This window comes from Bacillus sp. JJ1773 (assembly GCF_036962035.1).
Lineage (GTDB): Bacteria > Bacillota > Bacilli > Bacillales > Cytobacillaceae > Cytobacillus.
In genome coordinates this window covers 1-56,031 of the sequence record NZ_JBALNX010000051.1, presented here as the reverse complement: position 1 = coordinate 56,031, position 56,031 = coordinate 1, and the positions used below count along the sequence as shown (strand labels likewise).

Below are 56,031 nucleotides of genomic sequence, written 5' to 3'. Positions count from 1 at the left end.
AATCATTGGGGTATTCTTAGGCTATGTTATTTCACAATTTATTTCACAAAAAGAAACTGGACTAGTATCTTTTTGTATATTGTTCAGCATCGGATTATTCACCATTTATAATGATTGGTTTGTTTATAGAAAAAAAAGTGAGATAAAGATACAAAAGCCTAATATTCGACAGGGTGTTTTCCTAGGTTTTACACTTTCAATCACAAACATTGCTAGCGGACTTGGGGCAACGGTTGCCTATAATTCCGTTATTTGGTCCGTGATATTTAGTATTACTGTTTGGGGTTATATTGCCATTTGGTTTGGAAATTCTGTTGGAAATAAAGTTTTCTCAAAAATCTTAGGTAATTACTCTCCACTTATTGCTGGGTTTATTTTCATGATTATCGGATTTAAGCAATTATTTTAAGCTTTAGTTGAAACTTCCCCTTTAGATCACTCTCAAGCTAATTTAGAACATAACACCTTATTTTTACCAACTTCTAGTTAGTGCCTTTTCTTTGATTAGAGGAAGTAAAGGCTTGCAGTTCATTTTTAAGCATTTAATAATTAAACGACAATTACTGAAAGGATAAAGTTGTAGAGTATGTTAACTCTTATTTTTTCAACTATCGTTTTTTTTGTAGCAACAAACATTGATGACATTTTCCTTTTGATGACTTGGTTCTCACAAGCAAAGACAACAGAACAGAAACGATTTATTGTGGCGGGACAATACTTGGGCTATATTCTGCTTCTTACCATAAGTTTAATTGGAGCATTTGGAGCTTTACTCATTCCTAAAGCATGGATAGGTATACTTGGATTAATTCCTATCTATATTGGAATACAATCATTGGTATCTTTGTACCAAATGAGGAAAGATAATTCTAGTCAATTTGTTTGGTTATTAAAGATTACCACAGTCACATTTGCTAATGGTGTTGATAATATAGGTCTTTATATTCCGTTCTTCTCAACCAATAGTTTATGGAATATTATTCTTATTATAGTTATCTTTTTAGCACTTGTAGCAGTATTGTGTTATTTAGGTAATGTCCTCGTACACCAACCGTTAATAGCTCAGACTTTAGAACGTAATGGGCACATTATTGTTCCCTTCGTTTTAATAGGATTAGGTACTTTTATTTTGATTAAACACGATACCTTCCATTACCTTTTTAGTAATTTCTAATTATCAATTAATTACCAGTCGAAAAAATGACTGGTTTTTTATTTCTAAAACATTGTAACAAGTAAATCTTGTTCAGACACCAAAAACAAAGGATTCTAAGCGTTTAATTAGTTTGGATAATAAAACCCTAGCTTTGCTTAAAAAGTGGCGTATAAGTCAAATTGAAGAGGTTTTTGCTAATGGAATAATAAATGGTGGAAATAATCTTGTTTTACAAAGGGCGATAGAACACCATTACGCTTAGCCTATCTTAATGAAGGCAAAATATTCTAATTACGAAACACAGTCTCCATCCCATAACTATACATCGTTTACGCCATACTCATGCTCCTTATTATTTGAAGCTGTGCGAGTATTAAAGAAGTACAAGAGCGGCTAGGACACGCCGATCTTCAATTGACAATGAATATATATAACCCATGTAACTAACACTCTTAAAAAGCAAACCGCATCAAAATTCCAGCAGTTTATTGAGCTGTAATTGGTGATCAAAAGCGGCCAAAAAATATTTTCGTGGTCAAAAGCACTTTTAGGCATAAAAAAGACCCTCAAGCAATAAGCTTGAGAGCCTTGGAAACGTAAGATTAACGTTTTGAGAACTGAGGTGCACGACGTGCGCCTTTAAGACCGTATTTTTTACGTTCTTTCATACGAGCGTCACGAGTTAATAGTCCAGCAGCTTTTAGTGTTGGACGGTATTCTGGATCAGCTTGAAGTAACGCACGAGCGATACCGTGGCGGATTGCGCCAGCTTGACCAGTGTAACCTCCACCATTTACATTTACATGAACGTCATAGCTGCCTTGAGTTTCAGTAGCTGCTAGCGGTTGGTTTACAACTGCGCGTAATGCTGCAAATGGGATATAATCTGTAATTTCACGACCGTTGATAATAATTTTACCGTCGCCTGGAACTAAACGAACTCGTGCAACGGAGCTCTTACGACGACCAGTACCAATATATTGAACCTGTGCCAAGTTAATAACCTCCCCTATAAATTATCCACGAAGTTCGTAAACTTCAGGTTGTTGTGCTTGGTGCTTATGTTCAGCGCCAGCATATACGTGTAATTTCTTGAACATTTGACGGCCAAGAGTGTTCTTTGGAAGCATGCCTTTAATAGCAAGCTCTAACATTCTCTCAGGAAAGTTCGTACGCATTTCGTTAGCAGTTCTTTGTTTTAAACCACCTGGGTGATTTGTGTGACGGTAGTAAATTTTGTCATTTAATTTATTACCAGTTAATTCAATCTTAGCTGCATTTAGAATAATTACATGATCACCAGTATCAACATGTGGTGTAAAAGTTGGTTTATGTTTACCACGTAGGATTGACGCAACTTCACTAGCAAGACGACCTAGAGTTTTGCCTTCTGCATCAATCACGTACCATTTACGTTCGATATTGTTTGCATTCGCCATAAACGTTGTACGCATCATTTTCCCTCCTAAAAATTCCATCTTCATAATTTCATTGGTTTCATTTATCTTAGACACAATAAGTTCCGGGGCTTATCGTGGTTTTAATAACAATACCTTTGCTATGATACACTTTTATACAGCTATTGTCAATAAAATGTTACACCAGGTTTAGTTGTTTTGAAATATTTTTATCATAAAATCTGCTTCACAACGCGACCGAGTGGATCATACTGGTTTTTGGAAAAATATTTGTCTTTAATAAAATACCTTCCACAAATAAAGCCCTTGAGCAGGAGCTGTTCTTCCCGCGAAGGATCGATCCCTCTTTTCCAAAATGTCTGCCATGGAATTCGGGCTTCTTTCTCCAGCTCCGACCTCTAAAAGAGTGCCAACTAATATCCTGACCATATTATACAAAAAACCGTTGCCAACAAATCGAAACTCAAGAGAGCCTTGGCCCTCAATCAGAACAATTTCCTTTAATTCCCTGACTTTATCCTCTACCTCCGTCTTGGCAGAGCAGAAGCTCGTAAAATCATGAGTCCCCATTAAATAAGCTGCCGCTTCCTTCATTGCTGAAATATTCAATGGATAAGGATACTGAAAGGCATAATTTCGGCTAAAAGGATCTCTCTTTGTGGAAAGGCTCATAACATACCGATATTCCTTCCCCTTTGCATCAAATCGGGCATGGAATCCGCCTTCAGCTTCTTCCGTGCTCAAAACGACAACATCATCAGGTAAAAGAGAATTAAGCGCAATATCCCACTTTGGCAGCGGAATATTTAACTCAGAGTCAAAATGAATAACCTGTCCCTTTGCATGGACGCCTGCATCCGTTCTCCCAGAGGCACTAACCTTTATGTCTGCCCCTTTATGAATTTTTTTCAAGGCATTTTCCAGTTCTCTTTGTACAGTCCGCTTATTCGGCTGGACCTGATAGCCAGAGAATAAAGTTCCATCATAGGCTACTAGACATTTAAATCTTTTCATCATAAAGCCCCATTATGTTCTTAATAAGAATAAAACAATGGTCAAAATTCCAAGCAGAATAATCATTGCTGAATCTGTCAAGCTCCAGCTGAGCTGCCTGTATTTTGTTCTTCCCTCACCGCCGCGGTATCCCCTTGCTTCCATGGCTGTGGCAAGCTCCTCAGCCCGTTTAAAGGAACTGACAAATAGCGGAATGAGAAGAGGAATAATCGACTTTACCCTGTCTTTAATCGGTCCGCTTGTAAAATCTACCCCTCTTGCTGTCTGCGCCTTCATAATTTTATCTGTCTCCTGCATCAAGGTTGGAATAAATCTTAAAGAGATGGACATCATGAGAGCAAGCTCATGAACTGGAAACTTAATTTTATTTAAAGGGTGCAGCAGACTTTCAAGACCATCTGTAATTTCAATCGGTGTCGTTGTTAACGTCAGGATGGACGTCATTAAGATCAGCAGGAAGAAACGCATGGAAATAAAGAGTCCCATCCTTAATCCCTCTTCATAAATGGTAAACCAGCCTGCTTGAAATAGAATTTTCCCGTCCTTTGTCAAAAACAAATGCAAGAGCAATGTAAAAAGCACGAGCCAAAGAACAGGCTTCAGACCTGAAAGAATGAATCGCAAAGGAACTTTAGACATTGACACCATTAAAAAAGTATAAATTAATAATGCCCCATAAGTTAAACTGTTGTTTGCAATAAAAACGATACATACAAATAGAAAAATCACTATAAGCTTGGATCGTGGATCCATTCGATGAATAACAGACTGAGCTGGTACGTAGCGGCCAAAAATCATTTTCTCCATCATTTTTGGTCACCCCTCTTTATGACAGCAGCTATTTCCTCTGTTAGCTTCTCAACCGATAAGCAAGTTTTTGGAAATTTTATTTGGAATGCCTTTTCAATTTTTTGCTGGAAACGGACAACCTCTGGCACATCTAATCCAAGCTCAATTAAACCTTCAGGCATTGAAAAAATCTCTTCAGGAGTTCCTTTTTTGTACACTTCTCCCTTATGCATAATCACAATTTGATCTGCATATCTGGAAGCATCCTCCATACTATGAGTGACTAAAATGGTTGATAGGTTTCTTTCCTGATGAAGCGCGTGGAACATATCCATTATTTCCTTCCGCCCTCTTGGATCAAGGCCTGCAGTAGGCTCGTCCAGGACGATCACATCCGGCTCCATCGCCAGTACTCCAGCAATCGCAACCCTGCGCATTTGCCCGCCAGATAAGTCAAACGGGGACTTTTCGAGAATTTCGTCTGCAAGCCCTACTTGCTTGATGGCAATTCTAGCCCTTTTCTTCGCTTCCTCCTCGGAAACGCCGAAATTCATTGGCCCAAAGCAAATATCCTTCTCAACCGTTTCTTCAAACAATTGATGCTCCGGAAACTGAAAGACAATGCCAACCTTTTGCCGAACTTCTCTTAGATTTTTTTGCTTTTTTTCTGAAGTAATTTCTTTCTCGCCAATCAAGACTTTTCCTGCGGTTGGTCTTAGCAGTGCATTTAAGTGCTGAAGGACAGTAGATTTACCGGAGCCTGTATGCCCAATTATCGCCAGAAACGTTCCAGACGGAATATCAATGGAGACATCCTTTATGGCTAAATGTTCAAAAGGGGTATTTACCTGATAGCGATATTCTACTTTTTGCAGTGAGATGTCCATAGCTCAGTCACCAACTCTTCTTCAGATAAAAAATGCCTTGATAAGGAGATTCCTTGTTCCTTTAATAGCTTACTCATTTTGACTGGAAAAGGAATATCTAAACCAAGTTTCACCAGCTCTTCATCCATTTGGAAAATTTCCCCTGGTGTTCCCTCTTTGTACAGCTTGCCTTTGTTCATCACAATAATTCGATCAGCTTTTGCTGCCTCTTCTAAGTCATGGGTAATGGAAATGACGGTCATATTATGAGTTTCTTTTAACTCCCTAACCGTTTCTAGAACCTCTTCCCTGCCCCTTGGATCCAGCATGGATGTTGCTTCATCTAAAATAATAATGGAAGGCCTAAGAGCAATGACACCTGCAATAGCCACCCTTTGTTTCTGACCACCTGATAGATGGTGCGGCTCTTGATCAAGAAATTGCGCCATTTTCACTTTTTCCAATGAGCTATGAACTCTTTCTATCATTTCATCTCTAGCAATTCCGTTATTTTCTAAACCAAAAGCCACATCATCCTGAACAGTCGTCCCAACAAACTGATTATCTGGGTTTTGAAAGACCATTCCAATAATTTTTCGAGTATCCCAAACCGTCTCTTCAGTTAATGGGATCCCATTCACAGTAATGGAACCTTCCTGTGAGTACTGCAAGCCATTTAATAGCTTCGCTAACGTGGATTTACCAGAACCATTATGGCCTACAATTGCAAGCCATTCCCCTTCATAGATCTCAAAAGATACATCATGAAGAGCATACGGAGCCTGAATATCATATTGAAATGAGACATTTTCAAGCTGGACTAACGGTTTCTTGCTCATAGTTGTTCCTCCCCTCATCTCACTCTTCTCTCTCTATTCTAAACTGTACTGCCAGACAATCAACACCGAAATAGACTTTTAACTATTAAAAAACCCGCCACAATTGGCGAGCCTCAATAGTATGACAGTGGATATATAATGCTGATAACAATATTTCAGAATTTACACTTCCCTCACAAAGGAAACAATAATTTCTAAACTTATATCTGTTATCTGAGCTGTATAAAATGCCAAAGCTGTCTCCCTATTAAAAGCCCATACAACAGTTGTCATTTTACTTTATTTAAAAAGTCTGCACCTTTCCGAAAAAAACAGGCCCCACCTGTTATACGCAAACTAAAAAACTCGGAAAGGTGCAAGAGCTAGACGAGTCATACAAGTGATATATGAAAAATAGATCACTTAGCCAACGCATATAAGTACGCTCATCGTAACACTCACTTTTTACTTAAATTCCTCGGATGCCACAATTAGGCAGAAGGTCATTTTACAAAAAAGGGGCAATGAACAAGTTTCTGAACAAACTGTCTCTCGCCCCTTTTTGTTAAAAAATTATACTAACTCGATGATGACCATTGGTGCTCCGTCTCCACGACGAGGTCCAAGCTTCATAATACGAGTATATCCACCTTGGCGCTCTTCAAAGCGAGAAGCGATATCGCTGAATAATTTTTGTACAGCATCTTGATTCGTTTCAGCGTTAGCTACCTCGTTGCGCACATATGCAGCTGCTTGACGACGAGCATGTAAATCGCCACGTTTTCCAAGAGTGATCAATTTCTCAACAACTGAACGAAGTTCTTTCGCACGAGCTTCAGTTGTTTCAATACGCTCGTTGATGATTAAGTCTGTTGCTAAGTCACGTAACATAGCTTTACGTTGAGAGCTAGTACGTCCTAACTTTCTGTATCCCATGAAAGTTTCCCTCCTTTGTTGAAGTGATTCTTTAAGCTATTGTAGCTACTTGAAAATGCTTCAAAGCGTCTAGCTTATCAATCATCTTTTCGTAGGCCTAATCCAAGCTCTTCTAGTTTGTGTTTAACTTCCTCAAGAGACTTTCTGCCTAAGTTACGAACCTTCATCATATCTTCTTCCGTTTTATTAGCTAACTCTTGAACGGTATTGATACCAGCACGTTTTAAACAGTTATATGAACGAACAGATAAATCTAGTTCTTCGATTGTCATCTCAAGTACTTTTTCTTTTTGATCTTCTTCTTTTTCAACCATAATTTCAGCATTTTGAGCTTCATCAGTTAAACCAACGAAGATATTTAAATGCTCGGTTAAAACCTTAGCACCAAGTGCAACCGCATCTTGAGGACCAGTACTTCCGTCAGTCCAAACGTCAAATGTTAACTTATCGTAGTTAGTCATTTGGCCTACGCGTGTATTTTCTACTTGGAAAGAAACACGCGAAACTGGTGTATAGATTGAATCAATTGGTATGACGCCAATCGGCTGATCTTCTCTTTTATTTTGGACAGCCGGCGTATATCCACGTCCGCGCTTAGCAGTTAAACGCATACGCAAATGACCATTTGTTCCTAAAGTCGCGATGTGAAGATCTGGATTTAGAATTTCAACATCACTGTCATGAGTAATATCAGCGGCCTTAACAGCACCTTCACCCTGTACATCAAGCTCAAGCGTCTTCTCTTCATCAGAGTAGATCTTAAGTGCAAGCTTTTTGATGTTCAAAATAATAGATGTTACATCTTCTACGACGCCTTCAATTGTTGAGAACTCATGAAGTACCCCATCAATTTGAATTGATGTAACTGCGGCACCAGGAAGTGAGGATAAAAGGATACGACGTAAGGAGTTACCCAAAGTTGTACCATATCCACGCTCAAGTGGCTCTACAACGAACTTCCCGTACTTGGCATCATCGCTGATCTCAACCGTTTCGATTTTTGGTTTTTCTATTTCGATCATGAAAATACACCCTCCTTCAAAACGTCGAAACCCCGGCTATATTCATAACCGAAATTCCCCATGTATACGTTCCCGTTTTGCGCACAACAACTTGAATAATAGTCTGTATAAAAGCAAGAAAATTTTCCATCATATCCCATTATAGACAAGGATACAAAATTTATACAGAAAAATTAAACGCGGCGACGTTTTGGTGGACGGCATCCATTATGAGGAACTGGAGTTACGTCTCTAATTGCAGTAACTTCTAAACCAGCAGCTTGAAGTGCACGAATTGCAGCTTCACGGCCTGCACCAGGTCCTTTAACAGTTACTTCTAGAGTTTTCATTCCATGCTCCATAGAAGACTTCGCTGCAGTTTCTGCTGCCATTTGAGCTGCGAAAGGAGTAGATTTACGAGAACCTTTAAACCCTAATGCGCCAGCGCTTGACCATGAAAGTGCATTCCCATGAGCGTCTGTAATAGTTACAATTGTGTTATTGAAAGTAGAACGAATGTGAGCAACACCTTGTTCAATATTCTTTTTCACACGGCGTTTGCGTGTATTAGTTTTACGTGCCATTTAAAGTACCTCCTTTACTGATTATTTCTTCTTGTTCGCTACAGTCTTACGAGGACCTTTGCGTGTACGAGCATTGTTCTTAGTATTTTGTCCACGAACAGGTAAACCACGACGGTGACGAAGACCGCGGTAGCAGCCGATTTCCATTAAACGCTTGATGTTAAGTGATACTTCACGACGAAGGTCACCTTCAACTTTTAATTTATCGATGACTTCACGGATTTTATTTAATTCGTCTTCTGTTAAATCACGAACACGAGTATCTTCAGAAACACCAGCCTCTGATAAAACTTTCTTAGCTGTTTCTTTACCAATCCCATAGATGTAAGTTAATGAGATTACTACACGTTTTTCACGTGGAATATCTACACCAGCAATACGTGCCATTCTTTGCGCACCTCCTTGTTTTTAGCCTTGTTTTTGTTTATGTTTAGGGTTTTCACAGATAACCATAACTTTGCCACGTCTGCGGATAACTTTACACTTTTCGCAGATTGGCTTAACTGATGGTCTTACTTTCATTATCCTAACCTCCTTAGTAGTACGGAGTGCAGTGGTTATTTAAAACGATAAGTGATTCTTCCGCGTGTTAAGTCATATGGAGAAAGCTCAACTGTTACCTTATCTCCTGGCAGAATTCGAATGAAGTGCATACGAATTTTTCCAGAAACATGAGCTAGTACAGTATGACCATTCTCTAATTCTACTTTAAACATGGCATTTGGCAAAGTGTCAACAACAGTACCTTCTATTTCAATTACATCGTCTTTCGCCATCGAACAAGTCCCCCTTTTTCAAATATATACGAATTCATTTCTTCACTTTAACATAATAGTCAAAGTGTATTGCATCCATTACACAACCGGATTCTTGTAATCTTCCTGAACTTCTGGAGATGCATGATCAATGAAATTACAGATGCAGTCTGGTTTATTCTTAAGATGAAGATTAAAAAATCATCATCAGTCTTAAAAAATTATCGGCCATACAACAACCTTAATATTATATCACATCGATAGCATCAAGTCCGCAAAGAACCAATACGGTTTGACTAAAAGTAGAACAAATTGCATGGACTGCGAGATTACAACCTGGCTTAAACTTTGGTAAGAATCTCATAGCCTGTGTCGGTGATCGCAATTGTATGCTCAAAATGGGCACACATTTTTCCGTCAACCGTTACAACTGTCCAATTGTCTTCTAACGTTTTCACATATCGGCTTCCTGCATTCACCATGGGTTCAATACAAAGAACCATTCCTGGTTTTAAACGCGGGCCCTTATCTGGGGGACCATAATGAGGAATTTGCGGATCCTCATGTAAGTCTTGCCCGATTCCATGACCCACATACTCACGTACAATGGAAAAACCAAATGATTCCGCATACGTTTGAATCGCATGTGAGATGTTCGACAGACGTACACCTGGTTTTGCTTCCATAAGGCCCTTATATAAAGATTCCTCGGTCACATCAAGAAGTGTCTGAGTCTCCTTATCAATTGAACCTACCGGATACGTCCAAGCTGAATCACCATGATAACCGTTATATTTGGCACCGATATCAACGCTAATAATATCGCCATTCTTTAATACCCGATTACTAGGAATGCCATGGACAAGCTCATTGTTAACTGAAGCACAAACGCTGCCGCGAAAGCCATTATAACCTTTAAAGGATGGTATTGCATCATGTTTTCGAATAAACTTTTCTGCAATTGCATCTAGCTCTAAAGTTGTAATGCCGGGTGCAATATGTTTTTTCAGTTCTTCATGAGTAAGTGCTACAATTTTTCCAGCCTCGCGCATGATTTCAATTTCACGCGGTGTTTTGCAAATGATCATTATTGCAAGCCCTCGAGTAATTGATCTACATCAGAAAATACTTTATCTATTTCCTGCTGCCCATCAATATTGCGCAAATAGCCTTTTGTTTCATAAAAATCGAGCAGTGGTTTTGTTTGCTTAATATTAACATCTAAGCGATTCTTCACAGTATCCTCATTATCATCAGCACGCTGATACAGCTCTCCGTCGCAGCGATCGCATACTCCCTCTTTTGCAGGAGGATTGAAAACAAGATGATAAGTAGCACCGCAATCTTTACAGATGCGACGGCCAGTTAGGCGATCCATAAGAATACTATTATCAACATCAATATTAATCACGTAGTTAATCTGTTTATTTAATCCCACAAGGATGTTTTCTAATGCTTCTGCTTGAGCAACAGTTCTAGGAAAGCCATCGAGCAGGAAGCCATTCTGGCAGTCATCCTTGGATAATCTTTCGCGGACAATACCAATAGTAACCTCATCAGGAACAAGTTCGCCTTTGTCCATGAATGATTTCGCCTGAAGGCCAAGTTCCGTTTCATCCTTAATGGCTGCACGGAACATATCTCCAGTAGAGATATGAGGGATGCCGTATTTAGCGACAATCTTTTCTGCTTGTGTACCTTTTCCGGCACCAGGGAGCCCCATTAATACTAGGTTCATGTGAAATCCCCCTAAATCTGATTGGCTTTTAGGGACCTCCATGGTTCCCTAAAAACCAAATTATTTAATAAAGCCTTTATAGTGACGTTTAACAAGCTGAGCCTCTAGCTGCTTCATCGTTTCTAGTGCAACACCGACAACAATGAGTAAGCTAGTTCCACCGATTTGAGCTGATTCCGGCAATCCAGCAATATTAATGAATAGAACTGGTAAGATCGCAATAGCTGTTAGGAAGATGGCACCTACAAATGTTAAACGGTATAGAACGCGTGTTAAATACTCTTGCGTATTCTTTCCTGGACGAATACCAGGAATATATCCACCTTGCTTCTTCAAGTTATCAGAAACCTGTTCCGGATTCACTTGAATGAAAGCGTAGAAATAAGTAAAGGCAATGATAAGAGCACTGTACACTACCATACCAATTGGATGTGAGTAATCAAATACTCGTTGAATCCAGAGTGTTACATCATTTTGCTCGAAGAACGAGGCAATTGTTCTAGGAGTAACGATAAAAGAAACAGCGAAGATAACCGGAATAACACCAGCAGCGTTTACTTTTAAAGGTAAGTGTGAGGATTGACCTCCAACAGGGCTTTTGCCTGCTACCATTCTTTTTGCATACTGAATAGGAATTTTCCTTAAAGCCTGCTGAATAAAAATGGTACCTACAATGATAGCAACAACAGCAACAACAATTAATACGACTGTAACGATGCGAAGGAATAGCTGCTCTCCAGCATTTTCAAATTGCTGAGCGTAGATTTGGTTAATCGTTGATGGAATACCAGCTACGATCCCAGCAAAGATGATAATAGAGATTCCATTCCCTACACCTTTAGAAGTAATTTGTTCACCTAACCACATTAAGAATGCAGTTCCAGCCGTTAATACAGTTGTAATTAGAAGATAACTTCCAATACCTGGATTTTCAATTAACTGCCCACCTGCTAGGTTATTAAACCCATAGGACATACCAAAGCCTTGGATGAAACCAAGCACAATTGTAAAATAGCGGGTAAACTGAGCTAACTTTCGGCGTCCCACTTCTCCTTGCTTTGACCATTCAGTAAACTTAGGAACAACGTCCATTTGTAATAACTGAATGATAATGGATGCCGTGATATACGGCATGATTCCCATTGCCAGTATGGAGAAATTCATTAGTGCTCCGCCGCCAAATGTATTTAGAAGTCCAAATACATTAAATTGGTCCTGTGACTTCAAAAACTCCGCATTCACGCCTGGTACCGGTATAAATGTACCGATGCGGAATACAACCAGCATTAAAAGGGTGAATATGATCTTTCTTCTTATATCACCCACGCGCATAAAATTGGAGATTGTCTGAAACATTAAATCACCTCAGTTTGACCGCCGGCAGCTTCAATCGCTTCCTTTGCAGCAGAGGAGAATTTATGAGCTTTAACAGTAAGCTTTTTCTCAACTTTGCCTTTTGCAAGAATCTTGATTCCTGCTTTTTCGTTGCTTACTACACCTGTTTCGATAAGAAGTTCAGGAGTTACTTCCGTTCCTTCTTCAAAACGATTTAGAGCATCAAGGTTCACTACCGCATATTCCTTACGGTTAATGTTTGTAAAACCACGTTTTGGTAAACGTTGGAATAAAGGTGTTTGACCACCCTCGAATCCAGGGCGTACACCGCCGCCAGAACGAGCATTTTGACCTTTATGACCTTTACCAGCAGTTTTACCATTACCAGAACCGATTCCACGGCCTTTGCGTTTACGCTCCCCGCGTGAACCTTCTGCAGGCTTTAATTCATGAAGTTTCATGTTGGCACCTCCTTATTTTGTAGAAGAGTGAATATTATATTTCTTTTACCGTAACAAGGTGAGCAACTTTATTGATCATTCCGCGAATAGCCGGATTGTCTTGATGCTCAACTGTTTGGTGCATTTTACGTAAGCCAAGAGCTTTAACTGTTTCGCGTTGGTCCCCTGGGCGGCCAATCACGCTGCGAGTGAGGGTAATTTCTAGTTTATTCGCCATTTGATTTCCCTCCTTATCCTAACAGTTCTTCTACTGATTTACCACGTAATTTAGCTACGTCCTCAGCACGTTTTAATTGTGTTAAACCGTTCAAAGTAGCTCGAACCATGTTGATTGGTGTGTTTGTTCCTAAAGATTTAGAAAGAATATCACCAACACCAGCTAATTCAAGTACCGCACGAACTGGTCCACCAGCGATAACTCCAGTACCTTCATATGCAGGCTTTAGAAGTACTTCCCCTGCACCGAAGTTACCAATAACTTGGTGAGGAATCGTTGTTCCAACCATTGGTACTTCGATTAAGTTTTTCTTAGCATCTTCAATCGCTTTACGGATTGCTTCTGGTACTTCTTGTGCTTTACCAGTACCAAAGCCGACATGACCGTTTTTGTCACCTACTACTACAAGAGCAGAGAAACGAAAACGACGTCCACCTTTAACAACCTTCGCTACACGATTAACCGTAACTACGCGTTCTTCAAGTTCAAGTTTGTTTGGATCAATACGACGCATCTTTTTGTGTCCCTCCTTTGTCTATTAAAATTCTAAACCGTTTTCGCGAGCAGCATCAGCTAATGCTTTTACGCGGCCATGATAGAGGTAACCTCCACGGTCAAATACGACAGCTTTGATTCCTTTTTCAACTGCACGCTTTGCAACTAATTCTCCGACCTTAACTGCTGCATCAACGTTGCCTGCAGATTCTAGACTTACTTCTTTATCTAAAGTAGAAGCACTTGCTAAAGTAACTCCCTTTACATCGTCAACTAATTGAGCATAAATATGCTTATTAGAGCGGAACACGTTTAAACGAGGACGAGCTTCAGTTCCAGAAAGTTTAGCGCGTACACGGCCATGTCTTTTCTTACGAACTGCATTTTTGTCAGCCTTCGTAATCATTTAAGTCACTCCTTTCGTTTACCTATGCGGCATTACTTACCAGTTTTACCTTCTTTACGACGCACATATTCGCCTTCATAGCGGATACCTTTTCCTTTGTAAGGCTCTGGAGGACGAACATCACGAATGTTAGCCGCTAAAGCACCAACACGTTCTTTGTTGATTCCTTTAACGATAACCTTTGTGTTAGATGGAACTTCTACTTCCACGCCAGCTTCAGGTTCAATTTCAACAGGATGAGAGTATCCTACGTTTAGTACAAGTTTAGTACCTTGCTTTTGAGCACGGTATCCGACCCCGATTAGCTCAAGACCTTTTTCAAAACCTTTGGATACACCTTCAACCATGTTAGAAAGTAATGCACGAGTTGTACCGTGTAAAGTACGGTGTTCTTTCGATTCAGATGGACGAGAAACAGTTAGTACATTCTCTTCCAGTTGGATCGTCATGTCCGGGCTGAATGAACGAGTAAGTTCACCTTTAGGACCCTTTACTGTAACTGTGTTTTTACTATCGATGTTAATTGTAACACCAGTTGGAACTTCAATTGGTTTTTTACCTATACGAGACATTTATTGCACCTCCATTCATTAAGAAAGTCTATTACCAAACGTATGCTAAAACTTCTCCGCCAACTTGTTTTGCACGAGCTTCTTTATCAGAAAGAACTCCTTGAGAAGTAGAAACTAGAGCAATTCCAAGGCCGTTAAGTACACGTGGAACTTCATCAGCTTTTGCATATACACGAAGTCCAGGTTTGCTAATACGCTTTAGACCAGTGATTACACGTTCGTTATTAGAACCGTATTTTAAGAAAATGCGGATGATCCCTTGTTTGTTGTCTTCAATAAACTCAACATCGCGTACGAAACCTTCACGCTTAAGGATATCAGCGATTTCTTTTTTGATATTAGAAGCAGGAACTTCTAATTTTTCGTGACGTACCATATTCGCATTACGGATGCGAGTTAGCAAATCTGCAATTGGATCTGTCATGACCATTGTTTTTACCTCCTTCCTAAACCTATAGGTTTACCAGCTAGCTTTTTTCACGCCAGGAATTTGACCTTTATATGCTAATTCACGGAAACAGATACGGCAAAGCTTAAATTTACGGTAAACAGAATGTGGACGTCCGCAACGTTCGCAGCGTGTGTATTCTTGTACCTTATATTTAGGCGTGCGTTTTTGTTTCGCAATCATTGACTTTTTAGCCACGTTTTCGCCTCCCTCTATTTAGCGATTACTTTTGGAACGGCATTCCAAATTGAGTTAAAAGTTCACGAGCTTCTTCATCAGTATTAGCTGTAGTTACGATAACAATATCCATACCACGAACTTTGTTTACTTTATCGTAATCAATCTCAGGGAAGATTAACTGCTCTTTTACACCTAAAGTATAGTTTCCACGTCCGTCAAAAGACTTCTTGGAAATACCGCGGAAGTCACGTACACGTGGAAGTGATACAGAGACTAACTTATCAAAGAACTCATACATACGCTTTCCACGAAGAGTAACTTTCGCACCGATCGGCATACCTTCACGAAGACGGAATCCAGCGATAGAGTTTTTTGCACGAGTAACAACTGGTTTTTGACCAGCAATTAGCGCTAATTCCTCAACCGCATTGTCTAGTGCTTTAGCGTTTTGAACAGCATCACCAACACCCATGTTGATAACGATTTTATCAATCGCAGGTACTTGCATAATTGATTTATAGTTGAACTTGCTCATAAGAGCAGGAGTAATTTCTTTTGTATACTTTTCTTTTAGGCGGCTCATTCATTGTACCTCCCTTCTTCTATAAACTATTTATCTAGAACTTCACCGGATTTTGTTGCTACACGTACTTTTTTGCCATCAACCGTTTTATAGCCTACCCGTGTTGGGTTGCCAGACTTAGGGTCGATAGGCATAACGTTTGACACATGAATCGGAGCCTCTTGGCTAATGATTCCGCCTTGCGGATTCACTTGGGATGGCTTGGAATGTTTTTTCACAATGTTTACTCCTTCAACAAGTACTCGGTCTTGTTTAGGGAACGCTGCAAGAATGACACCCGTTTTGCCTTTATCCTTACCAGAGATGACCATAACTTTGTCACCTTTTTTCACATGCATCAGTAAGCACCTCCTTAAAGGCAATTTAGTTTTAATTATAGAACTTCTGGAGCTAAAGAAATAATTTTCATGAAGTTGCTGTCGCGTAGTTCACGAGCAACAGGTCCGAAGATACGAGTACCACGAGGACCCTTATCGTCACGAATAATTACACATGCGTTTTCATCAAAACGAATGTAAGTACCGTCATTACGGCGTACACCGCTCTTTGTCCGAACAACTACTGCTTTAACAACATCACCTTTTTTAACAACGCCACCTGGTGTTGCTTGTTTCACTGTACAAACGATAATATCACCGATGTTAGCGTATTTGCGGCCAGTGCCACCAAGAACTTTAATTGTAAGTACTTCACGAGCACCAGAGTTGTCTGCAACTTTCAAACGTGATTCCTGTTGAATCATGTGTGTAACCTCCCTTCGGAATTAACTCTTTTCCGAACAATTAGATAATAACTGCTTTTTCTACTACTTCTACAAGACGGAAGCGTTTTGTAGCTGAAAGCGGACGAGTTTCCATAATACGGACAATATCGCCAGTTTTCGCTGTATTTTGCTCATCATGAGCTTTGAATTTTTTAGAGTACTTAACGCGTTTACCGTATAAAGGGTGCTTTTTGTAAGTTTCAACAAGGACAGTAACGGTCTTATCCATTTTGTCTGAAACAACACGCCCAGTGTAAACTTTGCGTTGGTTGCGTTCACTCATTGTGCGAACCTCCTCTCAATTTCACTTTGAAAAACCAATTTCTCTTTCACGAATCACTGTTTTCATACGAGCGATTGATTTGCGCACTTCACGAATACGAGCTGTATTCTCAAGCTGGCCAGTCGCTAACTGAAAGCGAAGATTGAATAATTCTTCTTTTAATGATTTGACTTTTTGTTCAATTTCGGCAGTGGTAAGGTCACGAATATCATTAGCTTTCATTTGATTCACCACCAATTTCTTCTCGTTTTACAAACTTACACTTAAGCGGAAGCTTGTGTGCAGCAAGTCGAAGAGCTTCACGAGCGATTTCTTCAGAAACACCTGCAATTTCGAACATTACTTTCCCAGGCTTAACAACTGCTACCCATCCTTCAGGAGCACCCTTACCGGAACCCATTCGGACTTCTAGAGGCTTGGCAGTGTATGGCTTATGAGGGAATATTTGAATCCAAACTTTACCGCCACGTTTCATGTAACGAGTCATAGCGATACGAGCTGATTCAATTTGACGGTTCGTGATCCATGAAGCTTCAGTAGCCTGTAGACCGAATTCACCGAAATTCACTTCTGTGCCGCCTTTTGATTGACCGCGCATATTTCCACGGTGCACACGACGATATTTTACGCGTTTAGGCAGTAACATATTATTTGCCTCCTTCCTCAGATTTCTTCTTCGTAGGAAGGACCTCTCCACGATAAATCCATACTTTCACACCAAGCTTACCGTAAGTTGTATCAGCTTCAGCTGTCGCATAATCGATATCAGCACGAAGAGTATGAAGTGGAACTGTTCCTTCGCTGTAAGATTCAGAACGAGCGATATCAGCACCGCCTAAGCGTCCAGATACCATTGTTTTGATACCTTTCGCACCAGCGCGCATTGCACGTTGAATAGTTTGTTTTTGAGCACGACGGAAAGAAACGCGGTTTTCTAATTGACGAGCAATGTTTTCCGCAACTAATTTCGCATCGATATCAGCTTTTTTGATTTCAAGAATATTGATGTGTACACGTTTGCCAGTAAGTGAGTTAAGAGCTTTACGAAGTGCTTCAACTTCAGTACCACCTTTACCAATAACCATTCCTGGCTTGGCAGTGTGAATAGTGATGTTTAGACGATTAGCTGCACGTTCGATTTCTACTTTTGATACAGAAGCATCCTTCAGACGCTTTGTGATGTACTCACGAACTTTAAGGTCTTCGTGTAAAAGATCAGCATAGTCTTTGCCTGCGTACCATTTTGATTCCCAATCACGGATAACACCGATACGCAAACCGACTGGATTTACTTTTTGACCCACTGATTATCCCTCCTTCTTTTCTGATAAAACGATAGTAATATGACTAGTACGTTTGTTAATTTGGCTTGCACGGCCCATTGCACGAGGACGGAAACGTTTAAGTGTTGGTCCTTCGTCAACGAAAGCTTGAGCAACCACTAAATTGTTAACGTCCATTTCGTAGTTGTGCTCAGCGTTTGCTAATGCAGATTTCAAAACCTTCTCTACGATTGGAGAAGCAGCTTTTGGAGTTAAGTTCAAAATTGCTACTGCTTCACCTACTTGCTTTCCTCGAATTAAATCTACGACTAAACGAGCTTTACGAGGAGCAATACGAACTGTTCTTGCAACAGCTTTAGCTTGCATAAGAATGCCCTCCTCTCATTAACGTCTTGTTTTCTTATCATCATTGCCATGCCCTTTGTAAGCGCGTGTTGGAGCAAATTCTCCAAGCTTGTGGCCTACCATGTCTTCAGTGACATATACAGGAACGTGTTTACGACCATCGTAAACTGCAATTGTGTGTCCGATGAATTGCGGGAAGATCGTAGAACGGCGAGACCAAGTTTTGATAACTTGTTTGCCATCAGTTTCATTTAGCTTTTCGATCTTTGTCATTAAATGATCATCAACAAAAGGTCCTTTTTTTAAGCTGCGACCCATGAGTGAACCTCCCTTCGCGATTGTTCTACGGTTCCATACGTGAACCGTAGGGCAATCCCGTTATTTTTTACGGCGACGAACAATAAACTTATCCGACTTGTTTGATTTTTTACGTGTTTTGAAACCAAGTGTTGGTTTGCCCCAAGGAGTCATTGGAGACTTACGTCCGATTGGTGAACGTCCTTCACCACCACCGTGTGGGTGATCGTTAGGGTTCATTACGGATCCACGAACTGCTGGGCGCTTACCTAACCAGCGGGAACGTCCAGCTTTACCGATGTTAATAAGCTCATGTTGCTCGTTACCTACTTGACCGATAGTTGCACGGCAAGTAGCGAGGATCATACGTACTTCGCCAGAGTTTAGGCGTACAAGAACATATTTACCTTCTTTACCAAGAACTTGAGCAGAAGTTCCTGCAGAACGGACTAATTGTCCACCTTTACCAGGTTTTAACTCGATGTTATGGATTACAGTACCCATTGGAATGTTTATTAATGGCAGAGCGTTACCCACTTTAATGTCAGCCTCTGGACCAGACATTACTTCCATACCTACTTCTAGGTTTTTAGGAGCTAGGATGTAGCGCTTTTCACCATCTACATAGTTAATTAGAGCAATTCTTGATGAACGGTTTGGATCGTACTCGATCGTAGCAACGCGTCCTGGAATGCCATCTTTGTTACGTTTAAAGTCGATAATACGATACTGGCGTTTATGACCGCCGGCTTGATGACGAACAGTTATCTTACCTTGGTTGTTGCGGCCTGCTTTTTTATTCAATGGAGCTAACAGGGATTTTTCGGGTTTATCAGTAGTGATTTCTTCGAAAGTGAAACCTGTCATGCCGCGACGACCGTTAGAGGTAGGTTTATACTTTTTAATCGCCATTTTATTCCCTCCTCTTCAATTAATATTAAACTTCAAAGAATTCGATTTCTTTGCTGTCAGCTGTTAATTTAACAATTGCTTTACGACGTTTGTTTGTGTATCCGCCAAAACGTCCCATACGCTTGAATTTACCTTTGTAGTTCATAACGTTTACTTTCTCAACTTTAACACCGAAGATAGTTTCTACAGCATCTTTAACTTGAGTTTTATTAGCTCTAACGTCAACTTCAAACGTATATTTTTTATCGGCCATTAAATCAGAAGAAGCTTCAGTAATTACGGGGCGCTTAATGATATCGCGTGCATCCATTATGCAAGCACCTCCTCTACTTTTTCAACTGCTGCTTTCGTCATGATTAATTTATCATGATTTAAAACGTCCAGAACGTTGATTCCTGTAGCAGTTACAACAGTTACACCAGGAATGTTACGAGCAGATAATGCTACGTTTTCATCAAGGTCAGCTGTTACAATAAGTGCTTTGGATTCAATAGAAAGACCTTTTAAAACACCTTTAAAGTCTTTTGTTTTTGGAGTTTCGAAAGCAAGGCTTTCTAATACTAAAATGTTTTCTGCTAACACTTTAGAAGATAATGCTGATTTGATCGCTAAGCGACGAACCTTCTTAGGAAGCTTGTAGCTGTAGCTACGTGGAACAGGACCAAACACAGTACCACCGCCACGCCATTGTGGTGAGCGGATAGAACCTTGACGAGCACGGCCAGTGCCTTTTTGGCGCCATGGCTTGCGACCGCCGCCTGCTACTTCAGATCTGATTTTAGTTTTGTGAGTTCCTTGACGTAAAGAAGCTCTTTGCATAACAACCGCTTCAAATAGAACGTGGTTATTAGGCTCGATACCAAAGATCGTATCATTAAGCTCAATTTCACCAACTTGAGAACCGCTTTGGTTAAATAATGCTACTTTCGGCATTCTTATTTCCTCCTTTCCGACTTATTACTATGCTTTTACCGCACTTTTGATTTTTAATAAAGATTTTTTAGCTCCAGGTACATTACCTTTAATTAATAATAGGTTACGTTCAACGTCAACTTTTACAATTTCAAGGTTTTGTACTGTAACTTGCTCTCCGCCCATACGTCCTGGTAATAATTTACCTTTGAATACACGGTTTGGAGCAACAGGTCCCATTGAACCAACACGACGGTGGTAACGTGAACCGTGAGACATTGGTCCGCGGGATTGTCCGTGGCGTTTAATTGCACCTTGGAAACCTTTACCTTTTGAGATTCCTGTTACATCAACAGTTTCACCTGCTGCGAAAATATCAACTTTGACTTCTTGACCAACTTCATATTCTCCTAAATTCACTCCGCGTAGTTCGCGAACGAAGCGCTTAGGAGCAGTGTTAGCTTTAGCAACATGGCCCTTTTCAGGTTTGTTAGATAGCTTCTCACGTTTGTCGTCAAATCCGATTTGGATTGCTTCGTAGCCGTCAGTTTCAACTGATTTCTTTTGAAGAACAACGTTAGCAGCTGCCTCAACTACTGTTACCGGGATAAGATCACCGTTTTCAGCGAACACTTGAGTCATACCAATCTTTCTTCCTAAGATTCCTTTGGTCATTTCAGTCACACCTCCTAGATAGTTAAGTTAAATTTATTTCATTAAAGTTTGATTTCGATATCTACACCTGATGGTAAATCTAAACGCATTAGTGAATCTACCGTTTGTGGTGTTGGGTTAACGATGTCGATTAGACGTTTGTGCGTACGCATTTCGAACTGCTCACGAGAATCTTTGTACTTATGAACCGCACGAAGGATTGTGTAGATAGACTTTTCAGTCGGTAATGGAATCGGACCAGATACAGCCGCACCAGAACGTTTTGCAGTCTCAACAATCTTTTCAGCAGATTGATCAAGGATTCTGTGATCATACGCTTTTAAACGAATACGAATTTTTTGTTTTGCCATTATTTTCCCTCCTTTTCGCCTATTTTAAAATAGACATTCTCCGTGAAAATTTCCCACACACTCGCCATGGCAAAGCGGCCGGGTGTGTCAGCAACCTTTCACTTCATCGCAGTCAAAGACCAACATTGTCTATTATACAGAAAACACAAGTCAATTGCAACACTAAATACTGCAATTTCTAGATGTCTTTCACACTCGTATTATTATAGCGGCATTCATTCACTTTTTCAAGCGTGACTAGAAGAATCCAATAATTTCATAAATCTATTCTCAATTCATTTTTGATATCAACATTAATTAAATTCACCAAACATATATAGAAGAAACAGAGTTATTTCCTTAGCCTCTATAAAAATAATGCAAAATAAAAAACCAGATGGATCGTCACCCACCTGGTTTTATTATAAATTAATTATTCAACGATTGTAGCAACAACGCCAGCGCCTACTGTACGTCCACCTTCACGAATTGAGAACTTAGTTCCTTCTTCGATAGCGATTGGAGCGATAAGCTCAACGTGCATTTCAATGTTATCTCCAGGCATAACCATTTCTACGCCTTCAGGAAGATTACAAATACCAGTTACGTCAGTTGTACGGAAGTAGAACTGAGGACGGTAGTTAGTGAAGAATGGAGTATGACGTCCACCCTCTTCTTTAGATAATACGTAAACTTCAGCTTTGAAAACAGTGTGTGGCTTGATTGTACCTGGCTTAGCAAGTACTTGTCCACGTTGGATATCTTCACGAGCTACACCACGAAGAAGAGCACCGATGTTATCTCCAGCTTCAGCGTAGTCTAGTAATTTACGGAACATTTCAACTCCAGTAACTGTAGTTGATTTTGGCTCTTCTGTGAAACCAGTGATTTCAATAACGTCTCCAACTTTAACTACTCCACGCTCAACACGTCCAGTAGCAACAGTTCCACGACCAGTAATTGAGAATACATCCTCAACTGGCATCATGAATGGCTTGTCAGTGTCACGAGTTGGGTTTGGAACATACTCATCAACAGCAGCCATAAGCTCAATGATTTTTTCTTCCCATTCTGCTTCACCTTCAAGAGCTTTAAGAGCAGAACCTTTAACTACAGGAATGTCATCTCCTGGGAAGTCGTATTCAGAAAGAAGGTCACGAACTTCCATTTCTACTAATTCAAGAAGCTCTTCATCGTCAACCATGTCACACTTGTTCATGAACACAACAAGGAAAGGTACACCTACTTGACGAGAAAGAAGGATGTGCTCACGAGTTTGTGGCATTGGGCCGTCAGCAGCAGATACTACTAGGATACCACCGTCCATTTGAGCAGCACCAGTGATCATGTTTTTAACGTAGTCAGCGTGTCCTGGGCAGTCAACGTGTGCATAGTGACGGTTTTCAGTTTCGTACTCAACGTGAGAAGTTGAGATAGTGATTCCACGCTCTTTTTCTTCTGGAGCGTTATCGATTTGGTCGTAACCTTTTGCTTCTCCACCCATTTTCTTTGCAAGTACAGTAGTGATAGCAGCAGTTAAAGTAGTTTTACCATGGTCAACGTGTCCGATTGTACCAATGTTAACATGGGGTTTTGAACGGTCAAATTTAGCTTTAGCCATTAGGAAAATCCTCCTTTAATATATAAAAAATAAGTATTATTTGAGCCGCGAAGAGAAATCCCCTCGCAGCTATGATGCTTACAATAGTAGTTATACTTGATTAAAAAGGTAAAATCAATTACTTTTATTCACCTTTATGTTTTTTGATGATTTCTTCAGAAATTGATTTTGGTACTTCTTCGTAATGATCAAATGTCATAGAGAAAACACCACGACCTTGTGTGCTTGAACGTAATGAAGTAGCGTAACCAAACATTTCTGATAGCGGAACCATTGCACGTACAACTTGAGCGTTGCCGCGAGCTTCCATACCTTCAACGCGACCACGGCGTGAAGTAACGTTACCCATAATATCTCCCATGTATTCTTCAGGGATAATAACTTCAACCTTCATTACCGGCTCAAGAATTACAGGGCTACATTTAGATGCTGCATTTTTCAATGCCATTGATGCAGCAATCTTAAACGCCATTTCAGATGAGTCAACATCATGGTAAGATCCATCAAACAATCTAGCCTTAATATCAACTAATGGGAAGCCAGCAAGGACTCCTCTTTCAAGCGCATCTTCAAGACCAGCTTGTACAGGAGCGATATATTCACGAGGAACAACCCCACCAACAATACCATTTTCGAATTCAAAGCCTTTACCTTCTTCGTTTGGAGAGAATTCAATCCAAACATGACCATACTGTCCGCGTCCACCTGATTGGCGAGCAAATTTACCTTCAACTGACGCTGAAGCACGGAAAGTTTCACGGTAGGCAACCTGTGGTGCACCAACGTTAGCTTCTACTTTAAATTCACGACGCATACGGTCAACAAGGATATCAAGGTGAAGTTCACCCATACCAGCAATGATAACTTCTCCAGTTTCCTGGTCAGTATGTGCACGGAATGTCGGATCTTCTTCTTGAAGCTTTTGAAGAGCTGTTGTCATCTTATCTTGGTCAGCCTTTGTTTTTGGCTCGATAGATAATTGAATAACTGGCTCTGGGAATTCCATAGATTCTAAGATAACAGGAGCTTTTTCATCACAAAGTGTATCCCCTGTAGTCGTGTCTTTTAAACCTACAGCTGCTGCGATATCTCCAGCATGTACAATCGAAATCTCTTCACGAGAGTTAGCATGCATTTGCAGAATACGTCCTACACGCTCACGCTTACCTTTCGTTGAGTTTTTTACATAAGAACCTGAGTTCAATGTACCAGAGTAAACACGGAAGAATGTAAGTTTACCAACATAAGGGTCAGTCATAACTTTGAAAGCAAGAGCTGAGAACGGCTCGCTGTCATCTGCGTGACGCTCTGTTTCTTCCTCTGTATCTGGATTAACACCATTAATAGCTGGAATATCCAGTGGAGACGGAAGATAGTCGATTGCTGCATCAAGCATTTTTTGAACACCTTTGTTTTTGAAAGCAGTTCCGCACATTACTGGATAGAATTCAACGCTTAGAGTTGCTTTACGGATAGCCGCTTTTAGCTCTACCTTAGTGATTTCTTCTCCACCAAGGTATTTCTCCATTAGCTCTTCATCAAGTTCAGCTACTGCTTCAATTAACTTTTCACGATATTCTTCAGCTTGAGCTTGATATTCTTCTGGGATTTCTCCAACTTGAATATCAGTTCCAAGATCGTTGTTGTAGAATGTAGCATCCATTTCAACTAAGTCAATGATACCTTTGAATGAGTCTTCAGCACCGATTGGTAATTGAATTGGAGCAGCATTCGCTTGTAGACGATCATGTAGAGTTTTTACAGAATATAAGAAATCTGCACCAAGTTTATCCATTTTGTTAACGAAAACAATACGTGGTACGCCGTAAGTTGTAGCTTGGCGCCATACTGTTTCGGTTTGTGGTTCTACCCCAGATTGAGCATCAAGGACAGTAACTGCACCATCAAGTACACGAAGTGAACGTTCAACTTCAACTGTGAAGTCTACGTGTCCTGGTGTATCGATGATGTTAACGCGGTGACCTTTCCATTGTGCAGTTGTTGCTGCAGATGTAATCGTGATTCCGCGCTCCTGCTCTTGCTCCATCCAGTCCATCTGAGCTCCACCTTCGTGTGTTTCACCGATTTTGTGGATTTTTCCTGTGTAGTAAAGAATACGCTCAGTTGTTGTTGTTTTACCGGCATCGATGTGAGCCATGATCCCGATATTACGAGTATTTTCTAAGGAGAACTCTCTTGCCATTGGGTCTTTCTCCTTCCTAGTATGAGTAATATTTTGTATTGGGTATAAATCCTACCAACGATAGTGGGCAAATGCTTTGTTAGCTTCTGCCATTTTGTGAGTGTCTTCACGTTTCTTAACAGATGCACCAGTATTGTTAGCAGCATCTAGAATTTCGTTAGCTAAACGCTCTTCCATCGTCTTTTCTCCACGTAGACGAGAGTAGTTTACTAACCAGCGAAGACCAAGAGTTGTACGACGATCTGGACGCACCTCTACTGGTACTTGGTAGTTAGATCCGCCGACACGGCGTGCTTTTACTTCAAGTACAGGCATGATGTTTTTAAGCGCTTGATCGAAAACTTCCATTGGCTCTTTTCCAGCGCGCTCGCTAATAATATTAAATGCTGAGTAAAGAATTGCTTGAGATTTACCTCTCTTACCGTCAACCATCATTTTGTTGATAAGTTTGCTAACAAGCTTTGAGTTGTAAATCGGATCCGGTAATACGTCTCTTTTTGCTATAGGACCTTTACGTGGCATATTAGTTCCTCCTTTCAAAAATTCTTTTCTTTATTTTATTGAAATTATTTTTTCGGTGCTTTTGGTCTCTTTTGACCGTATTTAGAACGACTTTGCATACGGTTAGCAACACCAGCTGTGTCTAATGCTCCACGAACGATATGGTAACGTACCCCCGGTAAGTCCTTTACACGTCCGCCACGGATTAGAACAACGCTGTGTTCTTGCAGGTTATGACCGATACCAGGAATATAAGCATTAACCTCGATCCCGTTAGATAAACGTACACGAGCATATTTACGTAATGCTGAGTTTGGTTTTTTCGGAGTCATTGTACCAACACGAGTACATACACCGCGTTTTTGTGGTGAAGAAACATTTGTTTGTGCTTTTTTGAAGCTGTTATAGCCTTTGTTTAGCGCAGGTGATTTTGACTTATCCTCTTTCGTTTGACGAGGCTTGCGCACTAATTGGTTAATTGTAGGCATTGAATTGTCCTCCCTTCACTATTTTGTTTAAGCCCACACATCCAGGTGGTTCATTTTGTTGCAAAAAACAAAGTCTTTGTAGATTCGTTCTACAAAAACAGTTTTTAATTGATAATCGCAACAGTTGCTGCACCAACATCAATTCCACATGCTTTTCCAAGCTTTTTCATGGAGTCTACATAGAGAACCGGAACATTTACTTCAGATGCTTTACTTGCCACATTTGCAATTACTTTCGGGTCTGCATCTTTGGCAATAATAACCTCTTTAGTTGTTCCTGTCTGCAGTGCTTTCACAGTTTGCCTAGTTCCTATTATTACTTCTTTTGCCTGCAATACTTTTTCATAAGACATATGTGACATCCTCCAAAGTATCCAGTTAATAGGAGCACCTTTGCTATATTACCATCTTCATTTTTGGATGTCAACAAACAATCTTATATTTTTTTAAAAAATATGGTGGTAATCCATTTAAAAAACGGTACTGGCCAAGCGAATTAGCCAGCACCGATCATCTGAATTTATTCTACAGGAACTGCATCCTCAGCCGCCTCTTCCTTCGTGTAAGGCTCAGCTCTGCGATAACGCTGCATTCCAGTTCCAGCTGGGACTAACTTACCAATGATAACATTTTCCTTTAATCCCAGTAGTTCATCACGTTTTCCTTTAATTGCTGCATCTGTAAGAACTCTAGTTGTTTCCTGGAATGATGCAGCAGATAGGAACGAATCTGTTTCAAGTGATGCTTTCGTGATACCTAGTAACACTGGACGTCCTGTTGCAGGAAGCTTACCAGCAAGAAGGGCTTTCTCATTAGCATCTGTAAACTGATGTATGTCAAGAAGTGTCCCTGGCAATACATCTGTTTCAGCTGCATCAATGACACGTACCTTACGAAGCATCTGGCGAACCATTACTTCGATGTGCTTGTCACCAATTTCAACCCCTTGCATACGATAAACCTTCTGTACTTCGCGTAATAAGTATTCTTGAACAGCTGTTACGTCCTTCACTCTGATTAATTCCTTCGGATCAATCGAACCTTCCGTTAATTCCTGTCCGCGTTCTACCTGGTCATTCACCGCTACTTTAAGTCGTGCTGTGTATGGCGCTGAGTATGTGCGGGATTCTACTTCACCTTGGACAACAATCTCATGCTGACGGTCTCTGCCTTCATTAATCCCTACTACAATTCCTTCAATTTCGGAAATAACAGCTACCCCTTTAGGATTACGTGCTTCAAACAATTCTTGGATACGCGGCAAACCTTGTGTAATATCGTCTCCCGCAACTCCACCTGTATGGAATGTACGCATCGTTAACTGTGTTCCAGGCTCACCGATAGATTGAGCAGCGATAATACCTACTGCCTCACCAACTTCAACCTCTTGACCAGTTGCTAGATTGCGGCCATAGCATTTCTTACATACGCCGTGGCGCGTGTTACAAGTAAATGCTGAACGGATCCAAACTTGTTCTATGTTCGCTTCTGTAACCTCTTGAGCAAGATCTTCCGTAATTAGACCATTTTCAGGTACGATTACTTCTTTAGTTTCCGGATGTTTAATAGCCTTTCTCGCATGTCGGCCAATTAGACGTTCTTCCAAAGTTTCAATCACTTCAGTGCCATCTTTCAACGCACTAATTAGTAAGCCTCTATCCGTACCACAATCATCTTCACGAACAATGACATCTTGAGCAACGTCTACTAGACGACGTGTTAAATAACCTGAGTCCGCTGTTTTTAACGCTGTGTCGGCTAGACCTTTACGAGCACCGTGAGTAGAAATAAAGTATTCCAATACTGTTAAGCCTTCACGGAAACTTGATCTAATTGGTAACTCGATAATTCTACCGGCCGGGTTCGCCATCAGTCCGCGCATACCTGCTAACTGAGTAAAGTTAGATGCGTTACCACGGGCGCCGGAATCACTCATCATAAAGATAGGGTTTGATTTATCAAGTGACTTCATCAATTTCTCTTGAATGGTGTCTTTTGCAGCACTCCAAATGGAGATAACACGATCATAACGCTCATCTTCTGTTATGAGACCGCGTCTAAACTGCTTCATAACATTATCAACTTTTGTTTGTGCCTCTTGGATAATCAGTTCCTTCTCGCCAAGTACCACGATGTCAGAAACACCAACTGTAATACCTGCTTTTGTAGAGTGCTTAAATCCAAGATCCTTCATGCGGTCAAGCATTTTTGATGTTTCAGTAATTTTATAGCGTTTGAAAACTTCAGCAATAATATTACCAAGAATCTTCTTCTTAAACGGATCTACTAGCGGCATTTCACGAATAACCGAAAGTACTTCCTGACCTCTTTCTACAAAATATTTAGCTGGAGTTTCCTCCTCTAAATTTTGTCTAGTAGGCTCGTTTATATAAGGGAAGGATGCCGGCAAAATTTCATTGAAGATTAGCTTTCCTACTGTTGTAACAAGGAGCTTCTGATTTTGCTCCGGTGTAAATGTTGGATTTTTCAAGGATCCAGCATGAACTGCCACACGTGTATGCAGGTGGACATATCCATTCTGATACGCGAGCAACGCTTCATTTACATCCTTAAAAATCATCCCTTCTCCAACTGCGCCATCTCTTTCAAGAGTCAAGTAGTAGTTTCCTAATACCATGTCCTGAGAAGGAGTTACAACTGGTTTTCCATCTTTCGGATTCAAAATGTTTTGAGCTGCAAGCATTAACAGACGTGCTTCAGCTTGTGCTTCTGATGAAAGTGGAACGTGAACCGCCATTTGGTCACCATCGAAGTCAGCGTTATAGGCTGTACAAACGAGCGGATGAAGACGAATAGCACGGCCTTCAACTAATGTTGGTTCAAACGCTTGAATTCCTAATCTATGAAGAGTAGGGGCACGGTTCAGAAGAACTGGATGTTCTTTAATAACACTTTCTAAAACATCCCAAACCTCTGGCTGAACACGTTCAATTTTGCGTTTGGCCGATTTAATATTATGAGATAAGCCCTTTTCGACTAACTCTTTCATAACGAATGGCTTAAATAACTCTAATGCCATTTCTTTCGGAAGTCCGCACTGATACATCTTTAAGTTAGGTCCTACAACGATAACCGAACGGCCAGAGTAGTCAACACGTTTTCCTAATAGGTTTTGACGGAAGCGTCCCTGCTTACCTTTTAACATGTGAGATAGTGATTTTAATGGACGGTTACCAGGTCCTGTAACAGGTCTGCCACGGCGGCCATTATCAATTAAAGCATCTACGGCTTCTTGGAGCATACGCTTTTCGTTTTGAACAATGATACTAGGCGCACCAAGATCCAATAAACGTTTTAGACGATTATTTCTATTAATCACACGACGGTATAAATCATTTAGGTCAGATGTAGCGAAACGGCCGCCATCAAGCTGAACCATCGGACGAAGCTCCGGCGGGATAACAGGGAGTACATCAAGGATCATCCAAGATGGCTCATTGCCTGAACCACGGAAAGCTTCCAATACTTCTAAACGCTTAATAGCACGTGTTCTTCGCTGTCCTTGTGCGGTTCTTAGCTCATCTTTTAAAATGTCAACTTCTTTATTTAAATCAATATCTGAAAGAAGTTTTTTAATGGATTCAGCACCCATAGAAGCTTGAAACTTATTTCCGTATTTTTCACGATATGCCCGGTATTCCTTTTCCGAAAGCAATTGCTTTCTCTCGAGGGCCGTGTCACCTGCATCAGTCACTACGTAAGACGCAAAGTAAATGACTTCTTCCAAAGCACGCGGAGACATATCAAGAACAAGTCCCATTCTGCTTGGGATTCCTTTGAAATACCAGATGTGGGAAACAGGAGCAGCAAGCTCAATATGACCCATTCTTTCACGACGCACCTTTGCACGCGTAACCTCAACGCCGCATCGGTCACAAACTACACCTTTATAGCGTACACGTTTGTATTTTCCGCAATGACATTCCCAGTCCTTTGTTGGTCCGAAAATTCGTTCACAGAATAAACCGTCTTTTTCAGGTTTTAACGTACGATAGTTAATCGTTTCAGGCTTTTTTACCTCACCATGTGACCACGAACGGATCTTATCTGGTGAAGCAAGGCCGATTTTCATATACTCAAAATTGTTTACATCTATCAAGGGGCCTACCTCCCTTTTTATCTCCGGGCTATGCCCATTTTGCCCATAAAAAGCAATTGGGGTGCAATGATAATGTTCATCAGCCCCGCTTAAATATGCGAAGGCTGTGAACTAATATTAAATTTTATCCGTAACCTACTCTTTAGTAACAACTTCTTCAGCTTCTGAGTTTTGCGGTTCAGGAGCAATTGTGAAGGATTCAGCTTGCTGCATATCCTCTTCATCCTCCGTATCACGCATTTCAATTTCTTTCTCATCACCTGAAAGAATCTTAACATCCATACCTAGACTTTGAAGTTCTTTTATTAATACTTTAAATGACTCAGGTACTCCAGGCTCTGGAACGTTTTCGCCTTTGACGATGGCTTCATACGTTTTCACACGTCCTACAACATCATCCGATTTAACCGTTAAGATTTCCTGCAATGTATAAGCAGCGCCATACGCTTCAAGCGCCCATACTTCCATCTCTCCGAAACGCTGTCCGCCAAATTGAGCTTTACCGCCCAACGGCTGCTGTGTAACAAGAGAGTATGGACCTGTCGAACGAGCATGAAGTTTATCATCAACCATGTGAGCAAGTTTAATCATATACATGACACCAACAGATACCCGGTTGTCAAAAGGCTCTCCTGAACGTCCATCATATAGGACTGTTTTCGCATCACGCGCCATTCCAGCCTCTTCAATAGTTGCCCAAACATCTTCTTCAGTTGCACCATCAAATACAGGAGAAGCAACGTGGATGCCCAAAGATCTGGCAGCCATACCAAGATGCAGCTCAAGCACCTGTCCAATGTTCATACGTGATGGTACCCCTAATGGGTTTAACATAATATCAACAGGTGTTCCGTCCGGCATATAAGGCATATCTTCTTCTGGTAAAATTCTAGAGATAACCCCTTTGTTACCATGTCGTCCGGCCATCTTATCCCCTTCGGAGATTTTACGCTTTTGAACAATGTAAACACGCACGAGTTGATTTACGCCTGGAGGCAACTCATCTCCATCTTCTCGATTAAAGACTTTAACATCCAGAACGATTCCGCCGCCGCCGTGTGGAACACGAAGGGAAGTATCACGGACTTCTCGAGCCTTTTCACCAAAGATAGCATGTAATAATCTTTCTTCCGCAGTAAGTTCTGTTACACCCTTAGGGGTTACCTTACCTACTAGCAAATCGCCATCCTTAACCTCAGCACCTGTACGAATAATTCCTCTTTCATCCAGATTGCGAAGAGCATCCTCCCCAACGTTTGGAATATCACGAGTAATTTCTTCAGGTCCGAGCTTCGTATCACGAGATTCTGATTCATACTCCTCAATATGGATAGAGGTGTAAACATCATCTTTCACGAGACGCTCACTCATAATGATTGCATCCTCATAGTTATATCCATCCCATGTCATGAAGGCAACTAGGACATTACGCCCAAGTGCTAATTCCCCAAGCTCCATGGAAGGACCGTCGGCTAAGATTTCACCCTTCGTAACACGGTTGCCAACAGCAACGATTGGACGCTGGTTGTAGCAAGTTCCCTGGTTGGAACGGATGAATTTCAGCATTCTATATTTATCAAGATCGCCTTTTACTTCTTGGCCATCTACATTAACAATTCTGCGAACCCATACTTCGCGGGCTTCAACATGTTCAACGATTCCTTCGTGCTTACAAATGACCGCAGCACCGGAGTCTTTTCCAGATACATATTCCATACCTGTTCCAACTCTTGGAGCCTCTGGCTGCATCAATGGTACAGCTTGACGCTGCATGTTTGCACCCATTAGTGCACGGTTGGAGTCATCATTTTCTAAGAACGGAATACACGCTGTAGCAGCAGATACAACCTGCTTCGGTGATACATCCATGTAGTCGGCACGATCACGAGGGACAACTGTGTTTTCACCTTTGAAACGTGCTACAACTTCCTCTTCAAGGAAGGAGCCGTCATCAGCAAGAAGCACATTGGCCTGGGCTACTACATAGTTATCTTCTTCATCAGCCGTTAAATAATCAATACGGTCTGTTACTTTGCCTGTTTCAGGGTCAACACGACGATAAGGCGTTTCAATAAAGCCGAATCTGTTCACCTTTGCAAATGATGATAATGAGTTAATCAATCCAATATTCGGTCCCTCAGGAGTCTCAATCGGACACATACGGCCATAGTGGGAATAGTGAACGTCACGCACTTCAAAGCCGGCGCGTTCACGAGTTAATCCACCTGGTCCAAGCGCAGATAAACGGCGTTTATGCGTTAATTCTGCAAGCGGATTTGTCTGATCCATGAATTGAGATAACTGTGAGCTTCCGAAGAACTCTTTAATAGATGCAATGACAGGGCGAATATTAATTAATTGCTGCGGAGTGATCGTGTTTGTATCTTGAATGGACATTCTTTCACGAACCACACGTTCCATTCTGGAAAGACCAATACGGAACTGGTTTTGTAAAAGCTCACCAACAGAACGCAAACGTCGATTTCCAAGATGATCAATGTCATCTGTATCCCCTACAGAATGCAATAGGTTAAAGAAGTAGCTGATAGAAGCAATGATATCTGAAGGTGATATATTCTTTACTGCCTCTTCAACATACGCGTTCCCAATTACATTAATAACCTTTTCGCCATCTTCGTTAGGTGCATAAATTTTAATAGACTGAAGCGTGATATCCTCATCAAGTACACCACCAACAAGGCTAACTGTCTTGAAACCAATATCTTTTTCAAGGTTTGGCAGAATGCGGTCAAGTGTACGCCTATCAAGAGTTACACCTTTTTCAGCAATAATTTCGCCTGTTTCCGGATCAACTAGCGTTTCAGCTAATTTTTGCCCGAACAATCTATTTTTTATATGAAGCTTTTTATTAATCTTGTATCTTCCTACGTTTGCTAAATCATAACGCTTAGGGTCGAAAAACCTTGAAACTAATAAACTTTTCGCATTATCTACAGTTGGAGGTTCACCAGGACGAAGGCGTTCGTATATTTCTAATAACGCCTTATCTGTACCTTCTGTATTGTCTTTCTCTAGCGTGTTGCGAATGTATTCATTGTCTCCAATCAAATCGATGATTTCTTGATCAGAACCGAACCCAAGGGCACGCAAAAGAACCGTAACGGGCAGTTTCCGAGTACGATCTATTCTAACGTACACGACATCCTTGGCATCTGTTTCATACTCAAGCCAAGCGCCGCGGTTCGGGATGACAGTTGCCGTAAAGCCTTTCTTCCCGTTTTTATCTAATTTTCCACTATAATATACACTCGGTGAACGAACAAGCTGAGATACGATTACACGTTCAGCTCCATTGATCACAAATGTACCTGTTTCCGTCATAAGCGGGAAGTCACCCATAAAAACATCCTGGTCTTTAACTTCGCCTGTTTCTTTGTTTACAAGACGTACCTTTACACGTAACGGTGCAGAGTATGTAACATCTCGTTCTTTCGATTCCTCAACGGAATACTTTGGATCGCCAAGGCTGTAATCAATAAATTCAAGCGATAAATTACCAGTAAAGTCTTCAATCGGCGAAATGTCCTGGAACATTTCACGTAAACCCTCATCAAGAAACCATTGATAAGAAGAGGTTTGGATTTCGATTAGATTTGGTAATTCTAAAACTTCACTGATTCGCGCGTAACTCCTACGTTGGCGGTGTCGTCCATACTGAACAAGTTGACCTATCAACTGATTCACCCCTCAAATCAAGCTTAATGGCAATAATATTCTCAAATAGAACAACTGTCCTATCTTAAGACAAAGGATATGTTAAATAATATCGTTGACCTGTAAAAAGCCATTTCCAACATGTTCTCGAATGTTTTCGTCTCGAATAAAACTCGTTAACATGCACACAAATAACCAAATCAACAACCATCATTAATTCATCCATGACAAAAAGAAAAAAGGGTTTTTAGTTCAAAAAACCACATTTTCACATAACGACAATATTTTATTATCTTTCCCATTAAAAACCAAAATTATACAACTTTTGTGTATTTTAGTAAATAATCGGAACATATTATGTTGGCATTATATAATGCTAACATACGCAAAAAGTCAAGTCAATCTTTTTTTGCCCGCAAAATATAATAGCCTTTTTTCTTTTCTACCGTTTCTACTTCACTAAAATACTCTGATAGCTTTTCAATAGCTGACGGGGCTCCCTGCTTTTTTTGTATCACTACCCAGAGATCTCCGCCCGTCTGTAATTTATGATAGCTTTGCTCAAAAATATCATGGACAACCTTTTTGCCTGCCCGAATTGGAGGATTCGTTAATACCGCCGCAAACTTGTCATCTTTCACATTTTCAAGTCGATCACTTTCATAAATACATACATTATTAATTTGATTTAACTCCGCATTTTCACGCGCGAGTGCTAACGCCCTTGAATTAACATCCACCATATGGACAAGGCGGTCCTCCATAAGCTTCGCTGCCGAAAGTCCAATCGGTCCATATCCACAGCCAACATCAAGGATGTTTCCTTCAACACCTGGCTGTTCAAACATTTCGATTAGCAATCTGGATCCAAAATCAACTTCGCTTTTTGAGAAAACCCCATTATCTGTTTTAAAACGAAATGGATGACCCTTTAACGTAAAGCTCCAATAATTAGGATTACTTTCTGTACTTTGTGTTTTGGAATAGTAATGTTCTGACACGATATCGTCACCTCCAACGGGGATTTGGCTGCAGAAATAATGAGAGGTTAAAAAAAGCCCGCTATACAGCGGGCTTTTCTTTTTCTATATTACTTAACTTCAACGCCAGCTCCAACTTCTTCAAGTTTAGCTTTGATTTCTTCAGCTTCTTCTTTAGAAGCGCCTTCTTTGATTGCTTTTGGAGTGTTGTCAACAAGTTCTTTTGCTTCTTTAAGTCCAAGACCTGTGATTTCACGAACAACTTTGATAACTTTGATTTTTTGATCGCCTGCAGAAGCAAGGATTACATCAAAATCAGTTTTTTCTTCCTCAGCAGCACCAGCAGCACCACCCATAACAGCTACAGGAGCTGCAGCAGTTACACCAAATTCTTCTTCAATAGCTTTTACTAAGTCGTTTAATTCTAAAACAGTCATAGATTTTACTGCTTCAATGATTTGTTCTTTAGTCATGATAATGTTTCCTCCTTATATTTGGTTTAAACCGATGTGTTTATCGTTAAAAAATTCAACTTACGCGCCTTGTTCTTCTTTTTGGTCTGCAACAGCTTTTGCAGCAAGAGCAAGATTGCGGATAGGTGCTTGAAGCACGCTGAGTAGCATAGATAGTAAGCCTTCGCGAGATGGTAGTTCTGCAAGAGCCTTAATTTCTTCTGCTGATGCAACGTTTCCTTCAATTACACCTGCTTTAATTTCAAGTGCTTCATTCTTTTTAGCGAAGTCATTGATGATTTTTGCTGGAGCAATTACATCTTCAGTACTGAATGCAACCGCATTAGGACCAGTTAATACTTCGTTTAAAGCAGCTAGTTCAGCAACTTCTGCAGCACGGCGTGTTAAAGTATTTTTGTATACTTTGAATTCAACACCAGCTTCACGAAGCTGTTTACGAAGTTCAGTTACTTGAGCAACAGATAGACCGCGGTAGTCAACAACAACTGTTGATACACTAGCCTTTAGTTTGTCAGCAATTTCTTCGACAGTTTGTTTCTTTTGTTCGATAGCACTGCTCATCTTTACACCTCCTGTAGAAATTTCTGCACTTATACCGTTCAATAAAAAACCTCCACATCAAGCAGACATGGAGGGAGTATACAATAGGCAAAACAATAATCTATCGTATGACCTCGGCAGGATATTAAGCAAGAAGCACCTGCTGTCTACGGTACAAATGGTATTATATTTAACAACAAAATACATATTACTAAATGTAATTTTGTTTGTCAATCTTGTAAGTTAATTTCCAATAATTACTTAACTGTAACAGTTGAAGGATCTACTTTAACACCAGGTCCCATTGTTGAAGTAACAGATACGTTCTTCATGTAAGTACCTTTTGCAGCAGATGGTTTAACTTTAAGCATTGTTTCGAAAATTGTGTTGAAGTTTTCGATAAGCTTTTCGTTTTCGAAAGAAACTTTACCGATAGGAACATGGATGTTACCAGCTTTATCAGTGCGGTATTCTACTTTACCTGCTTTAATTTCGTTAACAGCTTTTTCCACATCAAATGTAACTGTACCAGTTTTAGGGTTTGGCATTAAGCCTTTTGGTCCTAACACACGACCAAGCTTACCAACTTCACCCATCATGTCAGGTGTCGCAACGATTACATCGAAATCAAACCAGCCTTGGCTGATTTTGTTGATGTACTCTGCATCGCCTACATAATCTGCTCCAGCAGCTTCTGCTTCCTTCGCTTTTTCACCCTTTGCGAATACTAAAACGCGTTGAGTTTTACCAGTACCGTTTGGAAGCACAACCGCTCCACGAATATTCTGGTCAGCTTTCTTAGGATCAATTCCTAAGCGGAAAGCAACTTCTACAGTCGCATCAAACTTAGTAAAGTTTGTTTTCTTTGCAAGATCAATCGCTTCTTCGATTGGATAAGCCTTCATACGGTCTACAAGCTTAGAAGCTTCTAAAAACTTTTTACCTTTTTTAGCCATTGTATTTTCCTCCTAGATTGTGGTTTTAGCGGAATAACCTCCCACTTTGAAAAGCGCAGGCGCCTTTAGCAGCGCCTGAGCTAGACATCAGAAAAGCACAAAGCCTTAGACAGAACAAAGGTTGCGTGTGAAACCAAGCTCAGCAACGCAACCCCATTGAACAGCCTAAAACTCTAAGCATGGATTAGTCTTCGATAACGATACCCATGCTGCGTGCAGTACCTTCAACCATAAGCATTGCAGCTTCTACGCTAGCAGCGTTTAGGTCAGGCATTTTTGTTTCAGCAATCTCGCGTACCTTGTCACGCTTGACTGTTGCTACTTTATTACGGTTTGGTTCACCAGAACCAGACTGAATTCCAGCTGCTACTTTTAGAAGAACGGCAGCAGGAGGAGTTTTCGTAATAAATGTAAATGAACGGTCTTCAAAAACCGTAATTTCAACAGGAATGATTAGGCCAGCTTGTTCAGCTGTACGTGCGTTAAATTCCTTACAGAATCCCATGATGTTAACACCCGCTTGACCTAGTGCAGGTCCTACTGGCGGTGCAGGGTTTGCTTTACCTGCTGGAATTTGTAATTTTACAAGTTTGATTACTTTTTTAGCCACGAGACACACCTCCTTAAAGTCCGTGATGTGGTAATTGGGGCCTTAGTGACTGTTAGGGTCCCCTCCCACTCAACTTATAGTCTTTATATCAAGATAAAGAACATAACAATAGTCCGGTCTCTAAACCTGAGACATACTGACCTTTGAAATATTATCACTTTTCAAAGCTAATTTCAAGTTTTTTTCAAATTATAGTTTCTCAATTTGTGAAAAATCTAACTCAACCGGCGTGTCACGGCCAAACATATTAACAAGGACTTTAATTTTCGCTTTGTCTCTGTCAATATCTTCAATCGATCCTGTAAAGTTGGCGAATGGTCCCTCTTTCACTTGAACCATTTCTCCGATTTCAAAGTTAATTTCTACTCGTCTTTCTTCAACACCCATACGCTTCAAGATTACATTAACTTCTTCAGGCAATAGCGGTGTCGGCTTAGAGCCGTGACCTGCTGATCCGACAAAGCCCGTAACGCCTGGTGTATTCCGAACTACGTACCATGAATCATCAGTCATCACAATTTCTACAAGTACATAGCCTGGGAAAACTTTACGTTTTACTACTTTCTTTTTGCCGTTTTTGAAATCAGTTTCTTCTTCTTCCGGAACGATAACCCGGAAGATTTTATCTTGCATTCCCATAGATTCTACGCGTTTCTCTAGGTTTGCCTTTACTTTATTTTCATAACCGGAATACGTATGAACAACATACCAATTCTTTTCCATTCAAGGGGACTAAATCGTCCTTCCCTCCCTGTATCATTAAATAGGTTTGACTATTTTCGTAAAAAACTGCCTATATAAAACATTTTTTAACCAAATAAAAAACCCGTTACCGGGCTTTGCAAATGTTTCCTGTGCTATTCACCATTATACCATGGATATACAGGGGTTATTCAAGAATTAATCGAATCAATTCAGAAATACCTAAGTCAACCACTGCGAAGAACACTGCAAAAAACGCAACAGTTGCTAGGACTGTTACAGTATAGCCAGTCAGTTCTTTGCGCTTTGGCCAACTGACCTTTTTCATTTCACGTCCAATATCACGGAAAAAATTCAAGATGCGCTGCATATTGTAACCCCCAACTTACTTATAATCTAAGTAAATTTCATAATGAATTTAAACAATCGAAAAATCAAATTACGATTATTCTAGTGAATAAGAAGTTTATGAAATTTAGAAAAATACATATATAAAATTCGACTATAATTACTTACTTTGTTTCTCTATGAATGGTATGATTGCTGCATGTTTTACAATACTTCTTAAGCTCTAGGCGCTCGGAGTCTTTATTATTCATTGTTGAATAATTTCTGGATCCGCACTCTTTGCATGCTAGTACTACTTTTTTTCTCATCATTCCACCTACTAAAATACATTTACGTCCTTAAAACTTTATCACGGACCATAAACGATGTCAATAACAGGGAAAGTGGAGATTGAGTGATCTGCTTGTTCCCATCCGCTCTATAAAGTAATTTCTCGGACCTCCAAATACCGCTCAAGCTTTCGTTTCACCCTTTGCAGAGCGTTGTCTATTGATTTCACATGACGGTTTAATTCTTCCGAAATTTCTTGATAAGATTGTCCATCCAAATAAAGGGAAAGTACTTTTCTTTCAAGATCACTAAGCAGCTCGGACATTTTAACCTCAATATGATCAAACTCTTCCTGATTAATGATTAATTCCTCAGGATCCATTACCTTTGCACCAGAAATAACATCCATTAAGGTTCGATCTGATTCTTCATCATAAATCGGCTTGTCCAATGACACGTATGAGTTCAGCGGAATGTGCTTCTGCCTTGTAGCGGTTTTGATGGCTGTGATAATTTGTCTAGTAATGCACAGCTCTGCAAACGCTTTAAACGAAGATAGCTTGTCCTCTTTAAAATCACGAATAGCCTTGTATAAGCCAATCATTCCTTCTTGAACAATATCTTCCTTATCTGCACCAATTAAAAAATATGATCTTGCTTTGGCACGTACAAAATTGCGATACTTATGAATTAAATAATCTAACGCTTCACTCTCGCCTTTATGCACTAAATCAATCAATTCTTCATCTTCAAGCTGCATATACCCTAAATTATTCTCATCGATTGTTTTCAAGTCAGTATCCACTAAGATCCCCCCGACCGCACCAAGCATAGATAGAAATATTATACAGTAAGAATTTTTCCAGCGTCAACCACTCATTGGTCTCCTCTGCGCCACTTTTCAAAAATTTCTGCCATTTCCTTGCTAAGCGGGATTTTCGAAAATGGCTGCTTTTCCTGAATCTTCTTTACCCTTTTTTCTATTTTACTTTCAATCGAATTCATTTCATTTAATAATTCTCTTGAGGACTTTCGCAGCGCACCCTGTCCAAAAATTGCCCATTGCTCTGTATAGTCGGAGGTTGCAACATGAACTTGGGTTTTAATATTGTTTAGGCTGATGGCAAGTTTCTCAATTCTTTCATCAGCCGTCTCATTTGTCCTTGTAAAAATAACTTCCACTTTTGAATCCTTATATTTCTTCTCGGTACCCTTCACATAATGAGCATCAAATACGACTATGACCCTATATCCAGAATACCCCTGATATTCTGCCATTTTTTCAATTAACCGGTCTCTGGCAGCTGCTAAATCCTTTTTCTTAAGCTCTCTTAGCTCTGGCCAGGCACCAATTACGTTATATCCGTCAACAAGTAGGATGTCCATTTCTATCCCTCAAGAGGATGTCGCTTACTGAAGACCTCATACATTAAAAGAGCTGCTGCAACAGATGCATTCAGAGAAGTCACATGGCCTGCCATCGGTAAATGGATTAAAAAATCACATTTATCCCTGATTAATCGACCCATACCTTTTCCTTCACTGCCAATGACAAGACCTAGCGGCAATGTTCCGTCAAAACGGCGGTAATCTTCACTTCCCTTGGCATCTGTCCCGGCAATCCATACGCCTTTTTCTTTTAATTCATCGATCGTTCTAGCCATATTTGTCACACGGACAACAGGGATATGCTCAATAGCACCAGTTGATGCCTTTGCAACTGTCGTAGTTAAACCTACTGCTCTCCGCTTCGGAATAATAATTCCATGTGCACCTACTGCATCAGCTGTTCTCATGATCGACCCTAGATTATGAGGGTCTTCTATTTCATCTAATAATAAGAAAAAGGGGGCCTCATTTCTTTTTTCGGCTGCTTGGAAAAGATCATCTATTTCCGCATATTGGTAGGCTGCAACCTGTGCAACAACCCCTTGATGATTCCCTTCCGCCATCTGATCTAATTTCTTCTTCGGGACAAATTGAACAAATACATTTGATGCTTTGGCAAGCCCAATTACCTGCTGCATTTGTCCTCCTTGTGACCCCTCTGCTATGAAAATTTTATTAATATCCCGTCCTGATTTAAGTGCTTCCATTACAGGGTTTTTTCCCATAATAAAATCTTGGCTCATTTAGAATTTCCTCCTTTCCTTTCTTCTACTATTCGAAAAGCAGACAAGATCACTTCCTCCTGCCGCTCCTCTTTACCTGATAAATGTAAATAGCCAATTAACGCTTCAAATGCCGTGCTATATCGGTAGGTTTGAACATCTGTATTTTTCGGGACAGAACCGGACTTTGCATTTCTTCCTCTTTTCACAACGGCAATTTCCTCTTCTGTCAGAAAGTCTGAATCCAGCATCTGGTGAATAATGACCGATTGAGCTTTAGCAGACACATAATGAGTGGCCTCTCTATGCAGCTGATTTGGCCTAACCTGCCCATGCTGGATAAGATGTCTTCTGACATAGATTTCAAAAACAGCATCGCCCATATAAGCAAGGGCGAGGCTGTTTAGCTGTTTCTCATCAATTTTATGATCGTATTGAAGCATTCTTTAGCCTCTTTTCCATCTAATGCCTTGAGGTGTATCTTCAAGAATGATGTTCATGTCTTTTAGCTGATCACGGATTTGGTCGGCTAATTGGAAGTTTCGATCCTTACGTGCTTGAATACGCTCCTGGATTAAACGCTCAATCTCTTCATCGAGCAAATCCTCTTTCGGGAAATCTAAAGTGAGCCCAAGTACTTGGAAAAGATCCTCAAATTCCTTAGTAAATGCCTTAATCACTTGTAGGGAGGTATTTTTCTCCATTAAATAATAATTCGCTAATTTGGAAAGCTCAAAGAGAACAGAAATGGCATTTGCTGTATTAAAATCATCGTCCATTGCCTTGATAAATTCTTCGTGCTGTGCTGCAATTTTATCTAGCCATTCTTGATTGTTTTCAGTTAGGTCGGCACTTGTTTCTTGGCGATGCTTCAAGTTTTGGTAGGATGTTTTAATTCTTTCTAGACCCGCACGCGTATTTTCTAGTAATTCTTCACTATAGTTAATTGGGTTGCGATAATGAACGGACAGCATGAAGAATCGAAGCACCTGCGGATCATGATTCTTAATAATGTCATGGACAAGAACAAAGTTACCAAGTGATTTTGACATTTTTTCATTATCGATATTAATATAGCCGTTATGCATCCAATAACGCGCAAATGTTTTTCCGCTTACTGCTTCCGATTGGGCGATTTCATTTTCATGGTGAGGGAAGGCTAAATCCTGTCCGCCCGCATGAATATCAATTGTTTCGCCTAAATACTTTTTCGCCATCGCGGAGCACTCTATGTGCCAGCCAGGGCGACCTTTTCCCCATGGGCTATCCCAATAAATTTCTCCTTCTTTTGCTGCCTTCCAAAGGGCAAAATCAAGAGCGTCTTCCTTCTTTTCTCCTACAGCAATGCGGGCGCCTGACCGAAGCTCATCAATGGATTGGTGAGAAAGCTTTCCATACTCCTTAAATTTGCGGGTATGGTAGTAGACATCCCCTTCAGATTCATAGGCATATCCCTTTTCAATTAATGCTTCAATGAATTCAATAATAATGTCCATGCTCTCAGTCACTCTCGGGTGGGCGTCAGCACGTTTGCAGCCAAGCGCCGAAACATCTGAAAAATAGGCATCAATAAAGCGCTCTGCAATGACGGGAACTTCTTCTCCCAATTCATTCGCCGCACGGATTAATTTATCATCAACATCTGTGAAATTAGAGATGTACTTGATATCATAACCTCTATACTCAAAATATCTTCTAACCGTATCAAAAACAATTGGCGGTCTTGCATTTCCTATATGAATATAATTATAAACAGTTGGACCGCACACATACATTTTTACCTTCCCTTCCTCTAAAGGGATAAACGGCTCTTTCTGTCTTGTTAGTGTATTATAAATTTGAATGGCCATTAACTAGGCTCCTTTCTTTCTTAAGGTCCTCTAATTCATTGCTCAGTTGGGCAATTTCTTTTTCCAATTCTTTAAATCGATCTGCAATAGGATCAGGAAGGTCGCTGTGATTTAAATCTTTTTTAATACGAACACCATCCTGGATTTTTACTTTACCTGGTATTCCTACTACTGTCGAATTAGGAGGCACTTCATGTAAAACGACAGATCCCGCTCCAACCTTCGAATTTTCCCCGATCGTAATGGATCCAAGCACCTTTGCTCCTGTAGCAATCAAGGCATTATCCTTAATAGTAGGATGCCGCTTTCCTTTCTCTTTCCCGGTTCCTCCTAATGTTACCCCTTGGAAAATGGTTACATTATCACCAATTTCGCAAGTCTCCCCAATGACTACCCCCATCCCATGGTCAATGAAAAGTTTTCTTCCGATTTTCGCACCTGGATGAATTTCAATTCCTGTGAAAAAGCGGCTAATTTGTGAGATGACTCTTGCAAGAAAATAGAGTTTTCTTTTAAAAAGCCCATGTGCTAATCGATGTGCCCATATGGCATGCAGGCCAGAATAAGTTAAGATTACCTCTAAATAACTTCTTGCAGCCGGATCCTGTTCAAATATAACTTCGATATCTTCCTTTAGCCTATTAAACACGTTTGTCCCCTCCCTAATCTTCATTCGATAATTTATATTTAAAAAAGGTTTTTTCGAATAGTATTTTCCGGGAAATTTTTTATTTCCACAGTTAAAAAAGAGTGTGTACATGGTGCTTTTTTCAGTGAGTATAAGCTTTCATATCGAAGACTTTTAATAATACCCCCCTCCAAAATTGTTATATCGTTTTTGTATTTTGGGTATAAAAAAAACGCCTCCGTCAATGATGACAGAGACGCTTTATGCGCGGTTCCACTCTGTTTAGACATCGAAATGTCTCAACTTTTACTTGTTAACGGATTAGTTCCGCTCACTTCTATTAGGAAAATTTCATACTGCTAAGATATGAAAAATCCGTTCGAAATGAGGCTCAGAGGGGCACTTCAGATCAATGAGAGGCTTAAACCACTTTCAGCCGGTGATGGTTCTCTCTAAAAAGCATCATGTTCTTACTTTTCCTCTTCAACACTTTTCATTTATTGAGTTACTTATTACTATATTACATTTTGGGCAATATGTTAATCTAAAATACTCATTAATCGCATTTTTACTTTTTCTTTCCCGAAAAGCTCGATTGCCTGCGGGAGATCCGGCCCATGAGTCTGGCCTGTTATCGCAACGCGGATAGGCATAAAGAGCTTCTTGCCTTTATGGCCAGTAGATTTTTGCACAGCCTTCATCGCAGCCTTAATTTCATCGGCCTTGAATTCACTTATGCCTTCAATTTCCTGTAGAAAAGCAGTTAGAACCTCTGGAACCTGTTCCTCTTCGATAACAGCCTTCGCTTCATCATCCATAACTGTTTTATCACTAAAGAAAATCCCTGACATCTCTACAATTTCAGCGCCGTAGCTCATTTTTTCCTGATATAAGGAAATGAGGCTGCGCACCCATTGTGTTTCCTCTTCAGTCAAGTTCTCACTAATTCGGCCCGCTTTTACAAGATGTGGCTGAGAAATGGCGACAAGACGATCAATATCAATCGTTTTCATATATTGATTGTTCATCCATGTCAGCTTTTGTTTATCGAAAAGAGCAGGTGATTTAGATAAGCGGCTAGCATCAAAAATATTAATGAACTCCTCCTTAGAGAAAATTTCTTCCTCGCCAGATGGAGACCATCCTAATAGGGCAATAAAGTTAAATAGGGCTTCAGGCAAATAGCCTAGCTCCTCGTATTGCTCGATAAACTGGATAATGGACTCATCACGCTTACTTAATTTTTTGCGGCTCTCATTGACAATTAATGTCATATGTCCAAAAACCGGAGCTTCCCAGCCGAGAGCATCATAAATCATCAATTGCTTAGGTGTATTGGAGATGTGATCATCCCCTCTTAATACATGGGAAATCTGCATTAAATAATCATCAACCGTTACGGCAAAATTATAGGTAGGTGTGCCATCTTTTTTGACGATAACATGATCGCCAATTCCATCTGATTCAAAGGATACATTTCCTTTAACCATATCATCGAAAGCATATAATCTACCTTGTGGAACTAAGAAGCGAACGCTCGGCTGTCTTCCTTCTGCTTCAAGCTTTGTACGCTCCTCTGGAGACAAATGACGGCATTTGCCGGAGTAAGCTGGCGTTTCTCCTTTAGCCGTTTGCGCTTCTCTTTCAGCCTCTAACTCTTCTTCCGTACAATAGCATTTATAGGCAGAACCATTTTCAAGAAGTTCATGATAATACTTTTCATAAATATCATTTCTCTCAGATTGGCGATAAGGGCCAAAGCCGCCATCCTTATCAACGCTTTCATCCCAATCAATCCCAAGCCATGTTAAGTACTTTAACTGACTTTCTTCTCCACCTTCAATATTACGTTTCTTGTCAGTATCTTCAATACGGATGATAAATTTCCCGCCTTTGCTTCTAGCAAATAAATAATTGAATAAAGCTGTACGGGCATTACCGATATGTAAATGTCCAGTTGGACTAGGGGCATAACGTACACGAATATCGTTTGACATATTACTTATGTCCTCCTCTAAAAATCTACTTTTTTATTGATTTATTTTATCATTTCTTTTTCTGCAATAAAACAGCAACTTGTGAAGCGATTCCCTCGCCTCTGCCGACAAATCCTAGCTTCTCAGTTGTCGTAGCCTTTACGTTAATGTTTTCAACAGAGGTTTCTAGTAATTGGGCTATTCTCTCCCTAATTTGGCCAATATATGGAGCCATTTTTGGTCTTTGAGCAATGATGGTACAATCTGCATTGACAAGCTCATACCCTTTTTCCTTAACTAAATTCCACACATGCTCTAATAATTTTGCTGAATCTGCATCTTTGAACTCAGGATCGGTATCGGGAAAATGCCTTCCGATGTCTCCTTCACCGATTGCACCAAGACAAGCATCAGCCACTGTATGTAATAGTACATCCGCATCAGAATGACCTAATAAACCTTTTTCATATGGAATTTCAATTCCGCCTAGTATGAGCGGGCGCCCTTCCGTTAATTGATGCACATCAAAGCCTTGTCCAATTCGAAACATCTTATTGTCTCCTCTTTTTAAAAATAGTTATGGTTGATTGCCCATTCGTTTCCGAATAATGGCCTCTGCAAAATATAAATCCTCTGGCGTTGTCAGCTTAATATTGTCATAATTTCCTTCAACAATCATAACATCCTGCCCAGTCCGCTCCACCAAACTTGCATCATCGGTTCCGAGAAAATGATCTGCTTCAGCCTTCTGGTAAGCATTCATTAAAATAGAAAAACGAAAAGCCTGTGGGGTTTGGACAGCCCACAAGCTGGTTCTTTCTACCGTTTCAGTCACAATATTTCCGGCAGCCTTTTTTACTGTATCCTTTACAGGGACCGCTAGTATCGCGGCCCCATTTTTCTCTGCAGCTATTACTAACGAGTCGAGAAGTTTTTTATCAATAAATGGTCTTGCTGCATCGTGAACAAGAACGATTCCCTCTTGCTTCACACATTTTAAGGCATTATAAATACTATGCTGCCTTTCCTTTCCGCCAGGAGCTAAAGCTATCACCTTTGAAATGTCATATTCATTTAGGAGCGCCTTCATTTCATCCTCATCCTGGGGATTGATGGCAAGATAAATGCCCTCGCAATTCTCATCCAGCTCAAAAACTCTTAATGTATGAATAAAAATCGGCTGTTGATCTATTTCTAATAAAACTTTATTCCTGCCCGCTCCCATTCTTTTTCCCTGGCCTGCAGCAGGAATGATGACTTGATAAGCCATTTCAAACAAACCCCAATCCCTTATAATGCTTTTTCCAATAGCTTTGGCTTCGCGAATATCATTCGTCCAGCTGAGGTTTGCAGAACACTCGTGACAAGGACATCAATATGCTTTCCAATGTAATCCCGGCCATCCTCGACTACAATCATTGTGCCATCATCCAGATAAGCAATTCCTTGATTTTGTTCCTTTCCATCTTTAATGACCTGTACCTTCATTTCTTCACCAGGAAGAACAACCGGTTTAACAGCATTGGCTAGATCATTAATATTTAAGACAGAAACCCCTTGGAATTCGCAAACTTTATTTAGGTTAAAATCATTTGTAACAACGATTCCATTTGTTACTTTCGCAAGCTTCACTAGCTTGCTATCTACTTCCTGAATTTCTTCAAAGTCACCTTCATAAATCTCTACTTTAATCGCAAGCTCTTTCTGAATTCGATTTAGAATGTCAAGACCTCTTCGTCCTCTATTCCGCTTTAAAACATCTGATGAGTCAGCAATATGCTGTAATTCTTCCAGAACAAACTGAGGGATGACAATGGTTCCTTCTAGAAATCCAGTTTGGCAAATATCGGCGATTCTGCCATCAATAATGACACTTGTATCCAATAATTTCAACACATTTTTCGGTGGTGCTTCAGTTTCTTCTTCTATATTCTTCTTCTTTCTGTTTGAAAATAAGGTTAGAAGCTCATCACGCTTTTTAAAGCCCACCTGAAAACCTAAATAGCCAAATATAAGGGTTAACACAATAGGAGCAACAGTATTTAAGACAGGCACTTCAATAGTTGTTAAAGCATACCCAATTAAAAAGGCGATGATTAATCCAAAAACTAAGCCTACACTTCCAAAGATAATATCGGTTATGGGCGCTTTTACAAGCGATTCTTCCACCCATTTGACAACATTTACAACATGATCAACCGCCCAAAAAGAAATAAGATAAAAAATAATGGCACCTAACAAGGCGGATACATATGGATTATTTAAAAGAGCAATGTCATCCAGGGATATTAATATTAATAGTTCGGGAATGAGAAATATCCCCAGCGTAATCCCGATTATCAGAAAGCATGCTTGAACAATACGTTTTAACATACCTTCACCTCCTTTTATTCATTATAAACAGATTTTTCAAATTGAAACCTTGGAGCAGAAAAAATTATATTAAAATATAGATGATAAAAAAAAGAATCTATTACAAACAGGGTAGCACCATTGGTAATCAAGTGTCAAATAATACAAATAACCGATCATTTTATCATAACGGCATATATAGTTCAATGGTCACTTAAAGCTGCCGATCTGCTAAAAGCTGTTTTTTTATCAACTTTAGGCCTTCTTTTATTTTTTTAGCCCTTACTTCCCCAATTCCTTCAACTTCATCTAATTCCTCTACTGACGCAGAAACAATAGTTGGGAGATCCATAAACCGAAGAATTAAATTTTCAATAATAATAGGAGGCAATCTTGGGATTTTTGATAACATCCGATAGCCACGGGGACACCTAAGCTCTTCTGTATGGACATACCCATTATATCCTAATAGCTTTAAAATAACTGAATCCTCCAGCATTTTCCCGACCGACAGCTCTTGTAATTTATCAAACATTTCATTAGGGTGAGTGTCTTTTGAATGAGCATAATCCCTAATAATTAAATCTATTTCTCTCTCAATACCGTCTAAAAGCTCGTTCATTTGTAAGCGAATCAGTCTTCCTTCTATCCCAAGCTCGTTTAAATAAGTTAGTAATTCATTTTTTATTCTTAGGACCATTTCAATGCTGTGAAACACGCTTAATATATCACTGTAAGTCACAATTTCCTCAAATTCCAGCACACTTAAATTAGAAATATCCTCTTCTAAGACAATCTTGTATTTTTCAAGTGTTTGTAAGGCTACATTTGCCTTAGTCAAAATAACCCCAATATCCCTAAGTGCGTAGCGAAAATGGCCCTTATAAAGGGTGATGACATTCCGCCTTTGTGAAATAGCTATAACAAGCTCTCCTGTCTGCTTTGCAACTCTTTCCGCTGTTCTGTGGCGCATGCCTGTCTCCGATGACGGAATAGTTGGATCTGGTGCTAATTGGGCATTTGCAATCAAAATTTTATTCCCTTCTTGATTTAATACGATCGCTCCATCCATTTTAGCCAACTCGTACAAATAGCTTGGTGAGAAAGAAGCATTTATTTGAAAGCCCCCATCAACGATATGTGTGATTTTGTCCTTACTTCCTAAAACAATTAAGCCTCCTGTATTTGCTCTTAGCACATTATCGATTCCTTCCCGAATCGGCGTACCTGGGGCCATAAATTGCAGAATTTCACTCATCGTTTTTTCACCAAGCTTTTTTAGCTCCATTCTCTAACCTCCTAAAGTTGCTTTTAATGCTTCACTGACGGAACTGACTCCTACAAGCTCAATTCCCTTTGGCCCAGACCAGCCCCCTAGGTTATTTGCTGGTAAAATCACACGTTCAAATCCAAGCTTGGCTGCCTCCTGAACACGCTGCTCTATCCTTGATACCCTTCTAACCTCTCCCGTTAAACCAACCTCGCCTATAATGCAGTCAGTAGCTCTTGTGGGCTTGTCACGAAAGCTAGAAGCGATACTAACAGCAATGGCTAAGTCGATAGCAGGCTCATCAAGCTTCACCCCACCAGCGACCTTAAGGTAAGCATCTTGGTTCTGCAACAACATCCCGACTCGTTTTTCTAACACCGCCATCAATAGCGGGACACGATTATGATCGATTCCGGTTGCCATTCTCCGGGGATTTCCAAAGCTTGTTGGGGAAATAAGAGCCTGAATTTCTACAAGGACTGGACGAGTGCCCTCCATTGAAGCTACTACGGTTGAACCAGCCGCACCTTGGGATCGTTCCTCCAGGAAAATTTCTGATGGATTTTCCACTTCTTCTAAGCCAAACTCTTTCATTTCAAAGATCCCCATCTCGTTCGTGGATCCAAAGCGGTTCTTGACTGCCCGCAAAATTCGGTATGTATGGTGACGCTCACCTTCAAAGTAAAGAACCGTATCTACCATATGCTCCAATAGTCTTGGACCCGCAATGGAGCCTTCCTTTGTAACATGCCCGACAATAAATATGGCAATACCTTTCGTTTTCCCAATTCTCATTAACTCAGCCGTACACTCTCTTACTTGAGAGACACTGCCTGGAGCAGAGGTTACTTCTGGGTGGAAAATTGTCTGGATGGAATCAACAATCACAAAGCTAGGATTGACACTTTCAATAGTACGGCTAATTTCATCGAGGCTCGTTTCCGAATAAACGAGTAAATGTTCGGAAGCAACTCCTAGTCGATCCGCACGCAATTTCGTCTGCCTCATAGATTCCTCACCGGAAATATATAAGACAGAATGGTTTTTATTAGCTAATTGAGATGAGACCTGGAGAAGCAAGGTCGATTTCCCAATACCAGGGTCACCGCCAATCAGTACTAGCGAACCTCTGACAATTCCTCCCCCAAGCACCCTATTCAATTCATTCAAGTCTGTGTAAATACGAGGCTCGCTTACGGTTTCAATAGAAGTAATCGGTGTAGCTTTTGAAAGGATGGCCGAGCCCTGTGAGTGTGCGAAGGCTCCTCTTCTCGTACCAGCTGCTTTCTCTACTTCCTCTACCATCTTATTCCACACGCCGCAGCCTGGGCACTTCCCCATCCACTTTGGAGATTCGTAGCCGCATTCCTGACACATAAACTTTGTTTTTCTTTTGGCCATTCTAGTTTTCTTCCTCTTCTTTTTAATTAGAAAATCGCTTAATTATTTTACTATTAAGTGCAAAGAAGGCACACGCTCTTACGTGTACCCTCTTGATTTCCATCAGTCCATTTGTTTAGACGCCATTATTTTTGTAAGGTTGCAGCAGGCTTTCCTTTTGCTGGTTCCACTACAAATTCCCCATCCTTGACATCAATAACAATACCCTGGCCTGTTAATACCGTTCCTTTTAACAATTCCTCAGATAATCGGTCCTCGACATGCTTTTGAATCGCTCTGCGAATAGGTCTAGCTCCATACTCAGGATCATAGCCTTCTTCAGCAATTTTCTCCTTCGCAGCATCTGTTAATTCAAGATTAATATCCTGTTCTTTTAATCGTTTTGTTAATTGATCAGACATTAGGGTCACGATTTCTTGCAGATGCTTTTTCTCTAACGCATGGAAAACAATGATTTCGTCAATACGGTTAAGGAATTCTGGACGGAATGATTTCTTCAGCTCCTCCATTACCTTACCTTTCATATCCTTGTAATCCTGTTGCCCATCCTGAATGTTAAAACCAACGTATTTATTTCTTCTCAATGCTTCTGCGCCCACATTGGAAGTCATAATTAAAACGGTGTTCCGGAAGTCTACTGTTCTTCCCTTCGAATCCGTTAAGCGGCCATCCTCTAGTACTTGTAATAGAATATTAAATACATCTGGATGCGCTTTTTCAATTTCATCTAATAGGACGACCGAATAAGGCTTTCTGCGAACCTTTTCCGTTAACTGTCCTCCTTCTTCATATCCAACATAGCCTGGAGGAGATCCTACTAATCTGGATGTTGAATGCTTCTCCATGTATTCGGACATATCAATGCGGATCATTGCATCTTCATCACCAAACATTGATTCAGCCAGCGCACGGGCAAGCTCTGTTTTCCCTACTCCTGTTGGTCCAAGGAAAACAAATGAACCAATTGGCCTTTTTGGATCCTTTAATCCTGCTCTAGCACGGCGAACTGCTTTGGATATCGCTATTACCGCTTCTTCTTGGCCAATTACTCTAGAATGTAAAATCTCTTCAAGGTTTAAGAGTTTTTGTGTTTCGGTTTGTGCTAGCTTCGAAACCGGAATTCCAGTCCAGCTTGAGACAACACTTGCAATGTCCTCAACGGTGACTTCACTATTTTCTTTGCCCTGCTTTTCCTTCCAAGATTTCTTTGTCTCCTCTAGCTGTTCACGAAGGCGCTGTTCCGTATCTCTTAATGAAGCAGCCTTTTCAAACTCCTGACTTTGGACGGCTGCATCCTTTTCTTTACGAACATCTTCAAGCTTTAGTTCTAATTCCTTTAAATTAGGAGGAGTAGTATAAGATCGCAGTCTTACCTTTGATCCTGCTTCATCAATTAAATCAATCGCTTTATCTGGAAGGAAACGATCTGAAATATAACGATCTGATAGTTTCACTGCTGCATTAATGGCTTCATCTGTAATGGTAACACGGTGATGTGCCTCATACCGATCTCTAAGTCCCTGTAAAATTTGTACAGATTCCTCTGCTGTTGGCTCATCAACAGTAATAGGCTGAAACCGTCTTTCTAATGCTGCATCTTTTTCAATATATTTACGGTATTCATCAAGGGTAGTTGCCCCAATGCATTGCAACTCTCCTCGGGCAAGAGATGGCTTAAGGATATTCGATGCATCAATTGCACCTTCCGCTCCTCCAGCACCAATTAAAGTGTGAAGTTCGTCAATGAATAAAATAATATTACCTGCCTGGCGAATTTCATCCATAACTTTCTTTAGTCGGTCTTCAAATTCACCACGATATTTTGTACCTGCAACAACTGTACCCATATCCAGGGTCATGACTCGTTTATCACGGAGAGTTTCTGGTACTTCGTTATTAATAATTTGCTGTGCTAAGCCTTCTGCAATAGCTGTTTTACCTACACCTGGCTCCCCAATGAGAACTGGATTGTTTTTTGTACGACGGCTTAAAACTTCGATTACACGCTGAATTTCCTTGCCGCGTCCAATTACCGGATCCAAACTTCCTTCTCTGGCAATGGCTGTTAAATCTCTTGCCAATCCATCTAGTGTTGGGGTATTCGCACTTGCCGAAGATCCTTGATGACCCCCGGACTCATTGCTTCCCAATAACTGTAACACTTGTTGCCGTGCTTTATTTAGACTGACTCCGAGATTGTTAAGTACCCTTGCAGCAACGCCTTCCCCTTCGCGAATGAGGCCAAGGAGGATATGCTCTGTTCCTACATAGGAATGGCCTAATTTTCGTGCCTCATCCATGGAAAGTTCAATCACTTTTTTAGCTCTAGGCGTATAATGAATCGTCTGTGATGCATCCTGCCCTCTGCCGATTAAGTTTTCTACTTCTTTTTGGATTTTATCAGAACCTAAGCCCAATGCATGCAGAGCCTTTGCAGCAATTCCTTCCCCTTCTCGTACAAGACCAAGCAAAATATGTTCTGTTCCAATATTGTTATGACCTAAACGAATGGCTTCCTCCTGAGCTAATGCTAACACCTTTTGTGCTCTCTCTGTAAAACGACCGAACATCATATTCTCATCCTCCTGTCTCTTCGTTTTCCATTTTCATTCTTTCCCTTATTAATGACGCCCGGCGAATATCCCGTTCATGAGGCCTTAATGGCCCTCCTGCATACTGCTGTAAAAAACCAGGCTGCGTCAGGATCATTAATTCATTTAAAATGTTTTTGGAAATATTAGTTAAATATTTCATATCAATCCCTAGCCGAACATCTGATAAACATCTCGCTGCTTCTTTTGATTCAATAATTCGGCAGTTTGATAAGATCCCATAAGAGCGGAAGACTCTATCTTCTAATTGTATGTTAGAAGTTTTCGCTAATGCTTCTCTAGCTGATCTTTCTTGTGAAATTAGCTGACTGACCACACTCTTTAGATCTTCAACAATATCCTTTTCAGACTTGCCAAGAGTGATTTGATTAGACACCTGAAAGATGTTCCCTAAAGCTTCGCTGCCTTCACCGTAAATTCCTCTAACAACTAACCCTAATTGATTAATAGCGGGTATAATTCTATTCATTTGCTGAGTGAGAACTAGCCCGGGCAAGTGAACCATAACTGATGCCCTTATTCCTGTTCCAACATTAGTTGGGCAACTTGTCAAAAAGCCGGCGTTTTCATCATATGCATAATCAATCGTTTCTTCTAGCCAGTCATCCACTTCATTAGCCATATTCAAAGCCTCTGATAATTGGAATCCTGGAAATATGCATTGAATCCGTATATGATCCTCTTCGTTAATCATCATGCTTACTTCTTCATTTTCAGATAAAACGCAAGCACCATAAGAGGAATTCTCCGCGAGATGCGGACTGATTAAATGCTTTTCCATTAGAACCCTTTTCTGTAGCGGCTGGAGCTCATCCATCAGCAACAGCTCAAATTTCCCTAGTTTTGAAAAAGAGGAATTCTCGATCCTCTCCTTCATCATATGAATAACTAACTTGGCCTCGTCATTCGTAAATAGGGTTGGAAACTTGAATTGCTTTATATTTCTTGCCAGCCGAATTCTTGAGCTTAGGATAATATCTGAATCTGGACCTTCGGCACTCATCCAGGAGCTCACAGCTTGGTTAATGAATCGTTCTAGCGACAAGCTTACTTCCCTCCCTCGTGACTAGAGTTCAATTGGTTTTCTAGTAATCGAATCTCATCTCTTATTTCAGCTGCTCTTTCAAACTCTTCTTTGGATATGGAATCTTTTAAGCTTTGTTTCAATTCAACAATGCTCTTTCTTAAATGAATGGTTCCTCCGATTCTTGCAGGAATTTTTCCATTATGAACTGAATTCCCACTATGCAGCCTTCTCAATATTGGCTCGAGCTGGTCACTAAAAGCCTGGTAACAATGAGCACAGCCGAACCTTCCTACCTTTATAAATTGCTGAAAGGTCATAGAGCATTGTTCACATTGGAGAATTTCTTCCTGCTTAAATGGATCCTCCGTTGTATTTTGAAAGGTTGTATCCATATTCAGCAAACCGGCTAACAAGTTATGAATTGAAAAACCCGGTGCACCACTTAGCATGAACATATCGCCCTTTTCCTGAGCGCACTTTTCACATAAATGATACTCAGCCTTCTCTCCATTTAATATTTTCGTAAAATGAAGCGTTGCCGGCCTTTGATTACATTCCTGACATATCATGTTTTCACCTCTCCAGCTTGCTAACTATTTATATTTTAACGTTGTCAACATGGCTTTCAGCATTCTTGAGCGGAGTTCATCACGATAAGGGAGTTCAATATACAAGACAGAGCGATCGATTACGCTTAACATTATTTTTGCTTCCCTTTTTGTTATAATCTCTTCCTCTACAAGGCGGATAATAACATCCTCTGCACTGCTTTGGGCCAGTCGACCTTGAATTAACGATAATAATTGTTCAATTAAATGAGCATCGTCATGTGATTGTACTTTCATGATTCTAATATATCCGCCGCCGCCGCGTTTACTTTCAACTGCATAGCCTTTTTCAATTGTAAATCTCGTATTAATAACATAATTAATTTGGGACGGAACACATTGGAATTTATCTGCAATTTCACTTCTTTTAATTTCAACAATTTCCCTTTCGCTCATTTCTAAAACCCGTTTTAAATAATCTTCAATAATATCTGAGATATTTCTCAATACTCCTCCCCCCAAAATCTGACTTTGACTATATTTGACTTTAATTATACATAACAATATATTTCGTTGCAATTAACAGATGTTATTAATTTTTCCCCTTTTTTTGGTTCTCAAACCTGTGAATTAATTTTATTCTAATTCCTAGAAATAAAAGTTTGGTTCATTTTTGAAATTATTATTGGAGAATCATTAGGAGGTGTGTTGATCCTTTACAAGGAGGAGGCGGAAAAAGAGTGTCAATCATAAATGTAGAAGTCATACAGTTGTTATTGAATAATAAAAGGCTGGGGTGTTGCGGAAGGTATAGTTGAAACCACCGTTCTACTGCGTTCTTACTTTTTTAAAAGGCAGCTTTATGGGGGGGATGGGCATTGCTTGAAGGAGGCTTTCGACTTTAGTTTTTTGTCTAAGGTGTAGTTAAGGTCGGTTCGCTCCCTGGGCCTTAGTTTTTTTACGTGAAGGGCGTTTTGAACCCTCTTAACTACCTTCCGGTCTTACTTTTCTTCACGAAGGGTGTTTTGAACAGCTCTTAACTACCTTCGATCCTTATTTTTCTTCATGAAGGGCGTTTTGAACCTCTCTTAATTACAATCAGCTTAAAATTTTCTTCCGAAAGAGCGTCATAATCGTTTTTAGCAACAACAAAAAAAGACATCTTAATGATGTCCTTTCCTTTTGCCTAGCGACGTCC

At 40.3% G+C, this 56,031-nt stretch carries 69 protein-coding genes and 2 other annotated features (1 of these 71 only partly in view); of the genes, 2 read left to right on the top strand and 67 right to left on the bottom strand.

Going from position 1 to position 56,031, the window contains the following annotated elements:
- Together V7127_RS16015 and V7127_RS16010 are read left to right on the top strand one after the other, a co-directional pair.
- Nucleotides 1-409: the 3' portion of a manganese efflux pump MntP gene (locus tag V7127_RS16015; RefSeq protein ID WP_335343894.1), read on the top strand. 152 nt of this gene lie to the left of the window's left edge; 409 of the gene's 561 nt are visible here — the last part of the coding sequence; the start codon falls outside the window, past its left edge; it ends in the stop codon at nt 407-409.
- A gap of 177 nt (nt 410-586) precedes the next feature.
- Nucleotides 587-1,174 (top strand): cadmium resistance transporter, encoded by a 588-nt coding sequence (locus tag V7127_RS16010; RefSeq protein ID WP_335487602.1) that lies wholly within the window; start codon nt 587-589, stop codon nt 1,172-1,174.
- 584 nt (nt 1,175-1,758) lie between these two features.
- Here the strand turns inward: V7127_RS16010 and rpsI are convergent.
- From rpsI to V7127_RS15675, 67 genes are all read right to left on the bottom strand, one after another.
- Entirely contained in the window at nt 1,759-2,151 is a 393-nt protein-coding gene (gene rpsI, locus V7127_RS16005; RefSeq protein ID WP_066301440.1) for a 30S ribosomal protein S9, read from the bottom strand.
- Nucleotides 2,152-2,172: 21 nt separating this feature from the next.
- On the bottom strand, nt 2,173-2,610 hold the full coding sequence (gene rplM, locus V7127_RS16000) for a 50S ribosomal protein L13 (protein WP_335343902.1): 438 nt from the start codon (nt 2,608-2,610) through the stop codon (nt 2,173-2,175).
- Between the two features lie 240 nt (nt 2,611-2,850).
- The gene (gene truA / locus V7127_RS15995; protein ID WP_335487642.1) at nt 2,851-3,588 is read right to left on the bottom strand and encodes a tRNA pseudouridine(38-40) synthase TruA; all 738 of its coding nucleotides are present in this window, start codon (nt 3,586-3,588) and stop codon (nt 2,851-2,853) included.
- A 12-nt stretch (nt 3,589-3,600) separates the two neighbouring features.
- Nucleotides 3,601-4,398: an energy-coupling factor transporter transmembrane component T family protein gene (locus V7127_RS15990; RefSeq protein ID WP_335487599.1), complete on the bottom strand. Its 798-nt coding sequence runs from the start codon at nt 4,396-4,398 to the stop codon at nt 3,601-3,603.
- Entirely contained in the window at nt 4,395-5,264 is an 870-nt protein-coding gene (locus V7127_RS15985; RefSeq protein ID WP_335487596.1) for an energy-coupling factor ABC transporter ATP-binding protein, read from the bottom strand. The genes V7127_RS15990 and V7127_RS15985 overlap by 4 nt, the downstream gene beginning before the upstream one ends.
- Complete coding sequence (locus tag V7127_RS15980) at nt 5,240-6,082, bottom strand: energy-coupling factor ABC transporter ATP-binding protein (protein WP_335487593.1); 843 nt, start codon at nt 6,080-6,082, stop codon at nt 5,240-5,242. Before V7127_RS15980 ends, V7127_RS15985 begins: the two co-directional genes overlap by 25 nt.
- 552 nt (nt 6,083-6,634) lie before the next feature.
- On the bottom strand, nt 6,635-6,997 hold the full coding sequence (rplQ, locus tag V7127_RS15975; RefSeq protein WP_221845911.1) for a 50S ribosomal protein L17: 363 nt from the start codon (nt 6,995-6,997) through the stop codon (nt 6,635-6,637).
- Between the two features lie 77 nt (nt 6,998-7,074).
- Nucleotides 7,075-8,019, bottom strand: coding sequence for a DNA-directed RNA polymerase subunit alpha (locus tag V7127_RS15970; RefSeq protein ID WP_066301462.1), 945 nt, complete (start codon nt 8,017-8,019; stop codon nt 7,075-7,077).
- Nucleotides 8,020-8,192: 173 nt separating this feature from the next.
- A complete protein-coding gene (rpsK, locus tag V7127_RS15965) occupies nt 8,193-8,582 on the bottom strand; it encodes a 30S ribosomal protein S11 (RefSeq protein ID WP_151537137.1) in 390 nt (129 codons plus the stop codon).
- Nucleotides 8,583-8,603: 21 nt separating this feature from the next.
- The gene (rpsM, locus tag V7127_RS15960) at nt 8,604-8,969 is read right to left on the bottom strand and encodes a 30S ribosomal protein S13 (protein WP_066301463.1); all 366 of its coding nucleotides are present in this window, start codon (nt 8,967-8,969) and stop codon (nt 8,604-8,606) included.
- A 21-nt stretch (nt 8,970-8,990) separates the two neighbouring features.
- Nucleotides 8,991-9,104, bottom strand: coding sequence for a 50S ribosomal protein L36 (rpmJ, locus tag V7127_RS15955; protein WP_000868344.1), 114 nt, complete (start codon nt 9,102-9,104; stop codon nt 8,991-8,993).
- 35 nt (nt 9,105-9,139) lie between these two features.
- Nucleotides 9,140-9,358, bottom strand: coding sequence for a translation initiation factor IF-1 (gene infA, locus V7127_RS15950; RefSeq protein WP_009336604.1), 219 nt, complete (start codon nt 9,356-9,358; stop codon nt 9,140-9,142).
- Between the two features lie 320 nt (nt 9,359-9,678).
- On the bottom strand, nt 9,679-10,425 hold the full coding sequence (map, locus tag V7127_RS15945; protein ID WP_335343887.1) for a type I methionyl aminopeptidase: 747 nt from the start codon (nt 10,423-10,425) through the stop codon (nt 9,679-9,681).
- A complete protein-coding gene (locus V7127_RS15940) occupies nt 10,425-11,075 on the bottom strand; it encodes an adenylate kinase (RefSeq protein WP_335343886.1) in 651 nt (216 codons plus the stop codon). The genes map and V7127_RS15940 overlap by 1 nt, the downstream gene beginning before the upstream one ends.
- 60 nt (nt 11,076-11,135) lie before the next feature.
- Nucleotides 11,136-12,431 (bottom strand): preprotein translocase subunit SecY, encoded by a 1,296-nt coding sequence (gene secY / locus V7127_RS15935; protein WP_335343885.1) that lies wholly within the window; start codon nt 12,429-12,431, stop codon nt 11,136-11,138.
- Nucleotides 12,431-12,871 carry a 50S ribosomal protein L15 gene (gene rplO / locus V7127_RS15930; RefSeq protein ID WP_066301477.1) on the bottom strand — a complete coding sequence of 147 codons (441 nt, stop codon included), beginning with the start codon at nt 12,869-12,871 and terminating at the stop codon, nt 12,431-12,433. The genes secY and rplO overlap by 1 nt, the downstream gene beginning before the upstream one ends.
- 34 nt (nt 12,872-12,905) lie before the next feature.
- Nucleotides 12,906-13,088, bottom strand: coding sequence for a 50S ribosomal protein L30 (rpmD, locus tag V7127_RS15925; RefSeq protein WP_066301482.1), 183 nt, complete (start codon nt 13,086-13,088; stop codon nt 12,906-12,908).
- Between the two features lie 13 nt (nt 13,089-13,101).
- Nucleotides 13,102-13,602 carry a 30S ribosomal protein S5 gene (rpsE, locus tag V7127_RS15920; RefSeq protein ID WP_057776552.1) on the bottom strand — a complete coding sequence of 167 codons (501 nt, stop codon included), beginning with the start codon at nt 13,600-13,602 and terminating at the stop codon, nt 13,102-13,104.
- A gap of 24 nt (nt 13,603-13,626) precedes the next feature.
- Nucleotides 13,627-13,989 carry a 50S ribosomal protein L18 gene (gene rplR, locus V7127_RS15915; RefSeq protein ID WP_335343884.1) on the bottom strand — a complete coding sequence of 121 codons (363 nt, stop codon included), beginning with the start codon at nt 13,987-13,989 and terminating at the stop codon, nt 13,627-13,629.
- Between the two features lie 32 nt (nt 13,990-14,021).
- Nucleotides 14,022-14,561, bottom strand: coding sequence for a 50S ribosomal protein L6 (gene rplF / locus V7127_RS15910; RefSeq protein WP_335343883.1), 540 nt, complete (start codon nt 14,559-14,561; stop codon nt 14,022-14,024).
- Between the two features lie 31 nt (nt 14,562-14,592).
- Nucleotides 14,593-14,991 (bottom strand): 30S ribosomal protein S8, encoded by a 399-nt coding sequence (gene rpsH, locus V7127_RS15905; RefSeq protein WP_066301490.1) that lies wholly within the window; start codon nt 14,989-14,991, stop codon nt 14,593-14,595.
- Nucleotides 14,992-15,021: 30 nt separating this feature from the next.
- Nucleotides 15,022-15,207: a 30S ribosomal protein S14 gene (rpsN, locus tag V7127_RS15900; RefSeq protein WP_009499044.1), complete on the bottom strand. Its 186-nt coding sequence runs from the start codon at nt 15,205-15,207 to the stop codon at nt 15,022-15,024.
- Between the two features lie 25 nt (nt 15,208-15,232).
- Nucleotides 15,233-15,772: a 50S ribosomal protein L5 gene (gene rplE, locus V7127_RS15895; protein ID WP_335343882.1), complete on the bottom strand. Its 540-nt coding sequence runs from the start codon at nt 15,770-15,772 to the stop codon at nt 15,233-15,235.
- Nucleotides 15,773-15,798: 26 nt separating this feature from the next.
- A complete protein-coding gene (gene rplX / locus V7127_RS15890) occupies nt 15,799-16,110 on the bottom strand; it encodes a 50S ribosomal protein L24 (protein WP_335343881.1) in 312 nt (103 codons plus the stop codon).
- Between the two features lie 35 nt (nt 16,111-16,145).
- Nucleotides 16,146-16,514 (bottom strand): 50S ribosomal protein L14, encoded by a 369-nt coding sequence (rplN, locus tag V7127_RS15885; protein WP_066301501.1) that lies wholly within the window; start codon nt 16,512-16,514, stop codon nt 16,146-16,148.
- 40 nt (nt 16,515-16,554) lie between these two features.
- Nucleotides 16,555-16,818 (bottom strand): 30S ribosomal protein S17, encoded by a 264-nt coding sequence (gene rpsQ / locus V7127_RS15880; RefSeq protein WP_066301504.1) that lies wholly within the window; start codon nt 16,816-16,818, stop codon nt 16,555-16,557.
- A 21-nt stretch (nt 16,819-16,839) separates the two neighbouring features.
- Nucleotides 16,840-17,040 carry a 50S ribosomal protein L29 gene (gene rpmC, locus V7127_RS15875; protein ID WP_057776544.1) on the bottom strand — a complete coding sequence of 67 codons (201 nt, stop codon included), beginning with the start codon at nt 17,038-17,040 and terminating at the stop codon, nt 16,840-16,842.
- A complete protein-coding gene (rplP, locus tag V7127_RS15870) occupies nt 17,030-17,464 on the bottom strand; it encodes a 50S ribosomal protein L16 (RefSeq protein WP_335353382.1) in 435 nt (144 codons plus the stop codon). Before rplP ends, rpmC begins: the two co-directional genes overlap by 11 nt.
- A gap of 1 nt (nt 17,465) precedes the next feature.
- Entirely contained in the window at nt 17,466-18,122 is a 657-nt protein-coding gene (gene rpsC, locus V7127_RS15865) for a 30S ribosomal protein S3 (protein WP_335343879.1), read from the bottom strand.
- 3 nt (nt 18,123-18,125) lie between these two features.
- Nucleotides 18,126-18,467, bottom strand: a complete 342-nt coding sequence (rplV, locus tag V7127_RS15860; RefSeq protein WP_009336582.1) for a 50S ribosomal protein L22 — start codon at nt 18,465-18,467, stop codon at nt 18,126-18,128.
- Between the two features lie 18 nt (nt 18,468-18,485).
- Nucleotides 18,486-18,764, bottom strand: coding sequence for a 30S ribosomal protein S19 (gene rpsS / locus V7127_RS15855; RefSeq protein ID WP_066301517.1), 279 nt, complete (start codon nt 18,762-18,764; stop codon nt 18,486-18,488).
- A 60-nt stretch (nt 18,765-18,824) separates the two neighbouring features.
- Nucleotides 18,825-19,655 (bottom strand): 50S ribosomal protein L2, encoded by an 831-nt coding sequence (gene rplB / locus V7127_RS15850; protein WP_066301520.1) that lies wholly within the window; start codon nt 19,653-19,655, stop codon nt 18,825-18,827.
- Nucleotides 19,656-19,680: 25 nt separating this feature from the next.
- Complete coding sequence (gene rplW / locus V7127_RS15845) at nt 19,681-19,968, bottom strand: 50S ribosomal protein L23 (protein WP_315668898.1); 288 nt, start codon at nt 19,966-19,968, stop codon at nt 19,681-19,683.
- Complete coding sequence (gene rplD / locus V7127_RS15840; RefSeq protein WP_315666873.1) at nt 19,965-20,588, bottom strand: 50S ribosomal protein L4; 624 nt, start codon at nt 20,586-20,588, stop codon at nt 19,965-19,967. Before rplD ends, rplW begins: the two co-directional genes overlap by 4 nt.
- A 27-nt stretch (nt 20,589-20,615) precedes the next feature.
- Nucleotides 20,616-21,242 (bottom strand): 50S ribosomal protein L3, encoded by a 627-nt coding sequence (rplC, locus tag V7127_RS15835; RefSeq protein WP_335353383.1) that lies wholly within the window; start codon nt 21,240-21,242, stop codon nt 20,616-20,618.
- Between the two features lie 41 nt (nt 21,243-21,283).
- Nucleotides 21,284-21,592, bottom strand: coding sequence for a 30S ribosomal protein S10 (rpsJ, locus tag V7127_RS15830; protein ID WP_009336571.1), 309 nt, complete (start codon nt 21,590-21,592; stop codon nt 21,284-21,286).
- A 412-nt stretch (nt 21,593-22,004) separates the two neighbouring features.
- The gene (gene tuf / locus V7127_RS15825; protein ID WP_335346161.1) at nt 22,005-23,192 is read right to left on the bottom strand and encodes an elongation factor Tu; all 1,188 of its coding nucleotides are present in this window, start codon (nt 23,190-23,192) and stop codon (nt 22,005-22,007) included.
- Nucleotides 23,193-23,316: 124 nt separating this feature from the next.
- Entirely contained in the window at nt 23,317-25,395 is a 2,079-nt protein-coding gene (gene fusA / locus V7127_RS15820) for an elongation factor G (RefSeq protein ID WP_335487586.1), read from the bottom strand.
- A gap of 51 nt (nt 25,396-25,446) precedes the next feature.
- Nucleotides 25,447-25,917, bottom strand: a complete 471-nt coding sequence (gene rpsG, locus V7127_RS15815; RefSeq protein ID WP_315666869.1) for a 30S ribosomal protein S7 — start codon at nt 25,915-25,917, stop codon at nt 25,447-25,449.
- Between the two features lie 44 nt (nt 25,918-25,961).
- Nucleotides 25,962-26,384: a 30S ribosomal protein S12 gene (gene rpsL / locus V7127_RS15810; RefSeq protein WP_335487583.1), complete on the bottom strand. Its 423-nt coding sequence runs from the start codon at nt 26,382-26,384 to the stop codon at nt 25,962-25,964.
- A 104-nt stretch (nt 26,385-26,488) separates the two neighbouring features.
- Nucleotides 26,489-26,737, bottom strand: coding sequence for a 50S ribosomal protein L7ae-like protein (locus tag V7127_RS15805; RefSeq protein ID WP_335487579.1), 249 nt, complete (start codon nt 26,735-26,737; stop codon nt 26,489-26,491).
- A 167-nt stretch (nt 26,738-26,904) separates the two neighbouring features.
- Nucleotides 26,905-30,504, bottom strand: coding sequence for a DNA-directed RNA polymerase subunit beta' (gene rpoC, locus V7127_RS15800; RefSeq protein WP_335346157.1), 3,600 nt, complete (start codon nt 30,502-30,504; stop codon nt 26,905-26,907).
- Nucleotides 30,505-30,639: 135 nt separating this feature from the next.
- Nucleotides 30,640-34,200: a DNA-directed RNA polymerase subunit beta gene (gene rpoB, locus V7127_RS15795; protein WP_335353384.1), complete on the bottom strand. Its 3,561-nt coding sequence runs from the start codon at nt 34,198-34,200 to the stop codon at nt 30,640-30,642.
- A gap of 377 nt (nt 34,201-34,577) precedes the next feature.
- Complete coding sequence (locus V7127_RS15790) at nt 34,578-35,180, bottom strand: class I SAM-dependent methyltransferase (RefSeq protein WP_335487576.1); 603 nt, start codon at nt 35,178-35,180, stop codon at nt 34,578-34,580.
- 89 nt (nt 35,181-35,269) lie between these two features.
- Nucleotides 35,270-35,632 (bottom strand): 50S ribosomal protein L7/L12, encoded by a 363-nt coding sequence (rplL, locus tag V7127_RS15785; protein WP_335346155.1) that lies wholly within the window; start codon nt 35,630-35,632, stop codon nt 35,270-35,272.
- Between the two features lie 60 nt (nt 35,633-35,692).
- On the bottom strand, nt 35,693-36,193 hold the full coding sequence (gene rplJ, locus V7127_RS15780) for a 50S ribosomal protein L10 (protein WP_335346164.1): 501 nt from the start codon (nt 36,191-36,193) through the stop codon (nt 35,693-35,695).
- Between the two features lie 34 nt (nt 36,194-36,227).
- Nucleotides 36,228-36,363 (bottom strand) — a sequence feature (ribosomal protein L10 leader region).
- Nucleotides 36,364-36,429: 66 nt separating this feature from the next.
- Nucleotides 36,430-37,128, bottom strand: a complete 699-nt coding sequence (rplA, locus tag V7127_RS15775) for a 50S ribosomal protein L1 (protein WP_335346154.1) — start codon at nt 37,126-37,128, stop codon at nt 36,430-36,432.
- A gap of 184 nt (nt 37,129-37,312) precedes the next feature.
- Complete coding sequence (gene rplK / locus V7127_RS15770) at nt 37,313-37,738, bottom strand: 50S ribosomal protein L11 (protein ID WP_066301589.1); 426 nt, start codon at nt 37,736-37,738, stop codon at nt 37,313-37,315.
- A 189-nt stretch (nt 37,739-37,927) separates the two neighbouring features.
- Nucleotides 37,928-38,461, bottom strand: coding sequence for a transcription termination/antitermination protein NusG (gene nusG / locus V7127_RS15765; protein WP_315666859.1), 534 nt, complete (start codon nt 38,459-38,461; stop codon nt 37,928-37,930).
- A 166-nt stretch (nt 38,462-38,627) separates the two neighbouring features.
- Entirely contained in the window at nt 38,628-38,810 is a 183-nt protein-coding gene (secE, locus tag V7127_RS15760) for a preprotein translocase subunit SecE (protein ID WP_066301592.1), read from the bottom strand.
- A 142-nt stretch (nt 38,811-38,952) separates the two neighbouring features.
- Nucleotides 38,953-39,096, bottom strand: a complete 144-nt coding sequence (gene rpmG / locus V7127_RS15755) for a 50S ribosomal protein L33 (RefSeq protein ID WP_315668897.1) — start codon at nt 39,094-39,096, stop codon at nt 38,953-38,955.
- Nucleotides 39,097-39,206: 110 nt separating this feature from the next.
- Nucleotides 39,207-39,818, bottom strand: a complete 612-nt coding sequence (gene sigH, locus V7127_RS15750; protein WP_231735073.1) for an RNA polymerase sporulation sigma factor SigH — start codon at nt 39,816-39,818, stop codon at nt 39,207-39,209.
- Nucleotides 39,819-39,934: 116 nt separating this feature from the next.
- Nucleotides 39,935-40,444: an NYN domain-containing protein gene (locus V7127_RS15745; protein WP_150929534.1), complete on the bottom strand. Its 510-nt coding sequence runs from the start codon at nt 40,442-40,444 to the stop codon at nt 39,935-39,937.
- Between the two features lie 2 nt (nt 40,445-40,446).
- Entirely contained in the window at nt 40,447-41,190 is a 744-nt protein-coding gene (gene rlmB, locus V7127_RS15740; protein WP_335487573.1) for a 23S rRNA (guanosine(2251)-2'-O)-methyltransferase RlmB, read from the bottom strand.
- Nucleotides 41,187-41,612, bottom strand: coding sequence for a Mini-ribonuclease 3 (locus V7127_RS15735; RefSeq protein WP_335346152.1), 426 nt, complete (start codon nt 41,610-41,612; stop codon nt 41,187-41,189). The genes rlmB and V7127_RS15735 overlap by 4 nt, the downstream gene beginning before the upstream one ends.
- A gap of 3 nt (nt 41,613-41,615) precedes the next feature.
- Nucleotides 41,616-43,019: a cysteine--tRNA ligase gene (gene cysS / locus V7127_RS15730; protein WP_335487570.1), complete on the bottom strand. Its 1,404-nt coding sequence runs from the start codon at nt 43,017-43,019 to the stop codon at nt 41,616-41,618.
- Nucleotides 43,000-43,692: a serine O-acetyltransferase gene (cysE, locus tag V7127_RS15725; RefSeq protein ID WP_335487566.1), complete on the bottom strand. Its 693-nt coding sequence runs from the start codon at nt 43,690-43,692 to the stop codon at nt 43,000-43,002. The genes cysS and cysE overlap by 20 nt, the downstream gene beginning before the upstream one ends.
- A 204-nt stretch (nt 43,693-43,896) precedes the next feature.
- Nucleotides 43,897-44,143, bottom strand: a binding site (T-box leader).
- A 43-nt stretch (nt 44,144-44,186) separates the two neighbouring features.
- Nucleotides 44,187-45,644 (bottom strand): glutamate--tRNA ligase, encoded by a 1,458-nt coding sequence (gene gltX, locus V7127_RS15720; protein ID WP_335487564.1) that lies wholly within the window; start codon nt 45,642-45,644, stop codon nt 44,187-44,189.
- A 49-nt stretch (nt 45,645-45,693) separates the two neighbouring features.
- Entirely contained in the window at nt 45,694-46,173 is a 480-nt protein-coding gene (gene ispF, locus V7127_RS15715; RefSeq protein WP_335346148.1) for a 2-C-methyl-D-erythritol 2,4-cyclodiphosphate synthase, read from the bottom strand.
- Nucleotides 46,174-46,200: 27 nt separating this feature from the next.
- Nucleotides 46,201-46,893 carry a 2-C-methyl-D-erythritol 4-phosphate cytidylyltransferase gene (ispD, locus tag V7127_RS15710; RefSeq protein WP_335487561.1) on the bottom strand — a complete coding sequence of 231 codons (693 nt, stop codon included), beginning with the start codon at nt 46,891-46,893 and terminating at the stop codon, nt 46,201-46,203.
- Nucleotides 46,894-46,913: 20 nt separating this feature from the next.
- A complete protein-coding gene (locus tag V7127_RS15705; RefSeq protein WP_335346146.1) occupies nt 46,914-47,996 on the bottom strand; it encodes a PIN/TRAM domain-containing protein in 1,083 nt (360 codons plus the stop codon).
- Between the two features lie 193 nt (nt 47,997-48,189).
- Entirely contained in the window at nt 48,190-49,263 is a 1,074-nt protein-coding gene (gene disA / locus V7127_RS15700; protein ID WP_335487558.1) for a DNA integrity scanning diadenylate cyclase DisA, read from the bottom strand.
- A gap of 3 nt (nt 49,264-49,266) precedes the next feature.
- Entirely contained in the window at nt 49,267-50,646 is a 1,380-nt protein-coding gene (gene radA / locus V7127_RS15695; RefSeq protein ID WP_335487556.1) for a DNA repair protein RadA, read from the bottom strand.
- 125 nt (nt 50,647-50,771) lie between these two features.
- Nucleotides 50,772-53,219 (bottom strand): ATP-dependent protease ATP-binding subunit ClpC, encoded by a 2,448-nt coding sequence (clpC, locus tag V7127_RS15690; RefSeq protein WP_335346143.1) that lies wholly within the window; start codon nt 53,217-53,219, stop codon nt 50,772-50,774.
- Between the two features lie 4 nt (nt 53,220-53,223).
- The gene (locus V7127_RS15685) at nt 53,224-54,303 is read right to left on the bottom strand and encodes a protein arginine kinase (protein WP_335487553.1); all 1,080 of its coding nucleotides are present in this window, start codon (nt 54,301-54,303) and stop codon (nt 53,224-53,226) included.
- A gap of 2 nt (nt 54,304-54,305) precedes the next feature.
- A complete protein-coding gene (locus V7127_RS15680; protein WP_335346141.1) occupies nt 54,306-54,854 on the bottom strand; it encodes a UvrB/UvrC motif-containing protein in 549 nt (182 codons plus the stop codon).
- Nucleotides 54,855-54,878: 24 nt separating this feature from the next.
- Entirely contained in the window at nt 54,879-55,289 is a 411-nt protein-coding gene (locus V7127_RS15675) for a CtsR family transcriptional regulator (RefSeq protein WP_438824015.1), read from the bottom strand.
- Nucleotides 55,290-56,031: the final 742 nt, after the last annotated feature.

What these genes read in the sequence shown, in the direction of transcription:
- rplN (WP_066301501.1), bottom strand. Translation starts at nt 16,514, where the DNA reads ATGATTCAACAGGAATCACGTTTGAAAGTTGCAGACAACTCTGGTGCT.
- V7127_RS15980 (WP_335487593.1), bottom strand. Translation starts at nt 6,082, where the DNA reads ATGAGCAAGAAACCGTTAGTCCAGCTTGAAAATGTCTCATTTCAATAT.
- clpC (WP_335346143.1), bottom strand. Translation starts at nt 53,219, where the DNA reads ATGATGTTCGGTCGTTTTACAGAGAGAGCACAAAAGGTGTTAGCATTA.
- rplL (WP_335346155.1), bottom strand. Translation starts at nt 35,632, where the DNA reads ATGACTAAAGAACAAATCATTGAAGCAGTAAAATCTATGACTGTTTTA.
- radA (WP_335487556.1), bottom strand. Translation starts at nt 50,646, where the DNA reads ATGGCCAAAAGAAAAACAAAGTTTATGTGTCAGGAATGCGGCTACGAA.
- cysE (WP_335487566.1), bottom strand. Translation starts at nt 43,692, where the DNA reads ATGAAGATTAGGGAGGGGACAAACGTGTTTAATAGGCTAAAGGAAGAT.
- cysS (WP_335487570.1), bottom strand. Translation starts at nt 43,019, where the DNA reads ATGGCCATTCAAATTTATAATACACTAACAAGACAGAAAGAGCCGTTT.
- rplQ (WP_221845911.1), bottom strand. Translation starts at nt 6,997, where the DNA reads ATGGGATACAGAAAGTTAGGACGTACTAGCTCTCAACGTAAAGCTATG.
- rplJ (WP_335346164.1), bottom strand. Translation starts at nt 36,193, where the DNA reads ATGAGCAGTGCTATCGAACAAAAGAAACAAACTGTCGAAGAAATTGCT.
- rpsS (WP_066301517.1), bottom strand. Translation starts at nt 18,764, where the DNA reads ATGGGTCGCAGCTTAAAAAAAGGACCTTTTGTTGATGATCATTTAATG.
- secE (WP_066301592.1), bottom strand. Translation starts at nt 38,810, where the DNA reads ATGCAGCGCATCTTGAATTTTTTCCGTGATATTGGACGTGAAATGAAA.
- rpsG (WP_315666869.1), bottom strand. Translation starts at nt 25,917, where the DNA reads ATGCCACGTAAAGGTCCTATAGCAAAAAGAGACGTATTACCGGATCCG.
- rplA (WP_335346154.1), bottom strand. Translation starts at nt 37,128, where the DNA reads ATGGCTAAAAAAGGTAAAAAGTTTTTAGAAGCTTCTAAGCTTGTAGAC.
- rpsL (WP_335487583.1), bottom strand. Translation starts at nt 26,384, where the DNA reads ATGCCTACAATTAACCAATTAGTGCGCAAGCCTCGTCAAACGAAAGAG.
- rplC (WP_335353383.1), bottom strand. Translation starts at nt 21,242, where the DNA reads ATGACCAAAGGAATCTTAGGAAGAAAGATTGGTATGACTCAAGTGTTC.
- rpmD (WP_066301482.1), bottom strand. Translation starts at nt 13,088, where the DNA reads ATGGCGAATAAACTAGAAATTACCCTCACTCGCAGCGTGATTGGCCGC.
- V7127_RS15680 (WP_335346141.1), bottom strand. Translation starts at nt 54,854, where the DNA reads ATGATATGTCAGGAATGTAATCAAAGGCCGGCAACGCTTCATTTTACG.
- rplX (WP_335343881.1), bottom strand. Translation starts at nt 16,110, where the DNA reads ATGCATGTGAAAAAAGGTGACAAAGTTATGGTCATCTCTGGTAAGGAT.
- ispD (WP_335487561.1), bottom strand. Translation starts at nt 46,893, where the DNA reads ATGGCTTATCAAGTCATCATTCCTGCTGCAGGCCAGGGAAAAAGAATG.
- fusA (WP_335487586.1), bottom strand. Translation starts at nt 25,395, where the DNA reads ATGGCAAGAGAGTTCTCCTTAGAAAATACTCGTAATATCGGGATCATG.
- rplR (WP_335343884.1), bottom strand. Translation starts at nt 13,989, where the DNA reads ATGATTACGAAGGCTGACAAAAATGCAGTTCGTAAGAAAAGACATGGC.
- V7127_RS15970 (WP_066301462.1), bottom strand. Translation starts at nt 8,019, where the DNA reads ATGATCGAAATAGAAAAACCAAAAATCGAAACGGTTGAGATCAGCGAT.
- rpmJ (WP_000868344.1), bottom strand. Translation starts at nt 9,104, where the DNA reads ATGAAAGTAAGACCATCAGTTAAGCCAATCTGCGAAAAGTGTAAAGTT.
- V7127_RS15940 (WP_335343886.1), bottom strand. Translation starts at nt 11,075, where the DNA reads ATGAACCTAGTATTAATGGGGCTCCCTGGTGCCGGAAAAGGTACACAA.
- rplM (WP_335343902.1), bottom strand. Translation starts at nt 2,610, where the DNA reads ATGCGTACAACGTTTATGGCGAATGCAAACAATATCGAACGTAAATGG.
- rplF (WP_335343883.1), bottom strand. Translation starts at nt 14,561, where the DNA reads ATGTCTCGTATAGGTAAAAAACCAATTGAAGTTCCAACTGGTGTTACA.
- rplO (WP_066301477.1), bottom strand. Translation starts at nt 12,871, where the DNA reads ATGAAACTTCATGAATTAAAGCCTGCAGAAGGTTCACGCGGGGAGCGT.
- secY (WP_335343885.1), bottom strand. Translation starts at nt 12,431, where the DNA reads ATGTTTCAGACAATCTCCAATTTTATGCGCGTGGGTGATATAAGAAGA.
- rplP (WP_335353382.1), bottom strand. Translation starts at nt 17,464, where the DNA reads ATGTTACTGCCTAAACGCGTAAAATATCGTCGTGTGCACCGTGGAAAT.
- rpsJ (WP_009336571.1), bottom strand. Translation starts at nt 21,592, where the DNA reads ATGGCAAAACAAAAAATTCGTATTCGTTTAAAAGCGTATGATCACAGA.
- V7127_RS15805 (WP_335487579.1), bottom strand. Translation starts at nt 26,737, where the DNA reads ATGTCTTATGAAAAAGTATTGCAGGCAAAAGAAGTAATAATAGGAACT.
- rplB (WP_066301520.1), bottom strand. Translation starts at nt 19,655, where the DNA reads ATGGCGATTAAAAAGTATAAACCTACCTCTAACGGTCGTCGCGGCATG.
- rpsQ (WP_066301504.1), bottom strand. Translation starts at nt 16,818, where the DNA reads ATGAGTGAACGCAACCAACGCAAAGTTTACACTGGGCGTGTTGTTTCA.
- rplV (WP_009336582.1), bottom strand. Translation starts at nt 18,467, where the DNA reads ATGCAAGCTAAAGCTGTTGCAAGAACAGTTCGTATTGCTCCTCGTAAA.
- disA (WP_335487558.1), bottom strand. Translation starts at nt 49,263, where the DNA reads ATGGAGCTAAAAAAGCTTGGTGAAAAAACGATGAGTGAAATTCTGCAA.
- infA (WP_009336604.1), bottom strand. Translation starts at nt 9,358, where the DNA reads ATGGCGAAAGACGATGTAATTGAAATAGAAGGTACTGTTGTTGACACT.
- rpmG (WP_315668897.1), bottom strand. Translation starts at nt 39,096, where the DNA reads ATGAGAAAAAAAGTAGTACTAGCATGCAAAGAGTGCGGATCCAGAAAT.
- V7127_RS15990 (WP_335487599.1), bottom strand. Translation starts at nt 4,398, where the DNA reads ATGATGGAGAAAATGATTTTTGGCCGCTACGTACCAGCTCAGTCTGTT.
- V7127_RS15735 (WP_335346152.1), bottom strand. Translation starts at nt 41,612, where the DNA reads ATGCTTCAATACGATCATAAAATTGATGAGAAACAGCTAAACAGCCTC.
- rpsM (WP_066301463.1), bottom strand. Translation starts at nt 8,969, where the DNA reads ATGGCACGTATTGCTGGTGTAGATATTCCACGTGAAAAACGTGTAGTA.
- rlmB (WP_335487573.1), bottom strand. Translation starts at nt 41,190, where the DNA reads ATGAGCCAAGATTTTATTATGGGAAAAAACCCTGTAATGGAAGCACTT.
- truA (WP_335487642.1), bottom strand. Translation starts at nt 3,588, where the DNA reads ATGAAAAGATTTAAATGTCTAGTAGCCTATGATGGAACTTTATTCTCT.
- V7127_RS16010 (WP_335487602.1), top strand. Translation starts at nt 587, where the DNA reads ATGTTAACTCTTATTTTTTCAACTATCGTTTTTTTTGTAGCAACAAAC.
- V7127_RS15675 (WP_438824015.1), bottom strand. Translation starts at nt 55,289, where the DNA reads ATGAGCGAAAGGGAAATTGTTGAAATTAAAAGAAGTGAAATTGCAGAT.
- rpsH (WP_066301490.1), bottom strand. Translation starts at nt 14,991, where the DNA reads ATGGTCATGACAGATCCAATTGCAGATTTGCTAACTCGCATCCGTAAT.
- V7127_RS15705 (WP_335346146.1), bottom strand. Translation starts at nt 47,996, where the DNA reads ATGTTAAAACGTATTGTTCAAGCATGCTTTCTGATAATCGGGATTACG.
- V7127_RS15745 (WP_150929534.1), bottom strand. Translation starts at nt 40,444, where the DNA reads ATGGACATCCTACTTGTTGACGGATATAACGTAATTGGTGCCTGGCCA.
- tuf (WP_335346161.1), bottom strand. Translation starts at nt 23,192, where the DNA reads ATGGCTAAAGCTAAATTTGACCGTTCAAAACCCCATGTTAACATTGGT.
- sigH (WP_231735073.1), bottom strand. Translation starts at nt 39,818, where the DNA reads ATGCAGCTTGAAGATGAAGAATTGATTGATTTAGTGCATAAAGGCGAG.
- rplD (WP_315666873.1), bottom strand. Translation starts at nt 20,588, where the DNA reads ATGCCGAAAGTAGCATTATTTAACCAAAGCGGTTCTCAAGTTGGTGAA.
- ispF (WP_335346148.1), bottom strand. Translation starts at nt 46,173, where the DNA reads ATGTTTCGAATTGGACAAGGCTTTGATGTGCATCAATTAACGGAAGGG.
- rpsE (WP_057776552.1), bottom strand. Translation starts at nt 13,602, where the DNA reads ATGCGTCGTATTGATCCAAACAAACTTGAACTTGAAGAACGCGTAGTT.
- map (WP_335343887.1), bottom strand. Translation starts at nt 10,425, where the DNA reads ATGATCATTTGCAAAACACCGCGTGAAATTGAAATCATGCGCGAGGCT.
- rpsK (WP_151537137.1), bottom strand. Translation starts at nt 8,582, where the DNA reads ATGGCACGTAAAACTAATACACGCAAACGCCGTGTGAAAAAGAATATT.
- rplE (WP_335343882.1), bottom strand. Translation starts at nt 15,772, where the DNA reads ATGAGCCGCCTAAAAGAAAAGTATACAAAAGAAATTACTCCTGCTCTT.
- nusG (WP_315666859.1), bottom strand. Translation starts at nt 38,461, where the DNA reads ATGGAAAAGAATTGGTATGTTGTTCATACGTATTCCGGTTATGAAAAT.
- gltX (WP_335487564.1), bottom strand. Translation starts at nt 45,644, where the DNA reads ATGTCAAACGATATTCGTGTACGTTATGCCCCTAGTCCAACTGGACAT.
- V7127_RS15985 (WP_335487596.1), bottom strand. Translation starts at nt 5,264, where the DNA reads ATGGACATCTCACTGCAAAAAGTAGAATATCGCTATCAGGTAAATACC.
- rpmC (WP_057776544.1), bottom strand. Translation starts at nt 17,040, where the DNA reads ATGAAAGCTAATGATATTCGTGACCTTACCACTGCCGAAATTGAACAA.